Consider the following 57,671-nt stretch of genomic DNA (forward strand, 5'->3'; position numbering starts at 1 on the left):
CACTGGTGGGGAAAATAGAGCGTGAAGTAGACCTGCTGCTGCCAGAGCCGGAGCAACGCCTGCAGCGTGTCATGCAACGAAGCCCTCACTTGTTTCAGCACATCCCGAAGAAGTATATTGCCTCCTACCTGCGTATGTCGCCGGAAACATTGAGTAGATTAAAGTAGGTTTAGAAACTAAAGCGCAAATCCACATTTTTAACAATACATAGCCGGGGAAACGACACCAACGTTGCCCCGGCTATAAGTTTTTAAAGCGTGTTATAAAAAGCAATTAGCTTTTCAAGGGCAGCATCTTCCTTTAAATTTAACTGGTTCTCTTTCAGAAAATTCAGCACCTCCTGAGCCTTATTACTATCCAGGGCAGCAAGCACTGACTTCTTGTTTTGATTGATCTTCGTCATTTTACCTGGCGTCGAAATATAGTATTTCACCGACTCCTTGATCTGCTTTTCTTTTACAATAGAACCATCAGGGCGTTCTTCAACAATTGCCTTAGTAGTTCTCTTTAAAAGCTTTGTATCACCATCGTTCAACACCTCAAAAAAAGATGTCAGACCAGCGCCATCTATAGCGGGGAAACCATTTCTGAAAACTCTTTCGTCTACAACTGCACTGTTTATCTCTTTATGCATAACAAACTCATGAACAGGGTTCATGAACAACTGCCGCTTATCGCCCTCTGCATTAAAAATTAATTCGTCCTTTAGCTGATCGTAAATCAGGTCCATACCTTCATAAACAATACCATTGGTTAGCTTTACACTACCCTTTGTCCATTCCGGGTACAGGTAAGGTGAGCCTTTCATGTTATTGTAATCTTTGCCAAACGCCTGCATCGATTCACCGTCAATAGTAATATTAACACCTTGCGCAGCTGCATCAACAACTGCCAGACCAGCAGCCAGTGCTAACATCAGGACAGGAAAAAATTTCTTCATATGCTTTTAATAATTGTTTTATAAATATATAACATGAAAGATATAAAATAACTTTTTAGAATTTACATATTTAATATCCGTTTTCTTCAAAACTCAATTAATAACGTTGTGGCTTGACTTAACACAATGTTTCCGTGCTTTAGAAGGTAAAAAAGGCTTCAGAAAGCAAAAGTCTTGATCTCAATCAAGGATTAGGAGGTATAACCTGCTGTATCTTTGTAGTGTACAACATAAAACTATGACCACTATGAACACACCGGAGCAACTTTTGCAAATTACAAGAGGCCTTAAGGAAACCGTAACTGCCGACTTCGCATCGCTGGACCTGAGTACTCTTAACTTTAAACCCGCCCCCGATAGCTGGAGCATTCTGGAGTGCCTCGAGCACCTGAACCGTTACAGCCGCTACTATAACCCGGCTCTGGCCAAAGCCATTGCCAGTAATTCTGACGGAAACTTCGTGCAAAGTATAAGCTACAGCTGGCTTGGTAAAAAATCATTGGATATGGTACGACCGGGCAACATGAAGAAAAATAAGACCGTGAAGCACATGAACCCAAACAACAGTGAATTGGATCGTGCCACAGTTGAAGAATTCCTGCAGCACCAGAAGGAATTATTAGACCTGCTTCAGGAGGCAAAAAAGGCTAACTTAAATAAAAAGGCTGTTCCGGTAGAGTTCTTTAAGCTGCTGAAATTGCGTATTGGCGAGACACTGGAGTTTGTGGTAGTGCACCAGGAGCGGCACGTGCAGCAGGCGCTGCGTGTAAAACAACAGGTATCAAAGCAGGCGGCAGCATAAGCCGCTTCGCTCTACAGCTTTACCTCCACCTCCTGCTTTTCGCCGGAGCTGATGTCTATTTTGAATAGCTGATGACTGTTGGTGCTGGTTACCCAAAGCTGACCATGCATAAATAATACGTCATTGGGCTCACTAAAACCAGTCGCCAAGGTGTGCACCCGCCCCCGCGACAGGTCCAGCACTTTTATCTTACCATTATAAGTATCCGCAATGTAAACGTCTGTGTCTATTACTTCCACACCAACACAATGCTGCAGCAGTGCATCATCTACAGTGCCATCCACATCACCAAAATCAAACAGGCCTTTGCCCAGAGGTGTAAGCACCATGCCTGTTTTCAGATTAACTGTACGGATGGCACTGGCTTCGGCATCAGCAACGTAGAGCACATGGGCATTATTCGCTAATCCGCTGGGTTGGTTAAAGGCAGCCTGCCGCAATGGTCCGTCAGTTAACGCTTCGCGGCCGCTGCCGGCAAAGCGATAAACTTTAGAGATAGCCAGGTCCATGCGCAGTATCTGGTGATTCCCGGCGCTGGCAATAAACATACTATCGTGGTAAATGAGCAGGTCCCACGGGCTATTCGGGTTAACTGGCTCCTCCAACTGATCATCCAGGAAGTAATAACTTAAATCACCTGTTCCGGCAGCTGTGCTCACCATCTTGTGTTTCAGGTCTACCTTACGGATAGCATTGTTCTTGGCATCGGCAATGTAAAGCACATCCCCGTGTATGGCCATGCCATGCGGTTCATAGAAAGTAGAGTCGGCATATCCGCCATTATTAAACCCCTGTTCCCCACTCCCGATCACCTCCAGCACCTGCCCTTCCTGGTTCAGTTTCAGAATTCTATTGTGGCCGCTATCGGAGAGGTAAATATTGTTTTGGTTGTCGCAGATAAGTTTTGATGGGAAAGACAAGACTGATTCCGGGTGATGCTCCACGTGAAAACTTAGTGGCTCATGGTTCAGTCGGTCTTTGTATTCTTCTTTTAATTTCTGAATGTAAGGATGAACTGTATCATAAACACCTTCTCCGGCATGTTGCCCGATCACTTTGCCAGCAGGATCGATCAACACAATAGTTGGCCAGGCTTTGGCTCCGTATTGGTCCCATACTTTAAAGTCAGCATCATTTACCACAGGGTGATTTATACCAAACTTCTGTATGGCTTGCGCTATTCTTTCGCTGTGCTTTTCGGCATCAAACTTAGCTGAGTGCACCCCAATTACCACCAGGATGTCCGGAAACTCTTCCTCCAGCCGTTTCAGGTCAGGCACAATATGCTGACAATTAATACAGCCAAAGGTCCAGAAGTCCAGCAAAACGATCTTGTTTTTGAAGTCTTTTATAGACCAGGTCCTGTCTGTGTTCAGCCAGCCATGCTCGGTATTAATTTCTGGTGCGTTAACTTTGCCTGTAAGCATAGCGGTGGTTTAGAAGTTCTGCTTATAATTCGTACAGCTATACAACGGGAAATGTTTTTTTAATTGGAGTCACCTCCGGTTACCGGCCCTCCAAAAGTCTGGGTTAACTGAAAAATTGATAACCGCTTCTATCTGTTATTACAGCAAATAGGGAGTGGGGCAATTCCCGCAATTTTGTTGTAAATTTGTATAAACACCTGCAAGCAATGGCAGAAACTTATACTTCTGATTTTGGTACAATACTGCTCTTTCTGATTGGAGGCGCTATTTTCGTGGTGATTGGTTTATTTACAAGCCGTTTAATACGTCCGAAAAACCCTAATCCGGAGAAGCTGGCAACGTATGAGTCCGGTGAAGAGCCGATCGGTAATGCCTGGGTCCAGTTTAACCCGCGTTTTTACGTAGTAGCGCTTATCTTTATCATATTTGATGTGGAGCTGGCATTCCTGTTTCCGTGGGCAACTGTGTTCGGCAGACGAGAACTGATAGAGGCAACTGACGGAGCCTGGGGCTGGTTCTCGCTCATTGAGATGTTCATTTTTATTGGTGTGCTGGTATTGGGACTTGCCTATGCCTGGGCAAAGGGCCACCTCGATTGGATAAAACCAAAACCTATACTACCGCAGAGCCGCTCTAAAATACCTCTCGATGTGTATCAGCGCGTGAACGAGCGCAAGTATTACAGGAGCAACGCTGCCCAGGATGAAGGCCAGCAACTATAAAAGCAAAGTACTTGGTAATAGCCATATGAGGCTTGAGCATACTTTTTAACCTTATTTAGAATTGGATATACCACAGGATAAGACCGGAGAAGGCGGTGTAGTTATAACGAAGCTGGATGACCTGCTTAATTGGGCCAGACTGACTTCGCTGTTCCCGATGGGTTTTGGCCTGGCATGCTGTGCTATAGAAATGATGGGCGCTTATGCCTCTGGCTACGACATGGACCGCTTCGGCATTATACCACGAGCATCACCGCGCCAGTCGGACGTGATGATCGTGGCTGGTACGGTTACCTTTAAAATGGCTGACAGGGTTCGGCGCCTTTACGAACAGATGCCCGAGCCGCGTTATGTTATTTCGATGGGCTCCTGCTCCAACTGCGGCGGACCTTACTGGGAGCACGGTTACCATGTGGTTAAAGGTGTAGATAGAATTATACCTGTGGATGTGTACGTGCCGGGCTGCCCTCCACGGCCGGAAGCACTTATCGGCGGATTTTTGAAATTACAGGAAATCATCCGCAAAGAAAGCATCCGGGCCCCGAGAGCGGTACAACAGATCATGGCGAAGCGAGAACAGCACACCCAGTCAATAGCTGGAAACGAATCCCAGACTGAGGTCATTTCTAATTCATAATTTTTAATTTCTAATTCAGAAAATAAGGTGGAGTTCGAAGAGCTAAGAGACTTTATAGCAGCTAAGTTTGGAGCCGAAGTTATACTTGAGGCTAAAACAGACAACATGCAGCCTTACCTGGTGCTTCAGCCGGAGCGACTGCCGGAGGTGTGCCTGGAACTACACGATAACGATCAGACGTACTTCGACTTCCTGTCTTGCGTAACTGGCCTGGATAACGGCCCTGAAGCAGGCACAATGGAAGTTATTTATACGTTGTACTCAATCCCTTATGATCATCACCTGACGCTGAAAGTACAGGTGCCCCGCAACAACACAGCTGAGCAAAGTATACCACAGGTGCCAACTGTAAGCCACATCTGGCGCACCGCCGACTGGCATGAGCGTGAGGTGTTCGACCTACTGGGCATTTACTTTACAGATCACCCGGACATGCGCCGCATCCTGTGTGCCGCTGACTGGGAAGGACACCCGCTCCGCAAAGATTACCAGCTGCAGGATTATTACCATGGCATAAAAGTGCCTTTCGACCAACACAACGAGTTTAACGGCTTTAAAGGAGAACCACAGCGCATTATTAACCCGGAAGCAGAGAATTTTCCGGATATGCGCGAAAAGCCACAGTAGTTTGCTTAGTACCACCTACCTGGTGTGGGTGGTTGACCAAATTGCCACAAAAAAAGCCGTTGGATTTACATCCAACGGCTTTTTTTGTATCGTCAGCTACCTGATTAATCTACGTTTTTGAAGAAAGTAGGAGAGTTACCATAGAGCGGAGTTCTGCCGTCCCATTTCTCGATAAACTGCTGCTGAATGAGCATAGGTGTAAGAGTGCGCTGTCGTAACTCATTTGCTTTAGCTTCTGCTTCGGCTTCCACTATCTTTTTACGGGCCTGCGCCTCGGCTACCTTCAGTTCATTTTCTACCTGCATTGCCTGCTGCACTGCCTTGTTTTTCAGGTTTACTGCCTGCACTATTACTTCCGGGTATTGTAAGCCGCTGGTCATTTGCTCCAGCTCAAAACCTTCTTTACGCAGGGCATTATCCAGAGCCAGCTGCACTTTATCCTCAAAGCTTTGCCTGTTAGAAATGATGCTGTCTGTGCTGTACTGGTTAAACTGAATCCGGAAAGCATCACGTGTATAGTTATAAAGCGTAGTTTGAGTTATCTGATCGATGTCTTTACGATATTTAGCAAAGATCCGTGGGCTCTCTCCGGGAATTACCCTAAATGAAATGGTAGGGTCTACCGTAAAAACAGAACCATCTTTGGCATTCACTGTAAACTCGCTGTAGTCTATGGTTTGCACAAAAGTAGGAAACTGAAACACTTCCTCTGTTAAAGGATTAAACCACACACGCCCTGTTACCAGCGACACATCTTGTACGCCTTTATCGGTACCGTATAATTTCACCAATACGCCTTCATGACCAGCATCAATGCGGGTACAGGATTTCATGGCAGTAACAGAGAAAATAAGAATTAGTAGAAAAGAAAGGCTCCAGGTAAGGATTTGACGGGCATTATTCATTGTTATGCTTTTAACTTATTAAGTGAGAAACGAATTACAAAATAGTTGGCCACAACAAGTACAGCCAATAAGAGCAGGCCAATCGCCACAGAGGCATCAGAAGGCTGCCTTACCATAGAGGCGATTTCTGTGAACGTAAGTATATCAACTATGAGTAGTATACCTAGTAAAAATAAATACTGGAATTTCATCTGGTGTGGGTAATATAATTTACTTGTAAGGCTCGTTGCAAAGTGTGAATGATCTTATTGATCAAGTGGGCTGAAAAAAATTAACCTGTTTCCGAAAGGGTCTGCTATACACATTTCATTACTTGCCCAAGGCTGGCTTTCCATGCCTGGATTGGCATTTTTATACTTTTTCTTTTTCAACAGTTGGTGGTATTGTACAATATCCGGCGTTTCTATTCTGAGAGCGGCTCCGGGTGAGCAGTCGCCATGATGTTCAGATAAATGCAAAACACAGTTGCCTTTCGACACTTGCATATACAAAGGCATGTTAGCAGCAAACCGGTGCTCCCAATCAACCTGAAACTCTAAATATTCAATATAAAACTCCCTTGCTTTATGCTCATCAAACATCCGGAGGATAGGAGTTGGGCTTTCAAATTTCATATCAGGATTATTTTAACTGGTTTTCAAAACAGCGTATTTCACGTACGCCTTACTTAATTGATCCTTACGCAGTGTTTTATTAAACCCATACCCTACTCCTGCACATGCAAAAGGCAGGTGAACTAACGAATATACTATATATCCCCGGCATTATATAATCATTATGTACAGTTATCCTTAAAATGCAAATCATCTAGCCAGGCTGAAAACGGCAAGCAACAAACTGCTGCACAAATCCCTCTTTTTTACGAACTTTGCTGAAGAAGCAAACCTGTATACCAAACCATTTAACACGCTAACCCTTGAGCCAGTCTACCTATACAAAGTACCTGCTGCAGTCGGAGCCTAACAAGTTTAGTCTTGATAATCTGAAGGCTGGCGAGATGATCGTGAATATGGGGCCACAGCACCCCAGCACACACGGGGTGCTGCGACTGGAGGTAGTCACAGACGGGGAAATTATACAGGAAGTGGTGCCGCACATTGGCTACCTGCACCGCTGCTTCGAGAAACATGCCGAGCATATGGCCTATAACCAGACCATCCCCTACGTAGACCGCATGGATTACCTCGCCGCCATGAACTCAGAGCATGTGTGGTGCATGGGAGTAGAGAAGCTGATGGGTATAACAGACCAGATTCCAAAGCGGGTAGAATACATACGGGTACTGGTGGCAGAGCTTAACCGTATTGCTTCTCATTTTGTAGCCATTGGCACTTATGCCATCGATATTGGCGCTTTTACGCCATTCCTTTGGATGCTGCGCGACAGGGAGCACATTCAGCGCCTTTTAGAGTGGGCAAGTGGGGCTCGTATGCTTTATAACTACATCTGGATAGGGGGTTTATACTACGATCTGCCTATCGGCTTTGAAGAGCGTTGCCGCGAGTTTCTTGATTACCTGTTGCCTAAGCTCGATGAGTTGGATACCATCCTGCTGGAAAACAAGATCTTTATAGACCGTACTGCCAATGTGGGTGTGTTGCCTTTAGATGTAGCCATTAACTATGGCTGCTCCGGCCCAATGCTGCGCGGCTCTGGCCTGAAGTATGACCTGCGTCGTGTAGATGGTTACAGCGTATACCCTGAACTTGAATTTGATGTACCTATCGGCCAGGGTTTAGCCGGCACCGTAGGCGATTGCTGGGACCGCAATTACGTACGTGCCCGGGAGTGTCGCGAATCGGTGAAAATTATTCGCCAGTGCCTCGATCAGTTAACCGGTGCTCATAAACGCACTCCTGAATTTGACCCACAGGCTGCCTGCCCCAAAAAAATGCGCATGACCGGAACACAGGAGCTGTATTTCAGGGGAGAAACACCGCGTGGCGAGTTGGGCTTTTTCTTCCGGACCACAGACCGCAGCGACATTCCGTTCCGGGCTAAAGGCCGTGCCCCCAGCTTTGTAAACCTGTCCGTGTTACCGGAAATAAGCAGGGGTTGTATGGTGGCAGACCTGATCGCAATTATAGGTTCAGTAGACATTGTGTTGGGTGAGGTAGATCGTTAACAAGCACAGCAAAAACTACAGTAGCTACGGCACGATTTTTATTTGAAATGAGTTTGCTAAGTAACAATCACATCAAAAGCCCCAAAAATTGATATTTAATAAGACTCTGACTGCTCACCTGCTTTGGATGAGCTTACTCGTTGGCCCGGTTGTGGCACAGACACAGGAAACACAGCCTGTTAATTTATCAACAACAATCACTACTGATGCAGCATCGGCAGGTTTACTTAAAACAGTAAACTTTACTGCTGATACGCTGCAAGAGTTAAGCGCGGTAGCGGATACCATTTATCCAGGGCAGAAAAAACCTTTTACCGATGCCCAGCTACAAGAGGGTAATAATAAACGATTCCTGAAAAGGGCTGTTTTACCAGCTGCAGCACTTATCGGAGCAGGAATTTATACAATACAAGGTAACGGACTTTACAGCAGCTTTGATGCCCGTGATCAAAGGTTTGAGAGCTTTCCGAACTTCAGCACAAAAGTTGACGACTACCTTTTCTTTCTTCCTATTGCGTACATGTATGGCTTTAATGCGTTTTCTTCTCAAAACCGCCACGACATTCGCCGCCAGACCGGACTGCTGTTAGCTTCTGGTGCCCTTACCTCAGCCATAGTATGGCCTGTTAAGAAATTAACGAACATTGACCGGCCTAATGGAGACCCTACTGCTTTTCCTTCTGGCCATACAGCCTACGCTTTTACTATTGCAACTGTAGTAGATAAAGAGTTCCGGCATAAGAGCCCCTGGATAAGTGTGGGTAGCTATACCATTGCATCGGCTACAGGTGTGATGCGCGTTTTAAATAATGAGCACTGGATGGCCGATGTGCTGGCTGGTGCGGGTGTTGGTATTTTATCAGTAAACACTGTATACTGGTTACACGACAAGCTATTTAAAGACAAAGGACTGAATACAACGCTTGCGCCTACCATGTTACCAAACGGATCTCCCGGCATGGGGCTTACAGTGCAGTTCTAAAGTATAAACTAATTAAATATAAATGGCGCTCCCTCTGTAGCAGGAGGAAGCGCCATTCTTTTTTATCTTTACAGTATGCTGCCAAAGATACTGCTCCCGGTCTTATCCTTTATACTTCTCTCGTCCGCTACCTTTGCCCAGGTACGTAAGGTCCAGGGCGTGGTGCGCGACGCTCAGACCAATGAAAGACTGGCCTTTGTAAGTATAGCCGCTAACGATGGCGAGACAGGAACTACTACGAACCTGGAGGGGCAATATCAGCTTCAGCACAACAAGCCAATCAGGAGTCTCCGGTTCAGTTATGTGGGTTATGCCTCCCAGGTTGTTTACCCAGATTCCTCTCAAATATTAAATGTATACCTGCAGCCAGCAGCGGCCCAGCTGCAGGAGGTGATCGTGCACGGCACCGGTGAAAACCCGGCACACCGTATCATTCGTCTCGCCACACAGAACCGGGAGAAACACCAGCTGGAAAATATACCAGCCTACACCTATCGTACTTATAACAAACTGATACTTACCGCTACCGATACCCGGCAAGTGGATTTCAGCGATACGCTACAGCTATCCCCACAGGACTCAGCTTACCTGAAGATGCGTAAGCTGCTTGATAAACAGCACCTCTTCCTGATGGAAAGCATCACAGATTATGCTTACCTGAAACCCGGTAAAACAAAGGAGACCATACTGGCCACACGTGTATCCGGCCTGCAACAACCGAGCTTTGGTGTAGTAGCCGCAGAGGCCCGGGACTTTTCCGTGTACGAAGATATGCCAGTCTTTTTTGGTAAGCGTTACCTGAGCCCGCTGAGCCCGGGCAGCACCCGCAAGTATGATTTCCTGTTACAGGAGACTGTTGCCATTAACGGTGACACTACATTTGTGATCTCCTTTAAACCGGAAGCAGGCAAAAACTTTGATGGTTTGGAAGGATTACTGTACATCAACAGCAACGGTTGGGCAGTACAAAACGTGCTGGCACAGTCAGCGGCCAACGATGATAAGCGTGGAATAAAGCTACAGCAGCGATATGAGCAGGTGGGAGCACAGCAGCAGTGGTTCCCCACAGAACTGGATGTGGAGATCACCGTGCCCCAGCTTTCACTAAAAGGCCACCAACCCTACGGACATCTGCGTACCTATATTACCAATATCAACCTGAACCCCAACCTGCGCAAGTCAGATTTTGGCGTAATTGCCCTGCAACAGAAAGCAGATGCGCACCTGCAACCAGACAGTTACTACCAGCAGTTCCGCCCCGATTCCCTCAATGCACTGGAGACACGAACATACCAGCGCCTGGACAGTGTGGGCAAGGCTGATAAACTGGATCGCACCATCCGGGTAATGGAGTACCTGATGGCAAAGCAAATACCTTTGGGGCCGGTAAGCATTGATATTCCACGCATTTTTAAAGTAAGCGCATTTGAAGGGGTTCGGTTAGGATTTGGCATGCACACGAATGCCTTATGGTCAGAGCGGTTTATAGTTGGCGGTTATTGGGGCTATGGCTTCAGAGATGAGCAAGAGAAGTACGGAGCCGATGCAACTGTTATACTTCACAAGCCATCGGAGCTACAGCTTAAAGCAGCCTATTCTGAAGATGTGTCAGAGCCAGGTGGCAGAAACTTGCCTTACCAGCACAAAGGCCTGCTTAGTAATTACCGGCCCGCCATACTTCCAGACCTTACTTATACCACGCATAAAAGCATTACCCTTGGAGGCAGGCTGTTCCGTTATCTGCAGGCACAGACCCAGCTGAGGCAAGAGCAGCACCGGCCAACCTTAGGCGTAGCAGCCGACGCGCAGCCACTTGCTTACAACCTGACGGAAGGAGTGATCAGTTTCCGGTATGCTTATGGCGAAAAATACATGCAGCAGTTTAACCAAAAGATACTGATGCCTGGCAGCTATCCTGTGCTGTGGCTACAGTATACCCGCGGTCTGAACAACATACTTGATGGCAATTACAGTTATAATAAGTATGATATGAAGCTGGAGACGAGCCTGCGGCACAGAACCTTTGGAGAAAGCAGCATTATACTTACCGGCGGTCTGGTAGATGGGCACGCCCCTTTTGTAAGCCTCTACAACGGCTACGGCAGTAATAATCCAGAGTATAAAGTATACATTGGTGAGGGATTTGAAACCATGCGCCCGTACGAATTCTTCTCCGACAGGTTCATGGCACTTTTCTTCGCTCATAATTTCGGCAAGCGCTTTTTGCGCACCAGTTTCTTTAAACCGGATGTGGTAGCTGTTACAAATGTGGGCTGGGGCGACCTGCTGCAGCCACTAGAGGGCATGCTGCCGGAGCAGTTCAGCACCATGAACAAGGGCTTCTATGAGTCCGGTTTATTACTCAACAACATCATCAGCTCTACTTTTTCCGGAATTGGTGTTGGCGCCTTTTACCGCTACGGCCCTTATGCTTTTGACAAAGCAAAGGACAACCTGCGCGTAAAGCTGACTTTAACAATTGCTTTCTAAACACCCTATTAGTATAACCTGCCAGTGCTATCGTAGTATATGGAATGAAATAAACGGCTATACTTCATGAAACTCCTTACTGCTGCCCAAACCCGAGAAGCTGATGCTTACACAATAAAAGATCAGGGGATCTCTTCCGTTGACCTGATGGAAAGAGCGGCCAAAGCATTTGTAGGTTGGTTTGAAAATAAGTTTAAGCCATCAGAGCAGGTATTTATACTTTGCGGACCAGGCAACAATGGCGGAGACGGATTGGCTGTGGCCAGGCTACTGCACGAGCGGATGTATCACGTAAAGGTTCTCCTGATTGGGAACACGGAGAAGGCATCCCCGGATTTTACCGCTAACCTGCAGCAGTTACCAAACGGGATAAAGCAGCTGCACATTCAAAAAGAAAGCGACTTACCCCGTATTTCTGAGAAAGCGTGTGTAATTGACGCTATTTTCGGCACCGGCCTAAACAGGCCTGTTACCGGAGTTTATGCAGACGTTGTTCAGAAACTGAACAAAAGTAACTGCACTATCACTTCCATAGATATGCCTTCAGGTCTTTACACCGATAGCCAGACACCAGATGAGGGAGCTGTCGTAAAGGCAGACTATACCATAAGTTTTGAGTTACCGAAGCAGGCTTTTTTATTACCCCAGAATGAACAGTATGTCGGGGAGTGGCATGTAGTGCCCATCGGTTTGAGCGAGCAGTATATAGCTGAGGCTACCACAAACTTATACTACACGACAGCGCAGGATATCAGGTATCTTTTAAAGCCACGCAAAAAGTTTTCACACAAAGGACTTTATGGACACGCATTGCTATTATGCGGAGGATTTGGCAAAATTGGGGCTGCCGTACTTGCAGCGCGCGCCTGCTTACGTGCCGGTGTAGGCCTGCTTACAGTACAGGCCCCCTCTGTTGGCTACACCATATTGCAAACGGCAGTGCCCGAAGCCATGACACTTGCAGACAAGCACCGCAAGCATTTATCAGAATTGCCGGAAGAGATAGATTCATTTAATGTGATCGGAGTAGGTCCGGGGCTAGGCACAGAGAAGGTAACAAAATCTACTATTGGCCAGTTGCTGGCCACCAGTTCACATCCCTTAGTGATCGACGCAGATGCCATAAACATTATCAGTACCAGTGATAAGCTAAAGGCCCAACTCAGCAGGAACAAGATAATTTTTACTCCTCACCCGAAAGAGTTTGAACGCCTGATAGGTAAAAGCAACAACGATTATGACCGTTTGCGCGACCTCCTTGAATTCTGCCGGATCTATGGCTGCTATGTTGTGTTAAAAGGAAGCAATACTGTGATCGGAACTCCTGAGGGCGAACTTCATTTTAACACCACTGGAAATCCGGGGATGGCTACTGGCGGCACAGGCGATGTACTTACCGGAATCATTACTGCTCTCGTGGCGCAGAATTATACGCTAAAAGAAGCTTGCCTGGTTGGTGTTTACGTTCATGGCCTGGCCGGCGACCTGGCGTTGAACAGTGTGGGAGAAATATCCATGACTGCCTCCGATGTTATTGATCATCTCCCTGAGGCATTTATGCAGCTTCAGCCTGTTAGCTGAAAGCCAGGTACACTAACCCTGCATGCAGCAGCATGGCACCGTCTGCCAATAGCAGGTAATAAATTCTGGGCCTGTTCTCTGAAGAGAGAATTACAACTAACCCTGCTCCGACAGCACTGGCTAACAAGGCACCCTGTACGGCACCTGTTTCCGTTTTCATTGACACCAATACATAAACCAGCAATAGTCCCAATGAAATCAATTTAGTATTTCTTACACCAATCAGGCCTGGAATGGTCAGAGTTTTCATGGTTCTGTCGTAAGTATAATCCCGAATGTCGAAAAGGAGCGCCAAGGCAAGTATAAACAGGAAGCGACGCAGGAGCAACAGCAACGGGGCTCCCTGCCATACCGCTACGCCTGCATCCATCAAAGGGAATAGTGCTGTTACTACCGCCCATACATAAGCAATAAGAAAAACTTTTAACAGTGGTACACTCCGCAGGGGCTTCACCCGCCTCGAACGAAATACAAAAGGCACAGTATAGCCAATCGAGATCAGGGCCAGATGTAACACTATCCAGAAGTTAACGCGCAAGCCAAAATAAAAATAGATTCCTGCTCCGAGCGCAATACTGCACATCCCTAGCCCAGCCAGCATCTTTTTATGCCTTTGCGTCCAGTGGGCTTCTGCGTCATTTATTTTTTGCCATGGCCTTCTTATCACGCTGTAAACACTGCTCAGGTTATAGGTGAAAAGGGTAGCCAGAAAGACGAATGACGCCATAGGGAGCGACGCTTGCAGACCTGCCAACTTATATGTTTCAATGGTCAGGCTAAAAGCGCAGCAGGAGATAAACATACTGCTATAGAGCACACCCTTTACCAGTTGCTCTATCCGCCTGTTAACATGAAAACCGCTATAGCCTCTGCTCACGCCTATATTTTGGTTCTGCCCCATCTTTTGCAATTACGCAACAAATACTTCTTCTGTCAATCTCTGTTCAGCAGCTTTTTAAAAAAGCAAAAAGCCTGACGTAGGATTACCCCAGGCCAGGCTTAACAGGAAAAAGTAATTTTATTATAGAGCCTTAGCTTTTTTTGGCTCTCCAAAAGTAGCATTATACAACTCAATGCTATTCTGAATTATTTTATACGCATGCTCACGACCCAGGAACTGCTCCACAATCACTTCTTTATGCTCCAGCTTTTTATAGTCCTCAAAGAAGCGGCGCATTTCCAACAACGTGTGTGGTGGCAGCTCTGAAATATCGTTTATATGACGAACAGACATATCGTTATGTGCAACGGCAATGATCTTATCATCTTCTTCGTTGTTATCGATCATCTGCATAACGCCAATAACTTTCGCATCGATGAGGCACATTGGCTGTACATCTATTGAACAGATCACCAGGATGTCAAGAGGGTCTTTATCATCGCAGTAGGTCTGTGGAATAAAGCCGTAATTTGCCGGGTAGTTCACTGATGAGAAAAGCACACGGTCAAGCTTAAGCATCCCGCTGTCCTTATCCAATTCATACTTTGCCTTCGACCCCTTTGGGATCTCAATAATAGCCGTTACTACACTGGGAGCCTCTTCTCCGTAACTTACGCTATGCCATGGATTGTTATTCTCCGTATTCTCCATTGTATTCTAATTTTTAATGATCGCCGTCATTATATCTTCATCAGGCGCTGTATTTATTTCATGTACTGTTGCAAAGGTTGCCCGACACTGCCATTCGGCTCCTGCAAATACAGCCAGGAGGAAATGGTTGGGGCAATATCTACTATCTTCGTCTCTACGTTGCTCTCACCGGGCTTTACTTTCCAGCCATACCAAATTAACGGAACGTGGGTATCGTAATTAGAGTAAGACCCATGTGTAGTTCCTTTTGGCTCTCCACCATATCCTTCGAACCAGCCAGTTCTCAGGATCAGGACAACGTCGCCGGATCTCGGAGGGAAATATCCCCGCTCTACACGCTCCATCATCCCGCTAGACCAATTCGTTGTCATCAGGTTGGTACCTGTAACAGCTCGAACTACTGGCTCAAACCGCACTACATAGTTTGCGACACGCTGCTGCACATCAGACAAGTTCAATTTTTTGCTGTCTATCAGGCTTCTGTTTAAGTAGATCTGCTGATTTATATAACTCTCCACCCACTTGCCTTTGCCGTAGGCTTTGTTAAGGTATGTTTCTACAGAATCTTTGATGGCACTGGAGCTTGAAACGCCTGCCGGTACGTTTTTATCTGTTAAAAAAGCTGGCACATGTGCTGCTCCATGATCGGCTGTCAAAAAGAAAAGAACATTTCCAGCACCAACTTCTGTTTCAATCTCTTTGATCATTTCTGCCAATTCCTGGTCAAGACGCAGGAAAATATCTTCTGCTTCAACAGAGTTTGGCCCGAAAGTATGGCCCACATAATCTGTAGAAGAGAAGCTAACAGCTAAGAAATCCGTAAACTTTCCTTTCCCTAAGTTCTCCCCTTTTAAGGCAGCCAGGGCAAAATCTTTTGTAAGTGTGTTTCCAGCAGGTACAGAGCGTATCAACTCATAGTCATTCCCTTTTATGGCAGGGAGGTTATGAGGGAAAACCGGTTGTTTCTCTCCACGCAGTGTGCCTTCCCAAGCAACAAGATCTGGAGAACTTTCTGTATACTGCTCTAATGGCAATAAAGTATTCCACACCTGGCTCAGGTACTGGTCCGGGTACTTCTGATTATTGAATTCCTGTACCCAGGCTGGGAGATCATTTCTATAGTATGTGCTTGTAATCCAGTTTCCAGTCGGCGAATCAAACCAGTAGGCCGCATTACCTAAGTGCCCTGCTGGTAAAATTGAACCCCTGTCTTTTAATGCAACGCCTATTACTTTTGCACCCATGTTGGTTCCCAGGCGGAGCTCATCGGTAACCGTGGTCGTCAGCAGGTTTTCCGGTGACATCTGGCCGGCAGTAGAAGTACTTCCCACTGTCTTAACAGCTTTATCATCTACGCAATACACAACCTGATTCGATGCACGATCATACCAGTTATTACCAACGATACCGTTTAAAGAAGGCTCGCTTCCTGTATATATCGATGCATGCCCCGGGCCTGTGTAAGTTGGAACATAGCTGTAGTGGTTATTCCTGAAGTTAAATCCCTGCTTCACCAGCTTTTTGAATCCGCCTTCGCCATACTTGTCCCAGTAGCGGTACAGGTAATCGTATCGCATCTGGTCAACTACAATGCCAACGATCAGCTTTGGTTTTTCCAGTGTCTCATTCTGAATACTGGCTCCAGTTGCTGCTGTTGAAGCTGTTTTTGTTGACGCTGTGCAAGAACTTAGCAGTAAGGCAAGTACAAATACAGCTTTAAATACCGGGTGCAGGTAATATTTCATTCTACTGTTGTATCGGTTTCTTATTGCAAAGATAACAAGTACCTCTTTCAATTACTTCCTTAATCGCGCCGCACACTAAATTTCACAATTAATTAAAATTGGCAGCTTACTAAACCATAAAAAAAGAAGCAGCGCCCACCTTAGTGATGGGCGCTGCTTTATTGAATTTCTTAAACTTCTTATTTTGAAGCCAGAGCCTCTGCACCACCCACAATTTCAAGAATTTCCTTGGTAATTGCAGCCTGGCGCGTCCTGTTGTAGGTCAACTTCAGCTGTTTCAGAAGCTCACCGGCATTTTCCGTGGCTTTGTCCATGGCCGTCATTCGGGCACCATGTTCAGAAGCGTTAGATTCCAGAACCGCTTTATATATCTGAATTTTCAGAGACTTTGGTATGAGTTCCTCGATGATCTCTTCTTTTGAAGGCTCAAAGGTATAATCTACAAGCATCGCAGAAGGGTTCTCATCAACAGGATTCTCCTCAATCGGCAGGAACTGTTCTGTTTTTACGATTTGAGTGGCAACGTTTTTGAACTCGTTGTAAACAACATCTATCTGATCGTATTCGCCGTTTACAAATCCGTTCATGGCAAATTCAGCAGCTGCACGCACTGTGTCAAAAGACAAGTTTGTGAAAGTACCGGTAAAGTCACCTATTACATTGTAGCCTCTCTTGCTGAAAGCCTCAAATGCTTTTTTACCAATAGTCATGATAGTTACATTACCTGCCTCGTATTGGCGGTTGTACTTACTATTGATCTGGGATATTACACCTTTGATGATATTCGAGTTAAAAGCACCAGCCAAACCACGATCAGATGAAACTGCAATGATCAATACTTTATTTACATCACGTTTCTCTGCAAACTGGTTCTCAACAGATCCCTCTGTCATGGACGACAAATTTGCCAGAATGCCACTTAAGCGCTGCGCATAAGGGCGCATACGCAAGATGTTATCCTGAGCACGTCTAAGCTTAGCAGCCGCCACCATTTTCATGGCTTTTGTGATCTGCTGAGTAGATGAGATCGATGTGATGCGGCCTCTAACTTCTTTTAAACTTGCCATATTGTTTTTGCTATGAGCATAGGCCTCCGGTAAAGGGCAGCTTGCTCTTTACCGGAGGCTTTATAACTTGACTATTTTTTGTACTTACCTGAAACCTCTCTGGCAACCTGCTTAAGCGTTGCAGTAGTTTCGTCATCCAACTTACCTGCTTTCAATGCATTAAGTACATCGTTGTGCTGTGCACGCATGGTACGTAAGAAGTCTTTCTCAAAGTTTTTAACCTCTGTAACCGGAACGTTGTCCATCAGACCATTGGTAGCGCAGTAGATAATTGCCACCTGCTCTTCTACAGATACAGGGGAATACTGTGCCTGCTTCAGGATCTCCAGGTTACGACGGCCACGCTCAATTGTAAGCTTAGTAGCCGCATCCAGGTCAGAACCGAACTTAGCAAATGCTTCGAGTTCACGGAACTGAGCCTGATCAAGCTTAAGTGTACCCGCTACTTTCTTCATTGACTTGATCTGAGCAGAACCACCCACACGTGATACCGAGATACCTACGTTTATCGCAGGACGGATACCAGAGTTGAACAGGTTAGTCTCCAGGAAGATCTGACCGTCAGTGATCGAGATTACGTTTGTTGGGATATAGGCAGAAACGTCACCAGCCTGTGTCTCGATGATTGGAAGGGCAGTAAGTGAACCACCACCTTTTACCAACGGACGAAGTGAATCTGGTAAATCGTTCATGTTCTTAGCGATCTCATCAGATGCGTTGATCTTCGCAGCACGCTCTAATAAACGAGAGTGCAGGTAGAATACGTCACCAGGATAAGCTTCACGCCCTGGAGGTCTTCTAAGAAGTAGAGACACCTCACGGTATGCAACTGCCTGCTTGGAAAGGTCATCATAAACAACCAGTGCAGGACGGCCTGTGTCACGGAAGAACTCTCCGATCGCAGCACCTGTAAATGGTGCGAAGAACTGCATTGGAGCCGGATCAGAAGCTGAAGCGGCAACAACTACTGTATAATCCATGGCACCACCTTTCTCAAGCGCCATTACAACCTGCGCTACAGTAGATGCTTTCTGGCCAATGGCAACATAGATACAGAAAACAGGCTCTCCTCTTTCGTAGAATTCACGCTGGTTCAGGATTGCATCCAGTGCAACAGCTGTTTTACCTGTCTGGCGGTCACCGATGATCAACTCACGCTGGCCACGGCCAATCGGAATCATTGAGTCGATTGCTTTGATACCAGTCTGTAGCGGCTCGTTTACCGGCTGACGGAAGATTACACCTGGCGCTTTACGCTCAAGTGGCATCTCATATAGCTCACCAGCAATCGGTCCTTTACCATCTATAGGCTGACCAAGTGTATTAACTACACGGCCAATAATGCCTTCACCTGTTTTAATAGAGGCGATGCGGTTTGTTCTTTTAACGGTAGCTCCTTCTTTGATCTCGCTGTAGTCACCAAGTAATACGGCACCTACATTGTCCTCTTCCAGGTTCAGAACGAGTGCCTGAAGTCCGTTCTCAAACTCTAAAAGCTCACCAGACTGTGCTTTGGAAAGGCCATAGATTCGAGCGACACCGTCACCCACTTGTAGTACAGTACCAACTTCTTCCAGTTCTGCCTCAGAGCGGAAGTTTGATAGCTGCTCTCTTAATATGGCTGATACTTCGTCAGGTCTTACTTCTGCCATGATTATAGTTTATTAATATATGGGTTGTCTTTGAATTCATTTCTCAGCTTGCGCAGGCTTTTCCTCACAGAGCTGTCAATTTGTTTATCACCTACTGTCAGCACAAAGCCGCCAATAAGCGATGGGTCAACTATTTCTTCCAAAATAATTTTCTGACCATATTCTACAGCAAGCTTTTGCCCTAACTGCTCGCGAAGAGCGGGTGTTAACGGGTAAGCCGATGTAACATTTGCTTTTACAATTCCTTTTAAGGTATTGTACTGCTCCTCAAAAGAAGCTGGGATAAACTCCAGCAGCGCCTCACGCTTTTTGCGTGTTAGTATATTGAAGAATGCCAGTGTAAGCTCCTGCACTTTGCCCTGGAATACTCCATTCAGTACAGCCAACTTTTTTTCTGGCTTCACAATCGGGTTAGTAAGCAGTAACTGGAAATCGCGGTTCTGAGAGATCACCTTCGAAAGCAGCTGTATATCGCTATATACCTGCTCCAGGATTCCTTTCTCATTCGCCAGTTCGATCAGCGACTTCGCATACCGGGAAGCAACTCTTAATTCTGACATAATGCTTGTTTATGATATAGCAGCCTTTAAGATAATGACCGCCATTAAATTCTTTTAGTTAAGCGTTACTTCACGGATGTAATCTGCTGCCAAAGCCTGCTGTGCATCCGGATTGGTCAGTTCTTTTCTTAGAATACGCTCTGCGATTTCAAGAGAAAGAGTTGCTGCCATGTTTTTAACTTCCGTAATAGCCGCACGCTTTTCGTTTTCAATTGCCTCACGCGCCTGCACGATCATGCGTGCACCTTCCTCGTTCGCCTTCTGCTTGGCAGTTTCTACCAATGCGTTACCAGCTTCCGAAGCTTCCTTTAAGATCTTATCACGCTCTAAACGCGCTTCTGCCAACAGCTTCTCATTATCCGCCTTCAATGACTGCATCTCAAGCTTTGCCTTTTCAGCTGCGCTCAATGCACTTTCGATGGAATCTTCACGCTCGTGAAGCGCCTTCATGATTGGCTTCCAAGCAAATTTAGCAAGCAGGAACAGAACAATAAGAAATGTTACTAGCTGCCAGAAAATTAAACCGATACCTGGGGTTACTAACTGCATTGTTTTTTATGTTAGAGAAATAATTCCTGTTTTAGATGGCCTCGATTTTACTCTGGCAGACGAGGGCCGCAACTGCCTAAAAACTACTTTTGATCTCATCGTCCAGGCCATACGCCTGGACGTGAGATCAGCAAAAGGCTTACTAGCCTTTGAAAGAAATTAACAAGCAAACTACCACACCGAAAAGTGCAACACCTTCGATAAGGGCAGCCGCGATAATCATGGCAGTCTGGATCTTCCCACCAGCCTCAGGCTGACGAGCGATAGATTCCATAGCTGAGCCACCAATTCTACCGATACCTAAACCAGCGCCTAGGGCTACTAGACCTGCACCGATACCGGCACCCATGATAGCTAGACCAAAGTCAGTCGCTACTGCTTGAAGCAAAATTGCTAATAACATAATTGTAGTTATATAGAGTTAAAAAAAAGAATTCGTTATTAATGATGACCGCCGTCACCGAATCCCATGTCATCCACATGGTCGTGCTCTTCTACTGCACCACCAAAGTACATGGCGGAAAGAAGCGTGAAAATGTAAGCCTGCAACAACGCCACAAACAACTCCAGGAAGTTCATGAAAGTAGCAAATGCCACACTTAAAGGACCAACTGCAAGGCTTTCAAAGATAAAGATCAAGCTAAACAGAGAAAGGATGATAATGTGACCCGCTGTAATGTTTGCAAAAAGTCGGACCATCAGGGAGAACGGCTTTGTAAAAATACCGATCAATTCTACAGGGATCATAATCGGAGCAAGCCATTTAGGAACACCCGGTGTAGCAAAAATATGGCCCCAGTAGCTCTTGTTACCGCTAAACACTGTGATCAGCAACGTTAAGATTGCCAAAACAAGTGTAACAGCTATATTACCCGTAAGGTTTGCGCCACCTGGCATTAAGCCAAGCAGGTTGTTAAACCAGATAAAGAAGAAGATGGTAAGCAGGTAAGGCATGTAACGCTCATACTTCGGACCGATATTCGCCTTCGCAATCTCATCACGAATAAATATAATGATCGGCTCAAAGAAAGATTGCATCCCTCTTGGGGCTTTACCAGCATTCTTTTTGTAAGAAGCCGCTATGCTAAAGAACACAATAAACAACAACGCCACACTCACAAACATGGAAGCCACGTTCTTGGTGATCGAGAAATCATACAAGCCTGCATATTCCTCCATAGGCTCGCCTTCGGCATTTGCTTTATAGATGTGGCCATGCTCCAAAGCATACCCGTTATAAGGCACAATTTCATGATGCTCGTTATAGAAGTTGCTTGACGAGAACATGTTAACATCTCCGTTATCCACCAGGATTACCGGTAAATAAAGAACCACTCCATCAGCAAAGTGCCAGGTGTAATCGTCTGCGATGTGATGCGTGATCATGTCGCCTGGCCTAAACTCGCCACCTTCCGCCGATTCAGAGGCATGTGCCGCAATCGTCAAAAAGGAAAACAGTAATACTAATAACTTCTTCATTAAGAGATATTTAGAGACAATTTTTATAAAGCAAAGCCTTATATTTGATCCTGCCTTTTCAAATTCGGGCGCAAGTTAGCCAATAAGCTGTAAATTTCAAACCCGGTAAATAGAAAATAAAACACAAAGAAGTTTAAAACGAACTGCAGTTCATTCTCTGAAAAGAGGTACACATATATAAAGATAACCGCGATGCTGAGGATCATCCTAAATCCCATCGAGCCAAAATAGTACAACTGAAAATTATCCTCATCATAGCTAATACCCAGCCTGGTAATATAAAAAGTACCTGCCGTAACCACTACAAAGAATGCAAAGATGTACCACACATAAGGATGGACCAACTGTGTGCCGGTTAAGTATAAAAGCGCGGCCGTAAGGGCGCCCATTACTCCAGAGAAAATAAGGAGGTTTCTGATAAAATTCACGTAATCTATTTTTTGTTAAGTGATAGAATAACCAGCACCATAGAGGCTACAACTGCCACTAAAAGGAACACAATTGTAAACCAGGGATTTTTAGTATGAAAATGATCATCAAGCTTCATCCCTATAAAAGCAGCAAGTACCATTGCACCGATCATCTGGAACGCTAACCCCGAGTATTTCAGGTAAGGTTTAACGTTGTCGCTTTTCGATTTATCCGCTGGCATTTTTTCAGACATTGACTTGCTGTTCTTAAACGGCACAAAACTACTTCTTTTTTACGAGCTTAGCGCACCGCCGTACTATATCTTTTGTTATACTTTTAAGGCACATACTGTAAAATGCCGCAATTGGAGCTGAAACCAATTAGCTTTTTGTATAGTTCAATAGCGGGCTGTGTTTTAGCCTTTTGCTTAATAATTGGCAGATTATTGTATTTTTGTATGAGGTTCTTATCTTTTAGTTAAACTTAAGCTTCCATTGGTTTTTTTCATGTAGGCAAACCTTTATACTTTAAGCGAAAGCCTGGTCGTTTATACATAATATAATATAGCGTTCATACCCTTGTACCTGTAACACCTTGAATAATAAACCACTGCACATATTTTATGTTGTCGTAGTCATTCTGCTAACAACCGCCTGCTCGGCGGAACGCAATAATCCTGTTAGCAAAACCTACCATAACACTACTGCCCGCTACAATGGCTATTTTCTTGCCAATGAAAAAATGCATGCGGTAGAGAACACCCTGCAAGAGCAGATGCAGTACGATTATAACCAGGTGCTGCCACAGTACCCGGCTTTCGACTCCTCTACATCCAAAGCCCTGGCCACAGATCTGGAGGATATTTTAAAAAAAGCATCTTACCCGATACAGTACCACAAAAACAGCAAATGGGTAGATAACAGTTATATTTTAGTTGGTAAAGCAAACTACTACCAGTTGAAGTTTGCAGAGGCCGCACGTACCTTTAAGTATGTAAACTCTACCAGCAAAGACCCCGACGACAGGCATGAGGCTCTTGTGTGGCTCATGCGTACGTTCATGAAAATGGGTGAAATGGACAATGCCCAGCAAGTGTCTGAGTACCTGCGCAAGGAGCGTTTGAACCGCGACAATGCCCGGGAGCTTTACCTTGCCCGTGCCCAGTACTATACTTTACTTCAGGATACAGCCGCTGTAATAGAGAACCTGGAGCTTTCACTGCCAAATTTCAAGGAGAAGGATGATCAGTCCCGCACGCGATTTGCATTAGCACAGCTGTTCCAGCTTACCAACCAGGATGATAAAGCGTACAAGCAATACAGCAAAGTGCTACGCCGTAACCCTCCTTATGACCTTGGCTTCTTCAGCAGATTAAACCTTGGACAGGTAACCGAACTTACCGATGAGCGCGACAAGGAGCGCATTGCAGGTTATTACCAGAAGTTACTGAAAGATGAAAAAAATAAGGAATACCGTGACAAGATACTTTACGAGATGGCGCAGTTTGAGCTTCGGCAACAGAACTATCAAAAAGCGCTTAGTCTTTTAGAGGAATCCCTGAGAACACCCGGAGCTTTACAGAATCAAAAGGCTTATAGCTATGTTTCGGCAGGTGAGATCTACTTCGATAACCTGAACAAGTATGACCTGGCAGCAGCTTATTATGACAGCGCAGCACAAGTATACCCGCAACAGGCGCCAGAATATGCATCTGTAACAGAGCGAAGAGACATCCTGGCAGAATTCGCCCGGCAGTTCAGCACCATTCAGACTCAGGACAGCCTCCAGCGCCTGGCCCGCATGAGTGAATCGGAGCGCAATGTGTTCTTACAACAGCTGGCACAGCAGCAGGAAGAGCAGCGCCTGCAGGAAGTTGCCCTGCAAGAACAGCAGAGCAGTGCTGACAGATCGGGCTCAGCTAATAACCGGAGCAGAAAAAACGGAGAGGCACTTGCTACTAACAGCTCCGGAGGCTTATGGTATTTCGATAACCCTGTGGCCATGGCTTCGGCCCGCGCTGAGTTTACCCGCCGTTGGGGCGACAGACCTTTGCAGGACTTCTGGCGCATACGTAGCCGTGGAGAGACTGGTAATGAAGCACAAATCGCCAGCACCACGCAGGATAACGTTGAAAATAAGCTAAGCACGGAAGAACGTGCCCAGGCAGCCGTACAGCAATACTTACAGGATATCCCTTTAACAAATGCGGCAATGGCCCGCTCAGAGAAGCAGGTAGAGGATGCTTATTTTAAATTGGCAAATATTTACAGCCAGAATTTAAAAGACGCTACTAAAGCCACACAAACTTTTGAGGAACTGCTTAGGCGCTTCCCTAACACCGAACATGCCGCAGACGCATACTACAGTCTTTATTTATTGTATGGTAAAGCAGGCGACAATGCGAAACTGCAGAACTACTACTCTAAGATCAAGCAACAGTTCCCGAACACAACTTATGCGCGCCTGGTAGATGATGCCAACTTTTTGTCGAAAAATGCAGCTGACAACCAAAAGGCCCATCAGCTTTATGATGAAGCGTACTCTTATTACGAACATCAAAAGTATGATAAAGCGACCAGCACCATTAATGTACTGGTGAGCCAGTACCCGTTTAACGACATTCAGGATAAAGTTGCTTTTTTAGAGGCAATGGTGACAGCCCGTACTCAAAAACCTGAGGCGCTGCGCCTGAAGCTGAGCCAATTTGTTACTGCTTATCCAAAAAGTCCTTTAGTGCAGCAAGCCAATGATTTGCTAGCTACCTACAAGGATTTAGAACAGAAGAACCAATTACGACAAGAAGCTCCTGTAGCCGTGGCTGATAAACCAGAGGCTGCTTCGGCCATGACCCCAGAAGAAAAAGTTAGCACAGAAATTGCTTCTGCTACAGCGTCGGCATCCAAGGACAGTATCCTTACTTTGCCCACGGTAGCTGCCGGCAAAACTGCTCAACAAGAGGGAAAGCAACAAAAAGAAGCTGCAGTTGAGGTGCCACCTGTAACTGAAACAAAACTTCCGGAAATTACAGAACCAGCGGCAACATCAACAGTAGCGCCTGCATTACCCACTGACTCAGCAAAGACAGCAACGACACCAGCTGCGCCTCCTGTTGACCCTTTAGCTTATAAGGCTGCAGTTGACACCGCTTATTATTTTGTGTTGGTTTACCCTGAAAAAGAAGCGGCTTTTAAAGACATTCAACAAAAGTTTGAAAAATATAATAGCACTTATTATGGCAAACAGAACCTAACTATAGTTTCACTTGGTTTCTCTAATAACAAGGCAATGCTAGTGGTTCAAACATTTTCTGACCCTACCTTTGCACAGTCTTTTAACATTAAACAAAAAGCGCCTCAATCACCTATAGGCAGAATAAGAGGCGTAGATTTCGTTACCTTTGTCATCTCTTCGGCTAACTATCAGAAGTTACTGCAGAAGAAGGACCTGGATACATACCTGACTTTCTTTAAAAACAATTATTAATACATGACTACGCGTCAAAAAACTGTTGAACCGAAAAAGTCTTTTTACCCAAAAGTAGTTTCGGCACTTTGGATCCTCTTCCTGGGCGGATTTGCAGCACTTGTTATTTACATCTACGCTGTTAGCATCAACTTCCTGAATTTGTTCGGGGAGCTGCCCAACATGCGTACGCTCGAGAACCCAAAGAGCGCCTTATCATCTGAACTTTACTCTGCTGACAATCAGGTGCTGGGCAAGTATTTCCGCGAGAACCGCACTCCGGCAGATTACGAAGAATTACCTGAGAACCTGGTACAGGCTCTGGTAGCAACAGAGGATGTGCGCTTTGAAGAGCACTCTGGTATTGACCCTGAAGCCATGGCCCGTGTTGCGGCTGCTATTCTTACTGGCCAGTCAAAAGGAGGGGGCAGTACCTTAACACAGCAGGTAGCCAAAAACCTTTTCAGAACCCGCGGTGATGAATTGAATAACGGTTTACTAAACAGTGTACCTGGCCTTCGCACGCTTATCCATAAAACGAAAGAATGGATAATGTCTGTTAAACTCGAGCAGTCTTATACCAAAAAGGAGATTATGGTTATGTACCTTAACATCTTCGAGTTTGGCAGCAATGCTTTTGGTATCAAATCCGCATCCAGGACCTTCTTCAACAAAAATGTAAAAGACCTTACTGTTGAGGAGTCTGCTGTACTAGTTGGTTTGTTTAAGAACCCTACTTACTACAGCCCCCGCTTTAACCCGGAAAACTCTAAAATGCGCCGTAATGTGGTTCTTTCACAGATGGTGAAGTATGGCTTTTTGCCTGAAGAAGAGTTTATGAAGCTTAAGGACAAGGACATAGACCTTGATTACCGTGTAGAAAACCAGAACATTGGTTTAGCCCCTTATTTCCGTACAGAGGCTAGCAAGTTCCTGCTGCAGTGGTGCCGCGAAAATGGCTATGACCTTTACGCTGATGGCCTGAAGATTTATACCACTATTGATTCGCGCATGCAGCAGTATGCAGAGCAGGCAATGGCTGAACATATGCAAAACCAGCAAAAAGTATTTTTTGAACATTGGAAAGGCAGAAATCCTTGGGTAGACCGGGATAACAGAGAAATCAAGAATTTCCCTGAGGTTGCTATAAAACGCACTGACCGTTACCGTAGCCTCAACGCCCGCTTCGACGGAAACCAGGATTCTATTAATTATTACCTGAATAAAAAAGTGCCGATGACCATCTTTACCTGGAACGGTGAAGAAGAGCGCATGATGAGCCCAATGGATTCGCTTAAATATTACAAGCATTTCCTTCAGGCCGGCTTTATGGCCATGGAGCCTCAAACTGGGCATATCAAAGCCTGGGTTGGCGGTATCAACTATAAGCACTTTAAGTATGACCACGTGAAACAGGGTGCCCGTCAACCTGGCTCCACATTCAAACCATTTTTATACACTGCGGCTATAGAAAACGGCTATTACCCTTGCTATGAGGTGATCGATACGAAAGTATGTATTCCGCTTCCGGATGGTAATATGTGGTGCCCTAATAATGCAGACAATAAATACAGCGGCCAGAAATTTACGCTGCGCAAGGCACTGGCAGAGTCAGTAAACTCAGTTTCTGCATTCCTGGTAAATAAACTGGGGGCAGAAACACTTGTAAAAACTGCTAAACGCATGGGCATTACTACTCCGCTTGACCCTACACCATCTTTAGCACTAGGCACAAGTGATGTAACGCTTTATGATATGGTGGGCGCTTATAGCACTTTTGTTAACGGCGGCACCTGGATAGAGCCTAACTTTATCACTCGTATCGAAGACAAGCATGGCAATGTAATCGCTGAATTTGCCCCTAAAACAGTGGAAGCGCTAAGCGAAGAAACGGCTTACCTGATGGTACACATGCTGAAAGCAGCGGCAGAACCAGGTGGAACAGCCTATTATGGCCTTCGCCACCGCAACGGCTTAAAAAATGAGATAGGCGCTAAAACTGGTACTACTCAAAATCAGTCTGATGGTTGGTTTATGGGTTTAACCCCTAACTTGGTATGCGGTACCTGGGTTGGCGGTGAAGACCGTTCGATCCACTTCAGGTCTATTGCCCTGGGGCAGGGTAATAAAATGGCCATGCCTATTTATGGAGCTTTCATGCAAAAAATTTATGCTGATAAGTCTCTGGATGTCTCCAAGGATGCTTTCCCTAAACCTTTAGCGCCTTTATCTGTAGAATTAGATTGTGCTAAATATAACCAAGGTGTTCAGATAGACTCAACCCAACAAGACGAGTTCCTGAACCTGCCAACGGAAATCGATCTGGATTCAGATATCTAATTTATTTGTTTTATGCCAGCGAATGAAAAGCTTAAGGAGAAAATCTCGCATTTGCCGCACAAGCCGGGCATCTACAAGTTTTTCGATGACAAAGGTATAATATATGTAGGTAAGGCGGTTGATATAAGGAAGCGCGTAAGCTCTTATTTCAACCGCTCATCCCAGCATAATAAAAAAACCTTAAAGCTTGTCTCCCAGATCAAGGATATCGAGTTTACTATTGTAGACACAGAGACCGATGCGTTTCTGCTGGAGAACAACCTGATTAAGCAGTACCAGCCAAAGTATAACATCCTGCTGAAGGATGGTAAAACTTACCCCTATATCTGTATTATCAACGAACGCTTCCCACGGGTTATCAGCACACGTAATAAGCAGAATGATGGTTCACGCTACTTTGGGCCTTATCCAAGCGGCACTACGATGAATGTTGTGCTGGACCTGATCAGAACGCTCTATCCACTTCGTACTTGTACCTATAATCTGTCACCAGAGAATATCGCAGCCGGTAAGTTCAAGGTTTGTCTTGAATACCATATTGGCAATTGTAAAGGACCCTGCGAAGCTCTGGAAGATGAAACTGCTTACAATCATTACATCTCCCAGATAAAGAATATCCTCTCCGGTAATTTAACAGTAGCTAAAACTTATTTTAAAGATAAGATGGCTGCCGCTGCTGCGGATTACCAGTATGAACTGGCGCATCAGTTCAAGCAGAAACTGGATCTGCTGGAGGACTTTCAGGCTAAGTCTACTGTGGTTAGCAATACGCTTACTAACATTGATGTCTTCACGATAACCAGCAACGATAACTGCGCCTTTATCAATTACCTTAAGGTTATGAACGGCTCAATTATTTTAACGCAATCTCTGGAGGTACAAAAGAAGCTGGACGAGGAAGATGGTGACATACTTGCATCTGTTGTTGTTCAACTGCGACAAGAGTTTGAAAGCACTTCCAGAGAAGTGATCGCTAATATCGATCTTGTACTTCCGTTAGACAATGTGACTGTACTGCAACCGCAAATTGGCGATAAACGCAAGCTGCTGAACCTTTCACTTAAAAATGCCCTGTACCTGCGAAAGGAGCGGGAAGGGCGTCAGGAGAAAAACAAGGATCTTGGTGAGCAGCGTGAGTTACGAGTGCTAGAAACTTTAAAGAAAGATCTTCGCCTGACCGAGCTCCCGCGCCAGATAGAGTGTTTTGACAATTCGAATTTTCAGGGTGACAACCCTGTGGCATCTATGGTTTGCTTCAAAAATGGTAAGCCCAGCAAGAAAGACTATCGCCACTTTAATATTAAAACAGTAGTTGGCGCTAACGATTTTGAGTCGATGTACGAGATTGTTACCCGGCGTTACAGAAGGTTATTAAGTGAGAACCTGCCGCTGCCTCAGCTCATTGTTATTGATGGGGGTAAAGGACAATTAAGTATGGCTGTTAAAGCACTCAAGGACCTTGATGTTTATGGGAAAGTAGCTGTGGTAGGTATTGCCAAGCGCCTTGAGGAGATATTCTACCCTGGCGACTCTCTTCCTCTTTACATTGATAAGAAATCCGAATCGTTAAAGCTGATCCAACGCTTACGTAATGAGGCGCACCGTTTTGCAATAACATTTCACAGAAGTAAGCGTGATGCAGGCACTCTCAAAACCGAGCTTACTGATATTAAGGGCATTGGCCCATCCACTGCAGAGGCTCTTTTACTTAAGTATAAATCTGTTAAAAAGCTGAAGGAATTATCTCTGGAAGAGCTGAAAGGTGAAGTAGGGCAAGCCAAAGCACAGGTTGTTTTCAACCACCTGCATTCCTCTTCTGTCTGATTCCTTTTATACATAAAACAGAAGGGGCGACTTTTTCAAGTCGCCCCTTCTGTTTTATGCTTTGTATGCCTGAAAGCTTAGTAACTCCACAGGCTATACTCATACTCTATTAAAGCTTCCATGGCTTCCTGAGCAGCCAGAAGTCCTTTTTTACCACCACCATAGATATCTGCCAAAGCTCTGTCGCCTGTGTTTGATATTTTAGTGATGTAAGAACTAAACAGCCACAGGTCGAAAGCTTCTGCCAGGTTTTTATGCTGCGCATCGTTCTGTTCGTTGTACCAAATAGCCAGCTCCGGGTTATTATGGAAAACTTTTACCAGATCGCTCATTTTAAATGAACCTACGTTCTGCTCAAAACCAAGTGGGTTCAATGTAGCAGGCACTTTTATGCTGATCGTATGAATATCGTGGTACATGCGCGAACGCTTCTTATCAAATACCACGTTTTCTTTTAGTTCAAGCAGGTAGAGCTGTTTTGGGAAGTATTCGTTACTTACCGGTCCAGTTTCCTGTACAGCATCCTCACCAAGGGCAGCACCCCATGCATCAGCCTCATCCTCCTGTTGCTTCTCACCAAAACCTGCAGCAATCTCTGCATCGCTCAAGCCAGCACCCTTTTCTTTTGGAGTCATGTTTTGAACAAACTCCTCGCGTGTGAGTGGTGTATTAACCGAATCAGTTTTATAGGCTGTTAATTCGCCACTCTTTACAGCGTTTATGATGATCTTGGTGATCTCTCTATTCTCAGAGAACATCGGCCTGTTCTGCTTCTCTCTCAGATCTATCTTACGCCACACTGTTTTTTTGAACAGGATGTCTTGCTCTGGAATCGGCCGCGCTGAAGGGTTTGTTGCTGCTGCTGTAGTTGGCACCTGCTGTGCCATAGCACCCACAGATAACATTAAGCCTGCTGCTACTCCTATAACTTTTACTAATTTCATACTCCTTGTAGGCTTGTAATTTAATTCAATGGAAGCGTAAAGTTATCTTCAATATTTACATCAACCGCTGTTCCTCTATAGTTCAGGCGCTTAACGTCGAGTACTTCCATCACAACTCTGTCTCCTTTATTTGCCTTAGCAGCAAAGCTGGAAAGATTACCTGTAGGTCCATTTATTTCCTGCTGATCAACCAACTGGTTGTTTCTAACAAGATATGCTCTCCACTTGGTAACTCTATAACGTGCTTCGTTAGGTAATAATTGTTTAAACCCTTCATCTGCAACAGCCTGAATTTCTACAGCTCTCAAAGAAGCTGCCGGAACACCACGCTTAAAATCAAGAGGCTTACCATTTACCAACGCTACTAACTCAGGTTTCGGTATCGGACGTACCTTAAATGTTTCTGATCCGATAGAGTTGCCGCCACTGCTAACATTAATTGTTACCTGTGTTGAGTTCGGTATGATAGTTACTTCACCTTTTTTAGCACCCTTGATAGCAGATCCACCATTTGCGCTAAAGCTTGGATCATACACTGCACCTAAAGCCGGTACCTGAATGTTTAGCTCGTTTGCGCACTGGAAGTACAATGCCTGAACTGCAGCAGACTGCACTTGTATTACAGGTTTAGCAACTACATAGTCTTCTGTTACAACAAAAGTAGTATCACGACCATTCTGATTGATCGTTACCTGCCCTTTCCAGGTTTGCTTAGAATTTCCGTCTGCATCATAATTAGAGGCCGAAGCTACGAACTCTACTTTACCCATTCCGTTCTCAACTTTCACCGGCTTACCCTGGAAAGACATTTTAGGAACGATATTATCAGAAGATGCCGCAATAAACATATCTGCCTTATACTTTGTGCCAGCAGCTACTGTCTTAGACTCTGCACGAGCCATTGCAAAAATCTTCTCAAACTTGATAATGTCGGCACCAACCTGCTGTGCTAGCTTCTGCAACGCATCTGCTTCGTATTTCAGCACTTCACTTTCCTTTTGAGAAAGAACCGCTAAAGCAGCTACCAAAGGTGTTGCTTCGAAATTTAACTGAGCAAAATCCTTGTTACGCTGCTCCTTATCATTCTTAGCAACCGGGTCTTCTTTACCGCTCAATGCTAATTTAGCAGGCATGTTAGGGTTATACTCCTTCATAAACTTCGCATACTGATTCAGTTTATCCTCCAACTCATAAGCTTTACCATTGTTCTTATTCGCAGCCCCTATCATATTGATAGCTACTACATCTTCAGAACTTGGATTTGCATATTGATTTGGATCTTCAGGATTTGTACCACCCGTTTTATCAATTAGTAACTGACGCAAGCCGCGAATGTAACCAATGAGATTAGATGTTTCCTGGCGTACCTTCTGTGCATTTTCCAAAACCCGCTTATCGTTAGCCGATGGCGTTTTGTTCTCTGCAACGGCAGCTCTTATATTTGATACGACCCCGGCATTATCCGTTACTGTTTTATCGTTCACAGTTTTCAAACTTTCGTCTAAGAACTGAAACTTTAACAGGATAGCCGAGCTCACTTGTAAGGCAAGAAGGGCGGTCAGTACGAGGTACATCATACCGATCATCTTCTGCCGTGGTGTCTCTTTTCCTCCAGCCATTTTATACTATATTAACTGTTGTTTTCTTGTTGATATGGAAAATGAATCTTAACGGATTAACCCTTCATTGCTGTCAGCATGTTACCGTACACTGTATTCAGTGAGTGTAGGTTTTGCGTTAAGCGGGACACCTCATTTTTAAACTGTTCTGTGTCTTTGCTGGCATCTGTTAAGTTTTCCATTGCCATGCTTAAGTTGCCATAGAACTTGTTCATTGCCTTCAGGTGGTTATTTGCATCCTGAAGCTCCATTTCGTAAACAGCGTTAAGAGCACCTAAGTTTCTTGTCATGCTCTGAATCTGGCCGTGGTATTCCTGTGCATCCACTGTTGAGCCAGCCATATGAGACAGGGCTTCTGCAGTAGTTGCATAAGCTTTGTTCATGTTATCAAGTTGGTCTGCAGCTGCTCTCACACGTACTGTGTATTCTTGTGTAGCAGTTGTAGCCTGGCTAAGGTCGGCCATTTGTGCTGCCGTATCGCTTAACCTGTTCAGGCCCATGCCCAGGTTGTTGATTGTTTCCGGAGTAATGTCAGCATCACGCATCATATCATCCAGTTTTCTTGTTAAAGAAGTACCACCTCCTGCAGTTGCACTAGCAGGCATCAGCGCTTCGCCCTGGTAGTCATCTGCTAACTGAGGGTAAACCCTTGCCCAATCCGGCTCATGTGCATTTGGCTGGAAAGCACTTAAGAAGAAGATAACAGCTTCAGTGCTCAGACCAATAATCAGCATTGTATCAGCGCCATCCCAGTGCTGTATTTTAAACAACGCACCTATAATTACTACTGCAGCACCAATGCCATACACTTTAGGCATTACTACATCATATAAGAAATTGCGGCCTTTTGCTTTGCTCATTTTGTTTTCGAATTAAATGTGAACGATTGGGTAATTGGGTTTGGGTATTGTGTAAGTTTGTTTTTGATTGATTTTAATTAATTCTATCTGAATTCTCTACCTGAAGATCTGCCTAAATAAACCATTGCGTTTCTGAAACCAACAAATGATCTGGCTGAATCCTGGTATTCGAAGTTACGGGTACCTGTCTCCAGGAAAAATGCGATATCTTTCCATGAGCCGCCTCTTACCACCTTGCGTGGTTCATTATCGTCGTTGTATACAGGGTTAAGGTCCCAAACAACCGGAACTGCAGCATCATAGTAAGCGTCTTCACACCACTCTGCCACGTTACCAGACATGTCATACAAGCCAAAGTCATTCGGGAAGTATTGCGCAACCGGTGCTGTATAAGAGAAGCCATCGCTGTAATAGTCACCACGGCCCGGCTTGAAATTTGCCAGCAAGCAGCCTTTAGCATTTCTCAGGTATGGGCCGCCCCAAGGGAACACTGACATGTCACGTCCTCCTCTTGCTGCATATTCCCACTCAGCCTCTGAAGGCAGGCGGAACTCTGGCATTGGTGCCTGTCCGTTCTCAGTACGTGCCTGGTTTTTAAGCTTAGTGCGCCACTCGCTGAAGTACTTTGCAGCAAACCAGTCAACACCCACAACAGGATAATCGTCGAAGGCAGGGTGTGTAAAGTAATACTCCATCAATGGGTCACCCATGTGGTAGGCGAAGTCTTTTACCCATACTGTTGTATCCGGGTACAATTCTGACATCACATACTCCTCACCCAACACATCAAGAGAATCCTCCTTCATAACATCTATGAACTGGCGGTACTCGTTGTTAGTGATCTCAGTTTCGTCCATGTAGAACCCACTGATTGTCACCTGTTTGTTTAAGTTAGCCATGGAGGCCGCGATATCTTGGTCAGCTTGTCCCATGTGGAAAGTACCGCCTGGGCAAGGTACCATACCATAAGGTACTTCCTGTGAATTGTACTCTGGACGGTCTTCAGCACCCACAAGGTCACCTTGTGGTCCCCTCCTCAATCCACAGCTTGCCAGCAATACTACCGCCAAAGCGAAGGAAGACAGCTTAAATAGTTTGTTCATGATGAGTAGTAAAAAGTAAATTTTCTAGTAATATTTCTTTCTAAACACTATTACAAGTGTAGCAAATATATAGGATTTAATACCAAAACAAAAAGTATTAAACACACTTCTTGTTTATTATTTTTCAACGGTTTAACACCTTGATTATTATTATGCTAAATCATATTTTTTTTGTGTACTATCCTAAGATAAGCCTGCAGTGCCGGGATTTTTTTAAAATACCGGCTATTTTGTGAAGTTATACCTTGGTGTCCTGATTGGCGGACGGAACCTAACTACTGGTTCCGGCAATCTGTAGCTAAGCATTACTTCATGTGAAGTAAGCGCTTTTGCATCTTTGTTAAACGTTGTCAAATCTAACGCATATCCTATTCGCAACGCATTATCCTGTAATAGTGCCACCCCTACAAGCGCACTAACAGCTTCTTCATATCTATAATTCACTCCTGCCCAGTATTTTTCTGCATACGTAAAGCGTGCACCGGCATCGAATGAAAAAGTTTCTGTATCATGCTTTAAAAGGACGGTGGGTGTTGCCACCACATCTCTTGAGAGCGGGAAGTTGTAACCGGCTGTTACATATATGTGGTTCTCTGCAAGAAACGTCCCGTTGCCTGTTCTGGCTGAATCTGCAAATTCATACTCTGACTGAAGCAAATTTGTTACCCCTCCACCTGCATAAAATGTTTGGGATTCATACCACACCCCCGCGCCAAAGTCATATTTAGTATCAGAACTGTTATATGGAACACTTGGATCTCCGGCATCATTTGCCCTGTAACTGCCTTTTTTGATATTATTGATATTACCCTGAATACCTAAACCTAATTTATTTTCTCCAATTTTTATATGGTAAGAATAGGAGAGGGCAGCCGATAAAAAAGTTGTATTTGCGATTTTATCGCGCATTAAATTTAAACCTACGCCACCGTGAAGCAGCCTTACAGGTGTATTCGCTGTAAGCAATAAGGTCTGTGGAGAGCCTCCGTCATCGAAAGTAGCATTGTATCCCAACCATTGGTACCGGTATATAGAAAGCAGCTCTGGCCGGTTTGTGATTCCGGCGTAAGCAGGGCTTATCTGCATACCATTAAAACCATAGTGGGTGAACTGTGGCTGTTGCTGTGCCCAACTGAAGGACTGGCAGATGAGCATCAACACCAATACAGGTAGAAGCTTTCTCATAGGTTTCTGTAAGAAGGCAAGATAAAGTATAACAAGACAAGGGCATATACTCTACCAAATATAGTTATTTACTATTAAAACGCAAAAGCTAGTATCAAAAGGAATAATACTAGCTTTTGCGTTTTAATAGTAAGTAAAAGCAGGATAAAAGTTGCGTTATGCGCTTACTTTTTTAAATCCAGCTTCTGATTTTGTATATACACCTCGATGGCTCCTGTCATAGAAGGCGCATTAGGAAGCGGAGCCTCCACGTCCAGCTCCAGTCCTGCATCACGTACAGCTTTAGCCGTTGTAGGTCCAAAAGCCGCTATACGTGTATTTTTTTGCTTGAAATCAGGGAAGTTAATGAACAGCGAACTAATACCTGATGGGCTGAAGAAAGCAATGCAATCATAGGTCACATCATCCAAGTCAGACAGGTCGGCTGCTACTGTTTTATAGATAATAGCTTCTGAGTGCTTGATCTTGTTTGCCTGCAGGAATTCCGGTATATCATCCTTGCGTATGTTTGAGCACGGAAACAGGAACTTCTCATTCTTGTGTTTCTTTATTACCTCAAACAGATCCTTTGCTGTCTTCTCACCAACAAACAATTTACGCTTGCGCAGAGTGATGTATTTCTGCAGGTAATATGCCGTCTGGTCTGAAATACAGAAATATTTCATATCCGCAGGCATCTCTATCTTGCTCTCCTGGCAGATTCTGAAGAAATGATCTACCGCATTACGGCTTGTAAAAATAACCGCAGTATGAGACAGGATATCTACTTTGTCTTTGCGAAACTCCTTAAAAGGAACTGGCTCTACTTCAATAAACGCCCTGAAGTCTACTTTAATATCATATTTCTCGGCGATAGACAGGTACGGCGAATTATCTGTTGTAGGCTGCGGCTGCGTAACCAGTATACTTTTGATCGGTAGTTTGTGTCTTTCAGGGTTTGCACTTCCCTTTGCTTTACTCTCAGCCATATAAAAAATGCGATTATTAAATATTACCTGCTGCTATTCTCTAAAGATTTTGTGTTTTTAAAAGCTAAACACAATCAGTTTAAGTACTATGGCAAGCGGGATTACTTCTGTGGCGCAAAGGTATGAAAATAAATGCAAATTTAGTACAGGAGCCTTTTTATTTACAGCTATAAACACTCTAAATATGGTGAGAACCAGCAGTAACGAAACCAGCACGTTTGAGACCAACAAAATAATTTCAGGTATGGAAGCGTTCATCGACAGATACAGCAGCATTACAAATGGCAGAAAGATGCCAAGAAAAAGTATAGTTTTAATAAACGCAGCATACTGCATCGGCACCACATCCTCCAGGCCAAATATAAAGGCCATAAATTTCAGAAAAAGGTACTTTATCAGGATAAACAAAAAAATCACAATCGAGTAAACGATAATTTTCGTGGTAATATCTGTTTCGGATACTGGCAAAAGCCTATTAAAAAGAAGGATATGCTGCACATTTGTATGAATGGCGGCAATAAGCAGTGCCAACGACAAGGAGAAGGCAAGTATAAACAAAATACTTGACCATGAACTGATTGGCTTGGAGAGCGCCCCCTCATCTACCCTGTTCGTTTTGCCCATAAAGCTTGTATTAAATAGGCTATAGAAATCTGTTGGATAGTTCACTTTCAGCCATCCGTAGATCAACCCTATCAGCAGCAGGAACAAAATAAAGGCGTTCTGATTGACATATTCCCTTACTCTAATTGACAATGGCCTGCTATTAGTTACAATGCCCTTCGAGCTACTTTGCACCTCGTTATAAAAACCTTTGATGTTAGGTTGTTGTGTAGGATGCCACACAGTTAACAGATATTTCCCTTTTAGTGGCTTAATACCAGCAGCATACTCAGAGAGGTTCAGTTTATAAGTAGCAGAAGAGTCTGCTTTAAAGATCAGGCTGTTGTTTAGGAACAAAGACATGTCCTTGGGAGCAGTAAACCCTATCAGGAACGGCTGTGCGGGAGTGATAGACACCCATTGATGCAATGCATTGATGTTACCATGCGCATTTGCCACATAAGGCACCAGTTGGTCTGAAGCGCCCTGGTACACCAGCCACTCATTGGTCAGGCTGTTTTTTTGCTCCAGGGGGAGCTGAACCTGCGCTGCGGCTTGCCCAAAAACATGAAGGCTGACAAAAACAAGGAAAAAATAAAGCTTATAATTTTTAAACTTCTGATACACTATGCGCACTACGATACCTATAAATACCAAGAAAAATACTTAACGCCACTGAGAAGAACAGTAGGGACAGCAGAATACTATCGTTCCCTATGTCATCAAACAACACGACAAACAGCACGATCAGCAGGTTAATGACTGCAAGCGCAATGACGGTTCCAATTTGCGATAGTCCCATTGCCAGTAACCGGTGATGAATATGTTTCTTGTCCGGCAGAAAAGGGGATTTACCTTGAATGGTTCTGATCAGTAATACCCTTATGGTGTCAAACAAAGGAATAAATAACACGCCTACTGCTATGGAGGGAGCAGCGGAAACGTTTCGCATTTCGATAAACTGTATGGCAAGCACCGACAGGATAAAGCCGCATAAAAGCGAGCCTGTGTCGCCCATAAATATAGTAGCCCTGTGAAAGTTGTACCTTAGAAACCCGGCAACGCCGCCAACGAGGCTGAAAGCAACCGCCGCGTAATTTCCGTAGGCAGCACCACCGTACAAATAAAAATATACCCCAAATGTACAGGCCGTTATCATAACAATAGTTCCTGCCAGCCCATCCAGCCCATCAATCAGGTTGATGGAGTTTGTAATGCCAATAATTACCAAAAATGTGAACCCGTAGCTTATGCCCATCTCTAATTCACCTATCCCAAAGACGCCCTGAAAGCTGGTAATCCGGATATCTGCCATAAACATGACGATACCTGTTGCCAGCAATTGCATGGAAAATTTCTTTAGAGCAGATATATTAATGAGGTCATCCTTAAGGCCAATGAAAAAAAGCATGACACAAGCAGCTAAAAGCTGTTGCACCCCATTGTTCAATTCTGTAAAAATAGTTAGTGCAGACATAAAGCCTGCAAAAATAGCTCCCCCGCCCAGGCGTGGCGTAAGCTCTTCGTGCACAGTGCGCAGGTTGGGCTGATCAAGAATATTCTTGATATGTGCTACTCTTATAATTGATGGAACAGCGAAGATCGCAATCAAGAATGCCCAGCAAGACGCAAGTATTAGGGGTAAAATAGTGTGTTCCATAAGCTACTACAGCAAGGCGCAACGGGTGTTAACAAGTTGTTTCACCATTAAAATCATCTTAAGATACAAATTTTACTTTAGGTGAAAACTTTTATTAACAAAATAACCAGACCTTACCCTCAATTAGGAATGGAGCACTCCCTGTAACTGAAGCATACCAATATCTATCAGGTTATCCTCGGTTATGGAGTCTGGCACGAACACAAATTTCTTATCAAATATCTTGTTATCAATGTAATAGCTTACCCAATACTCATTATTAATATGAAAAATGGCAGGATCTATCGGTTCTATCTGTACAAAGCTTTTTGGCGCTACCTGTTCAAACATGTGTCTCAGAACAGATGTCTTCACCTCGGCACCCTCCAGCATACCATACCCTTTAGAGGTAACCAACACATTTTTTAAAGGATGGGCATTGTAATTAAGCAGGTAAACATTCCAAATAGGCTCTCCTAGTTCACTTATTGCTCTGGCAATAGCTACTGATATGCCTTCAACTTCACCAAAATCAATATCTTTCTTCATTTACAGCTTTATAATAGTACCATCAAACAAGGTGGCAATATGCTTTTTAAGTTTTTCTTCTACTTCTTCTAAAGCTACTTCGCGGCCTAGTTCTTTTGCGAGCGAAGTTACCTGCTTATCCGAAATACCACAAGGAACAATGTTATTAAAGTAGTCAAGATCAGTATTAATATTAAACGCAAAGCCATGCATGGTTACCCAGCGGCTGCACTTCACTCCCATTGCACAGATCTTTCTGGGGTTTACCTGTTCCTGGTGGTCCAGCCACACACCGGTCAGGCCTTCTATTCTGCCAGCCGCTACGCCATACTCTGCCAGTGTTAGAATTACGGCCTCCTCCAGGTAACGCAGGTATTTATGGATATCTGTAAAAAAGTTTTCCAGGTCCAGGATAGGGTAACCAACAATTTGCCCCGGTCCGTGGTAAGTGATGTCGCCGCCCCTGTTGATCTTATAATATGTTGCTCCTTTAGCCTTAAGCCCCTCTTCGTTCAGAAGCAGATGCTCCTCGTGGCCGCTTTTGCCTAAGGTATAGACGTGCGGGTGCGAGCAAAACAGCAAATAGTTAGGCGTTTCAAGCTGCTCTTCCGGGTTAGCCTTCCGGTTTTGAACCTTCAGGTCCAAAACACTTGTAAAAAGCTTGTCCTGATAATCCCAAGCCTCTTTATAGTCAATCAGACCAAGATGCTCAAACTGAATTTGTTTATTTTTTAACACGTGATAGGCTTATACTTTTGAAAGTTGGTCTTTCAGATAATCAATACCCTCTGAAGCTTTCGGGTCTACATTATTTAATTCTGCCAGGTAAACCGATACCCAGTCAAATATATTTACCAGGTAAAACACCTGTTCCAGAAAGGTAGCACCCATTGCCTTTATTTCGAGCACATCCTGCACTTTCTCACTGAATATCTTTTTACAAAGATCCATGCGCAGGTGCACACGCGGATGGTCGTAATCAGATTTGATCAGCAGAACTGCCAGGTGTTCAAAAAGCTGCTCCGGATACTGCCAGCCCATAATCTCATTATGGTTCATCTCCGGGAAAACGTTCACATGGCACAGCTGCTTTGAGTTAGTGTTTAACTGCTGCTGAAACCGCTCGGCTACAGGCTTAAAAATATCACTGGCATACAAGACAGGCAGTTTAGATTTGAAAGAGGCAGCAAGCGCACTTGCCTGTACCTTTATACTTCCTGTTTGTTCCTCAAGCAGGTTAATGCTCTGCTGTAGTTCAGTTTTAAATTCTTCCCCCAGCAGGCCGGCATAATGCAGGACATACAGTATATATACAAAACTAAACCCTAAGCAGGCACGTGGTATATGCATGCTATCCGGAATAGCAAGGTGTGGTAGCTTATAATGCTGGGCTAAGCGAAGGGCTTCGCCGTCTGAAGTTATAAAGCACACAGTGGCTCCGCACTCCATGGCCGTTCTAACGCCAGCAATGGTCTCCTCTGTGTTACCCGATAAAGAAGAAGCAATAAACAGCGTGTTGGAATTTACAAACGCAGGAATAGTATAGCTCTTATTTACTACAACCGGCACATCCAGCTTATTAGTAACATAGGCCTGTACCATACTGGCACTGATGCCTGAGCCTCCCATACCTGCAATCACAACATTGTTGAACTGCAATCCTGCAAACCTGATGTTGTTTTTTTCTCCCAGCGCTGTGGCTTGCCGAAGCTGCTGTACAAATTCCTCTACCAGTTGTTTCATTGTCCTTTTTATTCCGTAAGACTTTAAAAGTCTTATTTGCTGCAAATTACACGTTTTAGATGGCTTCTCAAACAAACACACATATACATACAGGGCAATATGGCGAACGTGCCGCCGCAGAATACCTAACCAAACAAGGATACACCCTGCTACATAAAAACTACAGGTACAGGCGGGCTGAAGTGGACATTATCGCCAGAAAAAACCGTATGCTGGTGTTTGTAGAAGTTAAAACCAGATCTACTGATGGGTACGGATATCCGGAAGAGGCGGTTAATTATAAAAAAGAGAGGATGCTGCTAAAAGCCGCCGATCAGTTCATACATGCTACTAAGTGGGAGCATGAAGTACGGTTTGATATCATTTCTATTACGCTTCACAAGCCTGTCACGATCCATCACATCGAGGATGCTTTTCATTAACGCTGGGCTGCCTGCGGCCTTTTGTCAAACTTGTCCTTCTCATAGATCAGGGTGCCATGGCGGTCATACTCCTTGATCAGATACGGCTCAAACGGTTTATCGTAAGCAGTTTCAGGGTATTGGTACTCGTAGTGGCGGCGCCCACGAAAATCATAATGTTTGATCCAGACACCTACTTTACGACCTTTTTCATACTGGCCCATCCATTCTACTTCGCCATTTTCATAAAAACGGTAATAAGTCCCCTGCACTTCGCCATACTCGTAGGGTAGCACCTCTTTCAGCTTTTTGCCCTCTCCATCGTAGTAAGTGACTTTCGCATCTCTTGGGAAACCTTTTTCGAAATGCTCCTTATCAAGCAGAATACCATCATCACCTCGTCGGTAACGCTCCCAGCGCAGGTGCTTGGTGCCTATATAATAATAGCCTTCCTCTACTACCTGCCCATCCACTTTCTTTTCGTAAGGCCCGTGCAAAACTTTATACCTTTCGGGCTCTTTCTCTTCGCTGGCAGAGCGGTGTAAAACACGCTTTTTAGAATCATAGTAATATTTAAGCGGCGCATAAGGGTTTGGCTCTTCGTAATTTTCGAGGTAACTGAATGTTTCCAGTGTTTCTCTACTTCCTCGGCCTGATTTGATGAAGCCGCGCTTTACTTTATGACCTAAAAAGTAACGCTTGTTTTTCTTCTTTTTACGCTTTCGCTCCTTCTTCTCCACATCAGCTTCCAGGGTACTGTTGATACTCCCTGCAGGCGCTGTGCTATCTGCTGAGGCAAGCGCACCCGCAGCAGCACCATCTTTCATGCGTGCCTGATTCAGGTTATAGTCGCTGTTCCATTTTGGCTGCCCGCAACCTGCCAGGCACAAAAGACCTGAGCCTACCGCAAAGAAAAACACCAACCGGAGCGAACGTATCATATTATTTTGAATGCCTGTATGTTGAGTAAGTGAAATAATATAACGTAAAGATGCGTAAATATCATATAAGCACCAATAAGTTAATTGCCCCTATAACTGTGGCTGTAAATGGATAGTTTCATGAGGCGAAACCATGTAAAAACAAAAAGGCAGCACCCAAATGAGTTGCTGCCTTTTGCTGTAGGTATAAATTAATCGAAACTATTCTTTGTCTATCAGCTCAAAGCTGCGCTTCACGAACGCCGTAAGCGATGCACCTGATAACATGTTCTGCGACAGTAGCGCCAGGTCAAATGCCTGACGTGCGATGCGCTCCTTGTTTTCTTCTTTAGCATGCAGGATTCGCTGGCTCAGACTATGATTGGCATTGATCGTAACATTGTATGTGTCCGGCATGTCGCCCATAAACATCATACCGCCACCACCACTCTTGCTCATATCTTTCATGCGGCGCATAAACTCAGGAAGCGTGATAATTACCGGAGCATCATCCGGGGACATCGGCGCTACTTCTACCATCATGTTCTTGTTATCGATGGCCTTTTCATAGATCCCTTTCAGGTCTTCCTTCTCCTTGTCGTTCAGTACGCTTTCCTTGGTCTCATCCCGCTCGATCAGCTTATCCACTGTCTCCGAGTCCACACGCTTCAGCGTGGTTTTCTCCAGTTTCTGTTCCAGCATACCAATAAAGTGGCTGTCGATCAGGGAGTCCAGTTTCAGCACATCGTATCCGCGATTTTGAGCCGCCTCTACAAAAGCATGCTGCTTGTCTTGGTCTGTAGTATAAAGCAGCACCAGCTGGCCATTCTTATCGGTCTGGTTCGCCTGCGCAAGGGCCTTGTACTCTTCTATAGTGTAGTATTTGTTATCCACGCTCTGTAGCAACACAAAGTCCTTTGCTTTTTCATAGAACTTGTCGTCGCTCAGCATGCCATACTTCACAAACACATTGATATCTTCCCAACTGGTTTCAAATGCTGTGCGGTCTTTCTTGAAGATCTCGTTCAGCTTGTCTGCCACCTTTTTGGTGATATAGGTATTGATCTTCTTCACGCTCGAGTCAGCCTGCAGGAAAGAACGGCTCACATTCAGCGGAATGTCTGGTGAGTCGATCACACCGTGTAAAAGCATCAGGAACTCTGGCACTACGTCCTTCACCTCATCCGTAATGAACACCTGTCGTGAGTACAGCTGAATTTTGTTTCGCTGCATCTCAAAGTCGTTCTTGATCTTAGGGAAGTATAGAATACCTGTCAGGTTGAAAGGATAATCTACATTCAGGTGGATCCAGAACAATGGTGCCTCAGAGAAAGGGTATAGTTCTTTGTAGAAGTTCTTGTAATCTTCATCTGTAAGCTCAGATGGCTGCTTCGTCCAGATTGGGTTCGGGTTATTGATTATCTCGCCCTCAAACTCAACCGGAACAGGCAGGAACTTGCAATATTTATCCAGAATGGCTTTGATACGCGCTGGCTCCAGGAACTCCTCAGAATCTTCGTTTACATTCAGTACAACGTTTGTTCCTCTTGTTTCTTTATGCGCAGGGGCAATGGCAAACTCAGTACTTCCGTCGCAGGTCCAGTGTGCAGGCTCAGTATCGTCCTTATACGATTTTGTAATGATCTCCACGCGATCAGCCACCATAAAGGCAGAGTAGAAACCAAGACCGAACTGACCGATGATCTGATCTTTATCTCCACCAGTCTCTTTGTAGCGCTCCACAAACTCAGTGGCACCGGAAAAAGCGATCTGGTTGATGTATTTCTTGATCTCCTCGGCAGTCATACCGATACCGTGATCAGAAATAGTGATGGTGCGGGCATCTTTATCTACAGCCACTTTAACTGCCAAGTCTCCCAGCTCTCCTTTATACTCTCCGATGGCCGCCAAACGCTTAATCTTCTGAGTGGCATCTACGGCGTTACTTACCAGCTCACGCAGGAAAATCTCGTGATCAGAGTATAAAAATTTCTTAATAATCGGAAAAATATTCTCGGTGTGAATCGAAATATTACCTTTTTCTTCCATGTTTATACTTTAAGTTTATGAATCTCTATTTGCTATACAAGTGTGATGGTTGGAAGACTTTCAAATCCCATTCCATACTGTATAACCACGCGTTTCTGTGACAGGATGTCAGAACAAACTGTAAATAAAGGAACATAACATGTCGTATAGGTCATAATTTATCTTTATAATTGGCATGAATACGAGCCTGACCATTTTCAAGAATTTGCTTAAATGCAACACTGTGGAATTTATAGTATCTTTGTTTGGGTTCTAAGTAAAGTATAAAAGTGGAACGTTACCTGAGACATATCGCCATACTGCTGCTCCTGCTCTTCTGTAGAGCGATGGTGCCGGATGCCATATTGCTCCAGCTCCACTCCCATACCCATACAGTACATATTACACAAGCTGACACCAAGCACGCCCAGCTTGGGCAAAAGCACAAGCATTGCCCGGTAGAGGACCTGTTCGGTGCACCCTGCCATAGTGCTCAAACGTCAGTTGCCTTTACTCCTGTCGTGCATACTACGGCTCATGTTGTCAGCTACAGTAGCCACTGGCATCGCTCTGTATCTTCTCAGGCTTCTCTTCGCGGTCCTCCCATTGCCTAGTCTTCTTTAGCATCTATGCGCCGCTTCTCTTTCCATCTGTAGTTGGCCAGCATAGGTACCTCTTATTCATTTATCAAGCTCCTGAAGGCTTACCCTCGCTACGTGTCCGGATTACGCCTTCATAAGTATGGCAACAGGTAGCAGTTGCTTCAGATTTTAATGCAGCGAAGACTTAATTATGCTTTCATATAAAAGAATGCCTGGCAAGGGAATATTTACTTTGCTTTTTATATTACTGGGAATACAGCCTATCCTGGCCCAGTATCATCCGCCCGCTGAACCACACGAGGAACAGGACTGCGGGCTCACCATCTCAGGGAAAGTGCTTGACCACGACTCCCGGGCAACATTAGTAGGGGCTACTGTTTATATTACTGAACTTGACAAAGCAGCTGTAGCAGACGAGTATGGGAACTATCATTTCCATCACCTGTGCCAGGGCACCTATACTTTAAAGGTAAGCTATGTCGGGTATGAACCTGAAGCTTTTACCGTCAAACTCAGTGCATCAACAGTGCGCGACCTGCAACTGCACACCGACACTAAAATGTTAAGCACTGTAGAGGTCAAAGGCAGCCGTATTCAAGAGGAGGCGCAGTCGTCGCAGACAATTTCAGGAAGAGAGCTCGAAGAGACACGCGGCCTTTCGCTGGCCCAGTCTCTTAAAGGCCTTGCCGGCGTTACTACTCTACAGACTGGCCCTACCATTGCCAAACCTGTCATACATGGCATGCACAGCAGCAGGGTATTATTACTCAACAATGGCGTACGGCAGGAAGGGCAACAGTGGGGCTCAGAGCACGCCCCGGAAATAGACCCGTTTGTGGCAACTGAGGTGAAAGTGATCAAAGGCGCAGCTGGGGTGCGTTATGGATCAGATGCCATAGGCGGTGTTGTGATCATTGAGCCTAAGGCGCTACCTGACTCTGCTGGCATAAGCGGTGAGGTCAATTTGCTGGGCACAACCAACAACCGCCAGTTTGCCACCTCGGCCACTGCCCAGGGTAAATTTCAAAAACTGCCCCTCAGCTGGCGGCTACAAGGAACCCTGAAAAAAGCGGGCAATGCCCGAACACCAGGCTATTACCTGGAGAACACGGCCTTTAACGAACAGAATTTTTCAGCAGCTTTAGGCTATAGCAGGGAAAACTTTGGCGCATCGTTATTTTACAGCCAGTTTAACACAGAGCTTGGTATACTTAAGGCAGCCCATATTGGTAATTTAACGGACCTGAACTTTGCCATAGAAAGGGGCAAACCGGTAAATGCCGACGAAGTTGAATTCACTTACGCTATTGGCAGACCTTATCAGGACGTGCAGCATCAGCTGCTAAAAGCAAAAGGCTTTATTAAAACCGGGGATGCAGGCAAACTGGAAATTGTGTATGGCCTGCAGCAAAACCGCCGGGAAGAATTTGACGTGCATAATGCCAGTACGCACCCTGCACTATACCTCAACCTGATTACGCATACTACGGAGGCCGTGTGGGAGCACACGCCTGTCAATAATTTTTCAGGTTCTGTTGGCATCAGCACAATTTACCAGGACAACACCTGGAAGTATGACGATTTTCTGCCTTACTACACCAGCATGACTGCCGGCGCATTCGCGATTGAGAAATGGCGCAAGGATAAATTGCAACTGGAAGCCGGCCTGCGTTATGACTACAAGCACCTGCTTGTGAAAATGCTCGAACAGAACAGAGATGTGGTAAAGCCAACGTATGATTTCAACAACGTGTCCGGCACGTTGGGTGCGCTATACGATGTGGGATATCATTTAACTTTAGGTGTAAGCGCTACTTCCGCCTGGCGTGCCCCAGGTGTTAACGAGCTCTTTAGCGATGGGGTCCATCATAGTGCAGCCTCCTACGAGCGCGGAAATCCGGACCTTATTTCAGAGCAGGCTTATAACTTTGAGGCTTCCGCTGATTATTACGGCAATGCCCGGTTAAATGGCAAACTCAGCGTTTACCACAACTTTATCGACAACTATATCTACCTGGCACCTCTCCCGGAACCTGTACTTACGATTAGAGGCGCTTTCCCCGCATTTCAGTATAAACAGACCAATGCTACCTTCAGCGGTGTAGACCTGAGCCTGCAATACAACCTGCTGCCAGGTTTGATGCTGAACTCTAAAACGTCAATTGTGCGGGCTAAAAACACTACAACGGATGATTTTTTAATCAATATACCCGCAGACAGGTTCGAGAACAGCCTTAGATACGAGCTTAGCCGGCAAACAAATTCAATTCTATTTAATAATACCTATATTAGCCTTGGCGGAGTTTATATGGCAAAGCAGACAAGGGTACCTGTTAAAACAGACGAAGACTATGCCCCGGCACCAGCCGCCTATTTTTTACTTAATGCTGAGGCTGGCACAACGCTGCATTTCGGGAAACAAGCTGTTGACTTTGGCATAACAGGCAGCAACCTGCTAAACACCAGTTACCGTGATTACCTGAACCGTTTCCGTTATTTTGCGGATGAAATGGGACGATTACTTATGTTCCGTATTAAAATTCCACTGGATTTCACGAAATCTTAGAGCTTTCTGATCAAATCAGCAGGTATCGCGTATTGTGAATCATTTAAATCGACTTTTATAATCATGAAGAAAATTTTCAGACCATATGCAGCCTTTTTAATGATGGGTTCCCTGTTATTTGCCGCTTCATCCTGTGGCAGTGATGACCCGGAGCCGATAGTGGAGGAGCAGGAACTTATCACCACAGTTACAATCAACCTTGTGCCTGAACAGGGAAAAGGCCAGTCCGTGTCAGCAACTTACAGCGACCCGGATGGAGTGGGAGGTAATAACCCAACCGTTAGCGCCTTAAATTTAGCACCGGGCACAACCTACCTGGCTTCCGTTAAGTTGCGCGACGATAGCCCGAATGGCGCAGGAGACCTGAACCCGGAAGTAATAGCTGAGGGTGATGAACATGAACTGTTTTACACTGTAGCATCGGGCCTTAATTTAACTGTATCTAAAACGGACCTGGATAAAAACAACCGTCCACTTGGTCTGGAGGCAACTGTAGTAACAGGTACAGCCAGTTCCGGAACCTTAAAAATCACGCTAAAGCATCAACCCGATCAAAAAGGCAACTCAAGTGATATCACAAAAGGAGAGACTGATGTAGAGGCCAGTTTCCCGGTAGTTATTCAGTAAGCTATTAACTAAAAAGGCAACCTGATCAGGTTGCCTTTTTAGTTAATCCATCTATTGCCATTTTAATTCGCTTTGCCCGGGTTTCAGGTCTCTTGGCTTCCAGCACCGCCACTACATATTCTTTTCGGTGTGTAAAGGCCAGTTTGTTAAAAGCTTCTGTTAAGCCAGCCTGCTCCAGCGCCTCCTGCATATCCTCAGGCGGCACCACTGTCTTTGTTTGCCGGTCAATACCGGGCAGGTCAATTCCGAACATCGAAGCCTGTTTCCGTTCAGACATATGTTTGAACCGAAGCATTGACCAGGTACTATCAACAGCTATCTGCCGCACCGCCTCGTATCCAAAGTCTGCAACCGTACGCCAGCCCTTATCACGTGTCAAATCTGATCTTACTCCCGATGATTTCTTGGGGTAAGCGATCCACAAGGCACCGTCAGCTTTTAAAAGTGGTACAGCCAAAGGGGCAAAGAAATCTAACTCCTCTTTGTTACGCACAAATAGTTGCACCACATCAAACGTACCAATGGCGGGTGCCTCATCCGTGTTTATAAAGGTGTATCCTTCCCCTTTTAAGGCGTTAGCGAAACCTTCAGGCGCGTTCAGCAGCAACAGAGATCCTGCTTTTTGAAGCTGCAACTTTTTCCCCAGATCTGACATAGTTTAGCGATTAAGAAACATAGCATCTTTTGATGCCTTAAATCTAATAAAATCCTTGTTGCAACCTAAACCTACGCTACCCGCTTTGCAGATTATGTAACAAAAGTTATATTTAAGGTACAGATAAGCTATCTTCTATGCCCCAACTAACTGAGCCCAAACAAAAGCACTATCTTTTTAATGCATCTGTAATAGTTGCAGCCTTAGGTTATTTTGTAGATATCTATGACCTGGTACTTTTCAGCATTGTCCGGATTCCAAGTTTAAAGGATCTCGGTGTAACCGGCCAGACCAACCTTCTGGACCAGGGGGTAATACTCCTGAACATGCAAATGATCGGGATGCTGCTAGGAGGTATTGCCTGGGGTATACTTGGTGATAAAAGGGGCAGGCTTTCTGTTTTGTTCGGTTCCATCTTTCTCTACTCGGTTGCCAATATTATGAACGGCTTTGTTAGCAGCATACCTATGTATGCTTTTCTAAGGCTGGTGGCGGGCATAGGCCTGGCCGGAGAACTTGGGGCAGGCATTACGCTTGTTTCGGAAGTTCTCCCGAAGGAGAAACGCGGTTACGGCACAATGGTAGTTGCCACTATTGGCATATCCGGCGCTATACTTGCCGGTGTGGTTGGTGAGCTATTTGGCTGGCGTACAACATACTTTATTGGTGGCGGCCTGGGTTTATTTCTGCTCTTCCTGCGTGTAAGCGTTTACGAGTCGGGGATGTTTAAGAACCTGAAAAAAGCACAGGATGTTACACGTGGAAATTTCCTGAGTTTGTTCACTAACTGGCGTCGGTTCTGGAAATATGCCAAATGTATACTGATTGGTGTGCCGATCTGGTATGTGGTAGGAATCCTGATCACTTTCTCGCCTGAGTTCGGTATTGCTTTAGGAATGAAGGAACCTGTATCTGCTGCCAAAGCCGTTTCTTTTTGTTACCTCGGCCTGGTCTTCGGCGACTTTGCCAGTGGCTACCTCAGTCAGCGTTTCAGGAGCAGGCGCTATATTGTTGTGGCCTTTTTAATAGTTACAGCTGTTTTTATTGGTATTTACCTTTTTGGCCATTCGTTTAAGCTGAACACGTTTTATATAATTTGTGTGATGTTAGGGCTTGGCAGCGGGTATTGGGCTGTATTTGTTACCATTGCCGCTGAACAGTTCGGGACAAACATTCGCGCCACAGTTACCACAACTGTTCCCAATTTTGTGCGTGGCGCTGTAGTACCTCTCACCCTCTCGTTCAGCTATCTTAAGGACGGGGTAGGGCTTGTTCCAGGCGCTTTGATACTAGGTGCTTTAAGCCTTGCCATAGCTCTCTTTTCCATTCTCTCCTTAGAGGAAACTTACGCCAAAGATCTGGATTACATGGAGCCAGTTTAAGAGGTCTGGTTCAGTGATGTATTGCCGCACTAAACCCCGGAAACTAAAGTATAAACTATTGACTCAAAACAACTTACCAGACATCGGCTAATACAAGAATATGATCCTTTAACACAACTTAAATATTGTAAAGCATGTATATAAAGTATAGAGTTTCACTATAAATATAGCCATGCTTATGAATAAAACATTTACTCCAAAATTTTCCGATTATACCTTATTAGCTTTCATGTTCTTTGCTTTTGCACTAGGCTCCTGTTCGACCCATGTTGAGCAGGAAGTAAAAAGCACGGCATCAGAACCTGAAGCTGTAGCAGCCGAACAAACCACATCTGTAACGGTGGCTGCCATAGAAAAATCATCTGATGAGGTATACTTCGACCTGATTGCAAAAACTACTAACTGCCTCGGTGAAGACCTATGGCTCGGAGGCAAGCTGGAAAGCACCGACAAAGTAACGTTTAGCAATTCAGGAGCTATTTCTAAAACTAAAGCTTACAAAGTAACAGAGTTAACTGCCACAGGTCTAAACACCAACAACAGCTACCTGGTTAACAATAACGCCGGCACCCTATGGGCCAAATACGATGAGAAAGGGGTTATCTACTTACAGTTAAGCGAAGGTAAAATGCAGTTAAAGGCATATCCGAGTGCAACTCCGGTAGTGGTGGCTTATCAGCCTAACCCCCAGGATGGAGAACGCCCTGACGGCACCCTTGGCCGCTGGAGCTGCCAGTAAAAAACCTTATGACCACCTTAAAAGCTGCGGCCACCCTAAACGGGGTGGCCGCAGCTTTTAAAACAGTTGTAGTGCATGTTTGGCATAGCTCAGCCTACTACTACACTATTTTAAACGTACCTTTCTTTAAAGCAATGTGTATTTTGTAAATTTGGGCATGATATTATACAACGTAACCGTAAGTATTGACACAAATGTGGCCGAGGATTGGCTGCAATGGATGAAGGAAGTGCATATTCCGGAAGTAATGAGCACGGGTTACTTTTTGGGTAATCAGATTTGCCGGGTAATGGGTGATGAGGACACCGGGGGTATGACCTATGCGGTACAATATACCTGCCGCAGCGTAGAGGACCTGCAGGAGTACCAGCGCGAACATTCTCCAGAGTTACAGCAGAAGGTAAACGAACGTTATGCCGGCCAGTACGCCTCGTTCAGGACCATGCTGGAGGTGGTAGGGGTAAATGTAGAACGTCCGGAAGAAAAGTAATTCAGAATAAAGGGAAACTACGGCCTTCATATAGGCATGAACGCAGTTTCCCTTTGCCTGCTGCGCTATATGCTATAATCCTGTATCTGCTGCTCCGTCATGGTGCAGTTGATCCATTGCCCATCCAGTTCAGCGCCTATTGCATTGTAAAAGGCAATAGCTGGTTCGTTCCAGTCCAGCACCTGCCACCTGAAACGTTTTGCCCCGGTTTCCTTGGCTTCCTGGGCTACTGCGTTAAACAATTTCTTGCCTATACCGCCACGGCGTAAACGCTCTGTTACAACCAGATCTTCAAGATAAATGGTTTTCCCTTTCCAGGTAGAGTAAGCTGTGTAATATAAAGCAATACCTACTATCCCCTCCTCTGACTCTGCTACAAAGAACTTGAAGATCGGGTTCTCACCGAAACCATCCCGCTGCATCTCTTCAAGTGTGTTAGTTACTTCCTCTGGCGCACGTTCATATACTGCCAACTCCTGTATTAAGCCAAGTACCTGCGGAAGGTCATCAATTATTCCTTTTCGTATCTGTATCATTTACTCTTTAATTGCGGATTTTAAATTCTGGATGCAAAGCTACTTAGCCAAAGCCAGATTTTAAACATTTATACTCCATATCGTTTTGGCCTGCACCAGTTCTTTGCCTGTATCCTGGCTTGTGAGCCGGTGCAGCATGGCATTACTACTGTCGTCACTTTCCCCTGCCTCTGATAGAACAATATCGCCGAGCATGCTCTCAGACTTAAATATGATGTCTGCTTCCTGTAACTGACGCTCCAGCACCTCAGCCGGCAGCGTATCGAGTAACCACTGCAGATAGCGGGTGTTTGTAACATGGCGGTTCAGGTCTATGTCGTGCCAACGAACAGGCATTAGCTGCTTGTACTGTACCTGCTGCAATGGTGGCAATTTGCCTTTAGCAAAAGGTAATGGCTCCTGCCCGGGCACTACCTCCAGGGCTGCAATAAAATCCGGCACCGACACCAACTGGCGTTTTACCACATCCATCACCAGCCATACGCTGGTTGCCTGCCCCAGCAGCGCCCCATCAGAGCTATATATCCGAAAATCCCGGTGCATAAAAACACGCTCCCTGCCAGATGCCCAGGTCGTGACGTTTATACTATCGCCATGCTTTGGATAGCGGAACATTTCAATGCGTATGCGCTGAAGTACCCAGGTCAGCCCCCGCTCCAGCAGCTCATACATCGAAATGCCTAACGATGATGTATTCTCCCAGGCGGCTTCCTGCATATAATTGACCAGAACCGGCAACGTAACCTGCCCCTTATAGTCTACTTCGCTCGAACGCACTTTAAAATCCGTCGCTCCTCCTGTTGATCGCATAGCTATTGGGTTAGTGGCTTGCTAAGTTAAAAAGAAATAAAAACAAATGGCACACCTCGCTTAAGGTGTGCCATTTGCTCAAGAAAGAATTTTAAAGTCGTTTACATCATCGCTCCAACTCCAAACCCGATCATCATAAAGATAAGCCCGAGCGCATAGATCCCAAAGAACACTATGGTTAAGATCCCTACAAACTTAAGCAGGGACTTCAGGTTTTTAAAAGATTCAGCTATCACATTCTCACTTTGCAGGCGCAAAGCATCCTGCATTTTTGAGGAGAACTTGTAGAGGTACAGCACCGGGAAAAAGTAGAGCAGGGCAAAAACAATGTAGAACACTGCAAAGAATGCTCCTCCTGCAAAATTAGTATCGCCATCAAGTTCATTCATCATCGGGCCAAAAAAAGAACCTGCGAAAAAAGCGAAAAGCACAGTAAGGCCAATCATAACAAACCCGACAATGGCTAAAAACTTACCCCATTTTGCCGCGCTGCTCAAGAAACTGGCAGAATCATTATTGATGATTAATAACTGAGTTGAAGGTGTGTTGTTGTAAAATTCTGCTTCCATAGATACTATTGTTTGAAATATATAGCAAAATATCTAAAATTTTGAATATAACCTATATGCCTGTAAGATTATAAAAAAATAGCCGCATGCCTGGCTTCAGGACATGCGGCTACCTGCAGAGGAAGTAATACTACTTACTGAGCTTGCTGGTAAGGATTTACGCCCATGTTTTTATAGATAAAAGCATACGTATCGGCATATTCCTGGATAACCAAAGAGGTTGGCTTACCAGCACCATGGCCGGCACGCACATCTACTCTGATCAGGTATGGATTACCCGGAGCAGCTTTCTGCTGTAGCTCAGAAATAAATTTAAAGGAGTGGGCCGGCACTACCCGGTCATCGTGGTCGGCTGTTTTTACCAGCGTTGCCGGATACGTTACCCCTTCTTTAATATTGTGCAGCGGCGAGAAGGCGTATAGATTCTTGAACTGCGCTTCGTTATCAGAAGAGCCATACTCTGGTACCCATGCCCAGCCAATAGTAAACTTATGGAAACGCAACATATCCATAACACCCACGGCAGGTATGGCCACTTTTGCCAGGTCAGGTCGTTGGGTCATGAAGGCACCTACCAGCAAACCACCGTTTGAGCCACCAGCCACGGCCAGTTTCTCGGATGAAGTATACTTCTGGTCGATCAGGTATTCAGCTGCGGCAACAAAGTCGTCGAACACATTTTGCTTATTTGGCGTCATGCCGGCTTTGTGCCAGTCTTCGCCATACTCGCCACCGCCACGCAAGTTAGGCATCGCGTACACGCCGCCGTTCTCGAGCCACAGCATGTTAGCAATACTAAAGCTTGGTGTCATAGAGATATTAAAACCTCCATAGGCGTACAGGTAAGTAGGATTTGTGCCATCCAGTTTCAGGCCTTTCTTGTGCACAATAAACATAGGCACTTTTGTACCATCCTTCGAAGTATAAAATACCTGCTTCGTTTCAAAGGCATCAGTGTTTACATTTACTTCTGTTTTGCGGAACTGGGTTACTTTGTTGTTCGGAATATCGTAACGGTAAATTGTTGGCGGATACGTGAAGGAGGTAAAAGTAAAGAACACTTCATTATCATCCTTGTCACCGTTAAAGCCACTTACTGTACCTAAAGTTGGTAGTTGTACTTCGTTTAGCTGCTTGCCGGCCTGGTCATAAACAACTACCTGGCTGGTGGCATCTTTCATGTAAGTCACAATAATACGATTACCTACAGAAGACGCGCTCTGAATAACTTTATCAGACTCAGGCACCACCACTTTCCAATTCTGCTCCTGCGGCTTTTTCGGGTCTAACAATACCAGGCGGTAACGCGGCGCGTTCTTGTTGGTCATCACAAGTAGCTTATCCCCAAAGTTATCCACTACGTTGTACTCACTCTCAAAATTATCGATGATCGGCTTGATCGTTGCCTTCGGATCCTTCAGGTCTTTATAGTATAATGCATTGGCACCACTTGCCCCCTCAGAAGCATTCAGGATCAGGAAACGCTCATCATCAGTAGTCTGGCCATAAAAATTACGCTGCGCATGTGCCTTGTCCTCATATACCAGCTTATCCTGACCCTGCTGTGTGCCTATTTTGTGATAGTATACTTTGTGATACTCGTTTTTATTGGCCAGTTTATTCCCCTCCGTAGGAGCATCGTAGCGGCTGTAGAAGAAGCCATTTTTGTACCAGCTCGGGCCAGAGAACTTCACCCACTCTACCTGGTCGTCCAGCTTCTTGCCGGTTGCGGTTTCCATTACGTGGTATGTATTCCAATCGGACCCTCCGCTGGCAGTACCGTAAGCCAGGTACTTGCCATCTTCAGAAAACTCCAGGGCAGTAAGAGCCACAGTTCCGTCTTCGCTCAGCTTATTTGGGTCGAAGAATACTTTCGGTTCAGCCTCCAGGCTCTCCTGTACATACAGTACACTTTGGTTCTGAAGTCCATCGTTTTTAAAGAAATAATACTTACCTCCCTCTTTAAATGGCGCTCCATACTTAGGGTAATTCCATATTTCGGTAAGGCGTTTCTTAATATTATCTCTGAAGTCAATACTGTTCAGGTAGTTTTGAGTTACCTCGTTCTCCTCTTCAATCCACTCCTCAACCTCTTCTGTATGCGTCTCTAACCAACGGTAAGGGTCTGCAACCTGTGTGCCGAAGTAGTTATCTACCTGGTCTACTTTCTTGGTATCGGGGTAATCTAAGTTTAATTCTTCTTTAGCCTCTACTGTGGCTGTAGTTGTTTCTGTTGTCATGCCAGTGGCAGTTGTATCGTTTTGTGTTGATTTGCAGGCCGACACAGCCGTTAAGCCGCCTGCAAGCAGTAATACTGTCGTTTTTTTCATAATGGCTTTGCCTGATAAATTTGAGTTTAGCTAAAAAGCAATAAAACAAGATACGCAAATTGGCTTACTTTGCACAACTATCCCTTCACTACTGCCTGCTACGGCTTCTTTTCTAACTGGCGCACAGGCAGTTAAACCGGCAAATTCTTCTGCTAAAACCGAACCAAACGATAAGTTTTAATAGTACTTTTGCCAAATTCAAACTAAAAAAAGCAGCCATAAAGGGTATTTACAAGTATAGCCCCTTACATACGTATGCATCATGACAGAAGAGCTGGAAGACGAAAGATTACTGCAAAAGTTTGAACAGATAGCAGACAGGCTATCTGAGAAAGGCTATGCCATTGTAGATAATTTCCTGGAACCACAGGAGGTGCGTGACCTACTGGATGTACTGACGCTTCATCAGGAGCAGGGTACTTTTAAAAAAGCGGGCATCGGTACCGCCGACCAGTTTACGGTGGATAAACAGGTGCGAGGTGACTATATACGCTGGATTGAGCCGGCGCAGGCTTTGCCGCCAACGCAGGTTTTCCTGGACCGCATGAACGAGGTGATGCGCTACATAAACCGCACGTGCTTTTTAGGGCTGAAAGATTACGAGTTTCATTTCACCGTTTATCCCCCGGGCACTGTCTACCAACGTCACCTCGACCAGTTTCAGGTAAACGACCACAGGCGCCTTTCTTTTATCTGTTACCTGAATGAGGACTGGTTGCCGGAGCATGGTGGAAACCTGAGGTTATACCTCCCTAAAGAGAACGGAGCTGAAGAAGAGATTGACATTCTGCCGATTGCCGGACGATTGGCCTGTTTCCGTGCCGATATGATTCCACACGAAGTGCTCGCCGCTAACCGCCACCGCTACAGCTTAACCGGCTGGATGCTGGACCAGTTAAACGACCTGACGTTTTTGTAAAACAGCCACTTGTATCCGGATACAGGACTTTCATATAAATTTCCAGCGTCCTTAAAAGTTACTGCCCGAAATTGATCTCTGTGCTGTCGCCAATATTCAGGCTATGGCTGAAGCCTTTAAAAGTGGCGTCGCTGCCAATAATGGAATCCTGCATAACAGCAAAACGCAGTTCAGAAAAAGACCCGATGATGGAGTTGCTCAGGATGCAGTTGGTAATGGTTGTATTATCGCCGATGGCAACGTTGGGGCCAATGATTGAATTGGTGATGGTGCAATCTTCGCCGATGCTAACCGGAGGTATTATGATGCAGCCAGGGCATTTATTGCTATAATCACGCTCACGGAAGTGTGGCCGAGCCAGCAATGTAGCATTTGCCTCTAATAACGTATCTTTCTTACCGCAGTCGAACCAGTGGTCTACGCTCCAGGTTACCATCTTCTCACCATTCTTGATCATGTGCATCAAGGCATCTGTCAGGTGGTACTCACCCTGCGTGCGCAGGTCTTCGGTAATAATATGCTCTAAAGACGCAACCAGTTGTTTGGGATGTATGATTTTGTAAAGGCCTACCAATGCAAAGTTAGACTTCGGTATCTTAGGCTTTTCTACCACCTTCACGATATACTCGTCGTTACCCACCTCGGTAACACCAAATAAAGAAGGCTTGGATACTTTCTTAACGCCTAACACGGAGGTTGGTGCATCTATTACTGCTTTCAGATCGACATCTACTATCGCATCGCCAAGCATGATCAGCACACTCCCATCATCTTCAAAAGTATGACGCGCGATCCAAAGTGCATGTCCGAGCCCCTCTCTAGGCTCCTGCACTACAAAAGTGGCTTTTACAGCAGGATATTTCTGCCTGACATACTGTTCTACTTTTTCGCCAAGGTAGCCGATAATGAAAACAAAATCATCAATACCCGCCTCTAACAGCTTTTCTATGATGTGCCCAAGTATAGTGTTGTCTGCTACAGGCACCA

At 45.1% G+C, this 57,671-nt stretch carries 55 protein-coding genes (2 of these 55 cut by a window edge); 20 read left to right on the forward strand and 35 right to left on the reverse strand.

Annotated elements, in window-relative coordinates; translation table 11 throughout:
• Window positions 1–167, forward strand: partial view of a Crp/Fnr family transcriptional regulator gene (locus ACSX1A_RS15740; protein WP_439880594.1) — the end only. Its footprint begins 385 nt before the window's first position; 167 of the gene's 552 nt are visible here — the last part of the coding sequence; its start codon lies beyond the left edge, outside the window; the stop codon is at window positions 165–167.
• Between the two features lie 83 nt (window positions 168–250).
• Here ACSX1A_RS15740 and ACSX1A_RS15745 read toward each other — a convergent pair whose 3' ends face one another.
• A complete protein-coding gene (locus ACSX1A_RS15745; protein WP_439880595.1) occupies window positions 251–940 on the reverse strand; it encodes a hypothetical protein in 690 nt (229 codons plus the stop codon).
• 238 nt (window positions 941–1,178) lie between these two features.
• Here ACSX1A_RS15745 and ACSX1A_RS15750 point away from each other — a divergent pair, with 238 nt between their 5' ends.
• On the forward strand, window positions 1,179–1,742 hold the full coding sequence (locus ACSX1A_RS15750) for a DinB family protein (RefSeq protein ID WP_439880596.1): 564 nt from the start codon (window positions 1,179–1,181) through the stop codon (window positions 1,740–1,742).
• Window positions 1,743–1,753: 11 nt separating this feature from the next.
• On the opposite strand, the gene ACSX1A_RS15755 is transcribed toward ACSX1A_RS15750, so the two are convergent.
• Entirely contained in the window at window positions 1,754–3,169 is a 1,416-nt protein-coding gene (locus tag ACSX1A_RS15755) for a thioredoxin-like domain-containing protein (protein ID WP_439880597.1), read from the reverse strand.
• Between the two features lie 206 nt (window positions 3,170–3,375).
• On the opposite strand from ACSX1A_RS15755, the gene ACSX1A_RS15760 reads away from it, so the two are divergent.
• From ACSX1A_RS15760 to ACSX1A_RS15770, 3 genes are all read left to right on the forward strand, one after another.
• Window positions 3,376–3,891, forward strand: a complete 516-nt coding sequence (locus tag ACSX1A_RS15760; RefSeq protein ID WP_439880598.1) for an NADH-quinone oxidoreductase subunit A — start codon at window positions 3,376–3,378, stop codon at window positions 3,889–3,891.
• Window positions 3,892–3,952: 61 nt separating this feature from the next.
• Window positions 3,953–4,528, forward strand: coding sequence for an NADH-quinone oxidoreductase subunit NuoB (gene nuoB, locus ACSX1A_RS15765; protein ID WP_439880599.1), 576 nt, complete (start codon window positions 3,953–3,955; stop codon window positions 4,526–4,528).
• Between the two features lie 27 nt (window positions 4,529–4,555).
• A complete protein-coding gene (locus tag ACSX1A_RS15770) occupies window positions 4,556–5,155 on the forward strand; it encodes an NADH-quinone oxidoreductase subunit C (protein WP_439880600.1) in 600 nt (199 codons plus the stop codon).
• A gap of 104 nt (window positions 5,156–5,259) precedes the next feature.
• On the opposite strand, the gene ACSX1A_RS15775 is transcribed toward ACSX1A_RS15770, so the two are convergent.
• Genes ACSX1A_RS15775 through ACSX1A_RS15785 form a run of 3 tightly spaced genes read right to left on the reverse strand, consistent with a single transcriptional unit; the run spans window position 5,260 to window position 6,674 of the window.
• Window positions 5,260–6,060, reverse strand: a complete 801-nt coding sequence (locus ACSX1A_RS15775) for an SPFH domain-containing protein (protein ID WP_439880601.1) — start codon at window positions 6,058–6,060, stop codon at window positions 5,260–5,262.
• Between the two features lie 2 nt (window positions 6,061–6,062).
• Complete coding sequence (locus ACSX1A_RS15780; protein WP_439880602.1) at window positions 6,063–6,251, reverse strand: hypothetical protein; 189 nt, start codon at window positions 6,249–6,251, stop codon at window positions 6,063–6,065.
• 54 nt (window positions 6,252–6,305) lie between these two features.
• Window positions 6,306–6,674 carry a glyoxalase superfamily protein gene (locus ACSX1A_RS15785; protein ID WP_439880603.1) on the reverse strand — a complete coding sequence of 123 codons (369 nt, stop codon included), beginning with the start codon at window positions 6,672–6,674 and terminating at the stop codon, window positions 6,306–6,308.
• Between the two features lie 383 nt (window positions 6,675–7,057).
• On the opposite strand from ACSX1A_RS15785, the gene ACSX1A_RS15790 reads away from it, so the two are divergent.
• From ACSX1A_RS15790 to ACSX1A_RS15805, 4 genes are all read left to right on the forward strand, one after another.
• Window positions 7,058–8,185: an NADH-quinone oxidoreductase subunit D gene (locus ACSX1A_RS15790; protein ID WP_439883563.1), complete on the forward strand. Its 1,128-nt coding sequence runs from the start codon at window positions 7,058–7,060 to the stop codon at window positions 8,183–8,185.
• A gap of 127 nt (window positions 8,186–8,312) precedes the next feature.
• Window positions 8,313–9,167 carry a phosphatase PAP2 family protein gene (locus tag ACSX1A_RS15795; RefSeq protein WP_439880604.1) on the forward strand — a complete coding sequence of 285 codons (855 nt, stop codon included), beginning with the start codon at window positions 8,313–8,315 and terminating at the stop codon, window positions 9,165–9,167.
• A gap of 75 nt (window positions 9,168–9,242) precedes the next feature.
• Window positions 9,243–11,657 carry a DUF5686 family protein gene (locus tag ACSX1A_RS15800; protein ID WP_439880605.1) on the forward strand — a complete coding sequence of 805 codons (2,415 nt, stop codon included), beginning with the start codon at window positions 9,243–9,245 and terminating at the stop codon, window positions 11,655–11,657.
• Between the two features lie 66 nt (window positions 11,658–11,723).
• The gene (locus ACSX1A_RS15805; protein WP_439880606.1) at window positions 11,724–13,238 is read left to right on the forward strand and encodes an NAD(P)H-hydrate dehydratase; all 1,515 of its coding nucleotides are present in this window, start codon (window positions 11,724–11,726) and stop codon (window positions 13,236–13,238) included.
• On the opposite strand, the gene ACSX1A_RS15810 is transcribed toward ACSX1A_RS15805, so the two are convergent.
• The 11 genes from ACSX1A_RS15810 to ACSX1A_RS15860 form a co-directional block, all read right to left on the reverse strand.
• Complete coding sequence (locus ACSX1A_RS15810; RefSeq protein ID WP_439880607.1) at window positions 13,231–14,139, reverse strand: hypothetical protein; 909 nt, start codon at window positions 14,137–14,139, stop codon at window positions 13,231–13,233. The two genes, ACSX1A_RS15805 and ACSX1A_RS15810, sit on opposite strands and share 8 nt — an antisense overlap.
• Before the next feature lie 120 nt (window positions 14,140–14,259).
• The gene (locus ACSX1A_RS15815) at window positions 14,260–14,829 is read right to left on the reverse strand and encodes an inorganic diphosphatase (RefSeq protein WP_439880608.1); all 570 of its coding nucleotides are present in this window, start codon (window positions 14,827–14,829) and stop codon (window positions 14,260–14,262) included.
• 53 nt (window positions 14,830–14,882) lie between these two features.
• Window positions 14,883–16,574, reverse strand: coding sequence for an alkaline phosphatase PafA (gene pafA / locus ACSX1A_RS15820; protein WP_439880609.1), 1,692 nt, complete (start codon window positions 16,572–16,574; stop codon window positions 14,883–14,885).
• Between the two features lie 179 nt (window positions 16,575–16,753).
• Window positions 16,754–17,641: an ATP synthase F1 subunit gamma gene (gene atpG / locus ACSX1A_RS15825; RefSeq protein WP_439880610.1), complete on the reverse strand. Its 888-nt coding sequence runs from the start codon at window positions 17,639–17,641 to the stop codon at window positions 16,754–16,756.
• A gap of 71 nt (window positions 17,642–17,712) precedes the next feature.
• Window positions 17,713–19,293: a F0F1 ATP synthase subunit alpha gene (atpA, locus tag ACSX1A_RS15830; protein WP_439880611.1), complete on the reverse strand. Its 1,581-nt coding sequence runs from the start codon at window positions 19,291–19,293 to the stop codon at window positions 17,713–17,715.
• Between the two features lie 2 nt (window positions 19,294–19,295).
• Window positions 19,296–19,853: an ATP synthase F1 subunit delta gene (gene atpH, locus ACSX1A_RS15835; protein ID WP_439880612.1), complete on the reverse strand. Its 558-nt coding sequence runs from the start codon at window positions 19,851–19,853 to the stop codon at window positions 19,296–19,298.
• A gap of 54 nt (window positions 19,854–19,907) precedes the next feature.
• The gene (locus tag ACSX1A_RS15840; protein ID WP_439880613.1) at window positions 19,908–20,402 is read right to left on the reverse strand and encodes a F0F1 ATP synthase subunit B; all 495 of its coding nucleotides are present in this window, start codon (window positions 20,400–20,402) and stop codon (window positions 19,908–19,910) included.
• Window positions 20,403–20,544: 142 nt separating this feature from the next.
• Entirely contained in the window at window positions 20,545–20,805 is a 261-nt protein-coding gene (atpE, locus tag ACSX1A_RS15845; RefSeq protein ID WP_439880614.1) for an ATP synthase F0 subunit C, read from the reverse strand.
• Between the two features lie 38 nt (window positions 20,806–20,843).
• Complete coding sequence (gene atpB / locus ACSX1A_RS15850; protein WP_439880615.1) at window positions 20,844–21,881, reverse strand: F0F1 ATP synthase subunit A; 1,038 nt, start codon at window positions 21,879–21,881, stop codon at window positions 20,844–20,846.
• A gap of 38 nt (window positions 21,882–21,919) precedes the next feature.
• Complete coding sequence (locus ACSX1A_RS15855) at window positions 21,920–22,309, reverse strand: hypothetical protein (protein WP_439880616.1); 390 nt, start codon at window positions 22,307–22,309, stop codon at window positions 21,920–21,922.
• Between the two features lie 5 nt (window positions 22,310–22,314).
• Complete coding sequence (locus ACSX1A_RS15860) at window positions 22,315–22,545, reverse strand: AtpZ/AtpI family protein (RefSeq protein ID WP_439880617.1); 231 nt, start codon at window positions 22,543–22,545, stop codon at window positions 22,315–22,317.
• Window positions 22,546–22,886: 341 nt separating this feature from the next.
• On the opposite strand from ACSX1A_RS15860, the gene ACSX1A_RS15865 reads away from it, so the two are divergent.
• From ACSX1A_RS15865 to uvrC, 3 genes are read left to right on the forward strand one after another with little or no spacing between them, the layout of a single operon-like run.
• The gene (locus ACSX1A_RS15865; protein WP_439880618.1) at window positions 22,887–25,775 is read left to right on the forward strand and encodes a tetratricopeptide repeat protein; all 2,889 of its coding nucleotides are present in this window, start codon (window positions 22,887–22,889) and stop codon (window positions 25,773–25,775) included.
• A gap of 3 nt (window positions 25,776–25,778) precedes the next feature.
• On the forward strand, window positions 25,779–28,094 hold the full coding sequence (locus tag ACSX1A_RS15870) for a penicillin-binding protein 1A (protein ID WP_439880619.1): 2,316 nt from the start codon (window positions 25,779–25,781) through the stop codon (window positions 28,092–28,094).
• Between the two features lie 12 nt (window positions 28,095–28,106).
• The gene (gene uvrC, locus ACSX1A_RS15875) at window positions 28,107–29,918 is read left to right on the forward strand and encodes an excinuclease ABC subunit UvrC (protein ID WP_439880620.1); all 1,812 of its coding nucleotides are present in this window, start codon (window positions 28,107–28,109) and stop codon (window positions 29,916–29,918) included.
• A 77-nt stretch (window positions 29,919–29,995) separates the two neighbouring features.
• Here uvrC and gldN read toward each other — a convergent pair whose 3' ends face one another.
• From gldN to ACSX1A_RS15930, 11 genes are all read right to left on the reverse strand, one after another.
• On the reverse strand, window positions 29,996–30,862 hold the full coding sequence (gene gldN / locus ACSX1A_RS15880; protein WP_439880621.1) for a gliding motility protein GldN: 867 nt from the start codon (window positions 30,860–30,862) through the stop codon (window positions 29,996–29,998).
• A gap of 20 nt (window positions 30,863–30,882) precedes the next feature.
• Window positions 30,883–32,481 carry a gliding motility protein GldM gene (gldM, locus tag ACSX1A_RS15885; RefSeq protein ID WP_439880622.1) on the reverse strand — a complete coding sequence of 533 codons (1,599 nt, stop codon included), beginning with the start codon at window positions 32,479–32,481 and terminating at the stop codon, window positions 30,883–30,885.
• A gap of 56 nt (window positions 32,482–32,537) precedes the next feature.
• Complete coding sequence (gldL, locus tag ACSX1A_RS15890) at window positions 32,538–33,341, reverse strand: gliding motility protein GldL (protein ID WP_439880623.1); 804 nt, start codon at window positions 33,339–33,341, stop codon at window positions 32,538–32,540.
• 83 nt (window positions 33,342–33,424) lie between these two features.
• Entirely contained in the window at window positions 33,425–34,444 is a 1,020-nt protein-coding gene (locus ACSX1A_RS15895) for an SUMF1/EgtB/PvdO family nonheme iron enzyme (protein WP_439880624.1), read from the reverse strand.
• 225 nt (window positions 34,445–34,669) lie between these two features.
• Window positions 34,670–35,629, reverse strand: coding sequence for a PorP/SprF family type IX secretion system membrane protein (locus ACSX1A_RS15900; RefSeq protein ID WP_439880625.1), 960 nt, complete (start codon window positions 35,627–35,629; stop codon window positions 34,670–34,672).
• A gap of 164 nt (window positions 35,630–35,793) precedes the next feature.
• A complete protein-coding gene (locus ACSX1A_RS15905) occupies window positions 35,794–36,597 on the reverse strand; it encodes a uroporphyrinogen-III synthase (RefSeq protein WP_439880626.1) in 804 nt (267 codons plus the stop codon).
• Between the two features lie 57 nt (window positions 36,598–36,654).
• Entirely contained in the window at window positions 36,655–37,836 is a 1,182-nt protein-coding gene (locus ACSX1A_RS15910) for a DUF4271 domain-containing protein (RefSeq protein WP_439880627.1), read from the reverse strand.
• Complete coding sequence (locus tag ACSX1A_RS15915; RefSeq protein ID WP_439880628.1) at window positions 37,811–38,860, reverse strand: MraY family glycosyltransferase; 1,050 nt, start codon at window positions 38,858–38,860, stop codon at window positions 37,811–37,813. The genes ACSX1A_RS15910 and ACSX1A_RS15915 overlap by 26 nt, the downstream gene beginning before the upstream one ends.
• A gap of 123 nt (window positions 38,861–38,983) precedes the next feature.
• Window positions 38,984–39,388: a hypothetical protein gene (locus ACSX1A_RS15920; protein ID WP_439880629.1), complete on the reverse strand. Its 405-nt coding sequence runs from the start codon at window positions 39,386–39,388 to the stop codon at window positions 38,984–38,986.
• Window positions 39,389–40,105 carry a lipoyl(octanoyl) transferase LipB gene (gene lipB, locus ACSX1A_RS15925; RefSeq protein WP_439880630.1) on the reverse strand — a complete coding sequence of 239 codons (717 nt, stop codon included), beginning with the start codon at window positions 40,103–40,105 and terminating at the stop codon, window positions 39,389–39,391.
• Window positions 40,106–40,114: 9 nt separating this feature from the next.
• Window positions 40,115–41,110 carry a bifunctional phosphoglucose/phosphomannose isomerase gene (locus tag ACSX1A_RS15930; protein WP_439880631.1) on the reverse strand — a complete coding sequence of 332 codons (996 nt, stop codon included), beginning with the start codon at window positions 41,108–41,110 and terminating at the stop codon, window positions 40,115–40,117.
• 59 nt (window positions 41,111–41,169) lie between these two features.
• Here ACSX1A_RS15930 and ACSX1A_RS15935 point away from each other — a divergent pair, with 59 nt between their 5' ends.
• On the forward strand, window positions 41,170–41,532 hold the full coding sequence (locus ACSX1A_RS15935; RefSeq protein ID WP_439880632.1) for a YraN family protein: 363 nt from the start codon (window positions 41,170–41,172) through the stop codon (window positions 41,530–41,532).
• Here the strand turns inward: ACSX1A_RS15935 and ACSX1A_RS15940 are convergent.
• Window positions 41,529–42,452 (reverse strand): toxin-antitoxin system YwqK family antitoxin, encoded by a 924-nt coding sequence (locus ACSX1A_RS15940; protein ID WP_439880633.1) that lies wholly within the window; start codon window positions 42,450–42,452, stop codon window positions 41,529–41,531. The genes ACSX1A_RS15935 and ACSX1A_RS15940 overlap by 4 nt on opposite strands.
• Before the next feature lie 201 nt (window positions 42,453–42,653).
• On the reverse strand, window positions 42,654–44,480 hold the full coding sequence (gene htpG / locus ACSX1A_RS15945; protein ID WP_439880634.1) for a molecular chaperone HtpG: 1,827 nt from the start codon (window positions 44,478–44,480) through the stop codon (window positions 42,654–42,656).
• A 269-nt stretch (window positions 44,481–44,749) separates the two neighbouring features.
• Here htpG and ACSX1A_RS15950 point away from each other — a divergent pair, with 269 nt between their 5' ends.
• The 3 genes from ACSX1A_RS15950 (at window position 44,750) to ACSX1A_RS15960 (ending at window position 48,254) form a co-directional block, all read left to right on the forward strand.
• The gene (locus tag ACSX1A_RS15950) at window positions 44,750–45,073 is read left to right on the forward strand and encodes a hypothetical protein (RefSeq protein ID WP_439880635.1); all 324 of its coding nucleotides are present in this window, start codon (window positions 44,750–44,752) and stop codon (window positions 45,071–45,073) included.
• Between the two features lie 178 nt (window positions 45,074–45,251).
• The gene (locus ACSX1A_RS15955) at window positions 45,252–47,627 is read left to right on the forward strand and encodes a TonB-dependent receptor (protein WP_439880636.1); all 2,376 of its coding nucleotides are present in this window, start codon (window positions 45,252–45,254) and stop codon (window positions 47,625–47,627) included.
• Window positions 47,628–47,690: 63 nt separating this feature from the next.
• On the forward strand, window positions 47,691–48,254 hold the full coding sequence (locus ACSX1A_RS15960) for a hypothetical protein (RefSeq protein WP_439880637.1): 564 nt from the start codon (window positions 47,691–47,693) through the stop codon (window positions 48,252–48,254).
• Window positions 48,255–48,279: 25 nt separating this feature from the next.
• Here the strand turns inward: ACSX1A_RS15960 and ACSX1A_RS15965 are convergent, their stop codons facing one another.
• On the reverse strand, window positions 48,280–48,909 hold the full coding sequence (locus tag ACSX1A_RS15965; protein ID WP_439880638.1) for a YdeI/OmpD-associated family protein: 630 nt from the start codon (window positions 48,907–48,909) through the stop codon (window positions 48,280–48,282).
• 137 nt (window positions 48,910–49,046) lie between these two features.
• On the opposite strand from ACSX1A_RS15965, the gene ACSX1A_RS15970 reads away from it, so the two are divergent.
• The 3 genes from ACSX1A_RS15970 (at window position 49,047) to ACSX1A_RS15980 (ending at window position 51,520) form a co-directional block, all read left to right on the forward strand.
• Window positions 49,047–50,291: an MFS transporter gene (locus ACSX1A_RS15970; protein WP_439880639.1), complete on the forward strand. Its 1,245-nt coding sequence runs from the start codon at window positions 49,047–49,049 to the stop codon at window positions 50,289–50,291.
• Window positions 50,292–50,469: 178 nt separating this feature from the next.
• Entirely contained in the window at window positions 50,470–51,030 is a 561-nt protein-coding gene (locus ACSX1A_RS15975) for a hypothetical protein (RefSeq protein WP_439880640.1), read from the forward strand.
• A 157-nt stretch (window positions 51,031–51,187) separates the two neighbouring features.
• Window positions 51,188–51,520, forward strand: a complete 333-nt coding sequence (locus tag ACSX1A_RS15980; RefSeq protein ID WP_439880641.1) for a DUF4286 family protein — start codon at window positions 51,188–51,190, stop codon at window positions 51,518–51,520.
• 65 nt (window positions 51,521–51,585) lie between these two features.
• On the opposite strand, the gene ACSX1A_RS15985 is transcribed toward ACSX1A_RS15980, so the two are convergent.
• The 4 genes from ACSX1A_RS15985 to ACSX1A_RS16000 all read right to left on the reverse strand — a co-directional run bounded on the left by ACSX1A_RS15985 (window position 51,586) and on the right by ACSX1A_RS16000 (window position 55,765).
• A complete protein-coding gene (locus tag ACSX1A_RS15985) occupies window positions 51,586–52,056 on the reverse strand; it encodes a GNAT family N-acetyltransferase (protein ID WP_439880642.1) in 471 nt (156 codons plus the stop codon).
• A gap of 60 nt (window positions 52,057–52,116) precedes the next feature.
• Window positions 52,117–52,866, reverse strand: a complete 750-nt coding sequence (locus tag ACSX1A_RS15990) for an acyl-[acyl-carrier-protein] thioesterase (RefSeq protein WP_439880643.1) — start codon at window positions 52,864–52,866, stop codon at window positions 52,117–52,119.
• Window positions 52,867–52,967: 101 nt separating this feature from the next.
• Window positions 52,968–53,435: a DUF5362 family protein gene (locus ACSX1A_RS15995; RefSeq protein WP_439880644.1), complete on the reverse strand. Its 468-nt coding sequence runs from the start codon at window positions 53,433–53,435 to the stop codon at window positions 52,968–52,970.
• 134 nt (window positions 53,436–53,569) lie between these two features.
• Window positions 53,570–55,765 carry a prolyl oligopeptidase family serine peptidase gene (locus ACSX1A_RS16000; protein ID WP_439880645.1) on the reverse strand — a complete coding sequence of 732 codons (2,196 nt, stop codon included), beginning with the start codon at window positions 55,763–55,765 and terminating at the stop codon, window positions 53,570–53,572.
• A gap of 262 nt (window positions 55,766–56,027) precedes the next feature.
• Here ACSX1A_RS16000 and ACSX1A_RS16005 point away from each other — a divergent pair, with 262 nt between their 5' ends.
• Window positions 56,028–56,684 carry a 2OG-Fe(II) oxygenase gene (locus tag ACSX1A_RS16005; RefSeq protein ID WP_439880646.1) on the forward strand — a complete coding sequence of 219 codons (657 nt, stop codon included), beginning with the start codon at window positions 56,028–56,030 and terminating at the stop codon, window positions 56,682–56,684.
• Between the two features lie 58 nt (window positions 56,685–56,742).
• Here ACSX1A_RS16005 and ACSX1A_RS16010 read toward each other — a convergent pair whose 3' ends face one another.
• Window positions 56,743–57,671, reverse strand: partial view of a sugar phosphate nucleotidyltransferase gene (locus ACSX1A_RS16010; protein ID WP_439880647.1) — the 3' portion only. Its footprint extends 73 nt past the window's final position; the window shows 929 of its 1,002 coding nt (coding positions 74–1,002); its start codon lies beyond the right edge, outside the window; the stop codon is at window positions 56,743–56,745.

This window comes from Pontibacter sp. MBLB2868, from assembly GCF_051904785.1.
Classification (GTDB): Bacteria; Bacteroidota; Bacteroidia; order Cytophagales; family Hymenobacteraceae; genus Pontibacter.

Coding starts and splice junctions, on each gene's coding strand:
- ACSX1A_RS15745 (WP_439880595.1), bottom strand. CDS start 940: ATGAAGAAATTTTTTCCTGTCCTGATGTTAGCACTGGCTGCTGGTCTG.
- ACSX1A_RS15750 (WP_439880596.1), top strand. CDS start 1,179: ATGACCACTATGAACACACCGGAGCAACTTTTGCAAATTACAAGAGGC.
- ACSX1A_RS15755 (WP_439880597.1), bottom strand. CDS start 3,169: ATGCTTACAGGCAAAGTTAACGCACCAGAAATTAATACCGAGCATGGC.
- ACSX1A_RS15760 (WP_439880598.1), top strand. CDS start 3,376: ATGGCAGAAACTTATACTTCTGATTTTGGTACAATACTGCTCTTTCTG.
- ACSX1A_RS15775 (WP_439880601.1), bottom strand. CDS start 6,060: ATGAATAATGCCCGTCAAATCCTTACCTGGAGCCTTTCTTTTCTACTA.
- ACSX1A_RS15780 (WP_439880602.1), bottom strand. CDS start 6,251: ATGAAATTCCAGTATTTATTTTTACTAGGTATACTACTCATAGTTGAT.
- ACSX1A_RS15785 (WP_439880603.1), bottom strand. CDS start 6,674: ATGAAATTTGAAAGCCCAACTCCTATCCTCCGGATGTTTGATGAGCAT.
- ACSX1A_RS15790 (WP_439883563.1), top strand. CDS start 7,058: ATGATCGTGAATATGGGGCCACAGCACCCCAGCACACACGGGGTGCTG.
- ACSX1A_RS15795 (WP_439880604.1), top strand. CDS start 8,313: ATGAGCTTACTCGTTGGCCCGGTTGTGGCACAGACACAGGAAACACAG.
- ACSX1A_RS15800 (WP_439880605.1), top strand. CDS start 9,243: ATGCTGCCAAAGATACTGCTCCCGGTCTTATCCTTTATACTTCTCTCG.
- ACSX1A_RS15805 (WP_439880606.1), top strand. CDS start 11,724: ATGAAACTCCTTACTGCTGCCCAAACCCGAGAAGCTGATGCTTACACA.
- ACSX1A_RS15810 (WP_439880607.1), bottom strand. CDS start 14,139: ATGGGGCAGAACCAAAATATAGGCGTGAGCAGAGGCTATAGCGGTTTT.
- ACSX1A_RS15815 (WP_439880608.1), bottom strand. CDS start 14,829: ATGGAGAATACGGAGAATAACAATCCATGGCATAGCGTAAGTTACGGA.
- pafA (WP_439880609.1), bottom strand. CDS start 16,574: ATGAAATATTACCTGCACCCGGTATTTAAAGCTGTATTTGTACTTGCC.
- atpG (WP_439880610.1), bottom strand. CDS start 17,641: ATGGCAAGTTTAAAAGAAGTTAGAGGCCGCATCACATCGATCTCATCT.
- atpA (WP_439880611.1), bottom strand. CDS start 19,293: ATGGCAGAAGTAAGACCTGACGAAGTATCAGCCATATTAAGAGAGCAG.
- atpH (WP_439880612.1), bottom strand. CDS start 19,853: ATGTCAGAATTAAGAGTTGCTTCCCGGTATGCGAAGTCGCTGATCGAA.
- ACSX1A_RS15840 (WP_439880613.1), bottom strand. CDS start 20,402: ATGCAGTTAGTAACCCCAGGTATCGGTTTAATTTTCTGGCAGCTAGTA.
- atpE (WP_439880614.1), bottom strand. CDS start 20,805: ATGTTATTAGCAATTTTGCTTCAAGCAGTAGCGACTGACTTTGGTCTA.
- atpB (WP_439880615.1), bottom strand. CDS start 21,881: ATGAAGAAGTTATTAGTATTACTGTTTTCCTTTTTGACGATTGCGGCA.
- ACSX1A_RS15860 (WP_439880617.1), bottom strand. CDS start 22,545: ATGTCTGAAAAAATGCCAGCGGATAAATCGAAAAGCGACAACGTTAAA.
- ACSX1A_RS15870 (WP_439880619.1), top strand. CDS start 25,779: ATGACTACGCGTCAAAAAACTGTTGAACCGAAAAAGTCTTTTTACCCA.
- uvrC (WP_439880620.1), top strand. CDS start 28,107: ATGCCAGCGAATGAAAAGCTTAAGGAGAAAATCTCGCATTTGCCGCAC.
- gldN (WP_439880621.1), bottom strand. CDS start 30,862: ATGAAATTAGTAAAAGTTATAGGAGTAGCAGCAGGCTTAATGTTATCT.
- gldM (WP_439880622.1), bottom strand. CDS start 32,481: ATGGCTGGAGGAAAAGAGACACCACGGCAGAAGATGATCGGTATGATG.
- gldL (WP_439880623.1), bottom strand. CDS start 33,341: ATGAGCAAAGCAAAAGGCCGCAATTTCTTATATGATGTAGTAATGCCT.
- ACSX1A_RS15895 (WP_439880624.1), bottom strand. CDS start 34,444: ATGAACAAACTATTTAAGCTGTCTTCCTTCGCTTTGGCGGTAGTATTG.
- ACSX1A_RS15900 (WP_439880625.1), bottom strand. CDS start 35,629: ATGAGAAAGCTTCTACCTGTATTGGTGTTGATGCTCATCTGCCAGTCC.
- ACSX1A_RS15905 (WP_439880626.1), bottom strand. CDS start 36,597: ATGGCTGAGAGTAAAGCAAAGGGAAGTGCAAACCCTGAAAGACACAAA.
- ACSX1A_RS15915 (WP_439880628.1), bottom strand. CDS start 38,860: ATGGAACACACTATTTTACCCCTAATACTTGCGTCTTGCTGGGCATTC.
- ACSX1A_RS15920 (WP_439880629.1), bottom strand. CDS start 39,388: ATGAAGAAAGATATTGATTTTGGTGAAGTTGAAGGCATATCAGTAGCT.
- ACSX1A_RS15930 (WP_439880631.1), bottom strand. CDS start 41,110: ATGAAACAACTGGTAGAGGAATTTGTACAGCAGCTTCGGCAAGCCACA.
- ACSX1A_RS15935 (WP_439880632.1), top strand. CDS start 41,170: ATGGCTTCTCAAACAAACACACATATACATACAGGGCAATATGGCGAA.
- ACSX1A_RS15940 (WP_439880633.1), bottom strand. CDS start 42,452: ATGATACGTTCGCTCCGGTTGGTGTTTTTCTTTGCGGTAGGCTCAGGT.
- htpG (WP_439880634.1), bottom strand. CDS start 44,480: ATGGAAGAAAAAGGTAATATTTCGATTCACACCGAGAATATTTTTCCG.
- ACSX1A_RS15955 (WP_439880636.1), top strand. CDS start 45,252: ATGCTTTCATATAAAAGAATGCCTGGCAAGGGAATATTTACTTTGCTT.
- ACSX1A_RS15960 (WP_439880637.1), top strand. CDS start 47,691: ATGAAGAAAATTTTCAGACCATATGCAGCCTTTTTAATGATGGGTTCC.
- ACSX1A_RS15965 (WP_439880638.1), bottom strand. CDS start 48,909: ATGTCAGATCTGGGGAAAAAGTTGCAGCTTCAAAAAGCAGGATCTCTG.
- ACSX1A_RS15970 (WP_439880639.1), top strand. CDS start 49,047: ATGCCCCAACTAACTGAGCCCAAACAAAAGCACTATCTTTTTAATGCA.
- ACSX1A_RS15975 (WP_439880640.1), top strand. CDS start 50,470: ATGAATAAAACATTTACTCCAAAATTTTCCGATTATACCTTATTAGCT.
- ACSX1A_RS15980 (WP_439880641.1), top strand. CDS start 51,188: ATGATATTATACAACGTAACCGTAAGTATTGACACAAATGTGGCCGAG.
- ACSX1A_RS15985 (WP_439880642.1), bottom strand. CDS start 52,056: ATGATACAGATACGAAAAGGAATAATTGATGACCTTCCGCAGGTACTT.
- ACSX1A_RS15990 (WP_439880643.1), bottom strand. CDS start 52,866: ATGCGATCAACAGGAGGAGCGACGGATTTTAAAGTGCGTTCGAGCGAA.
- ACSX1A_RS15995 (WP_439880644.1), bottom strand. CDS start 53,435: ATGGAAGCAGAATTTTACAACAACACACCTTCAACTCAGTTATTAATC.
- ACSX1A_RS16000 (WP_439880645.1), bottom strand. CDS start 55,765: ATGAAAAAAACGACAGTATTACTGCTTGCAGGCGGCTTAACGGCTGTG.
- ACSX1A_RS16005 (WP_439880646.1), top strand. CDS start 56,028: ATGACAGAAGAGCTGGAAGACGAAAGATTACTGCAAAAGTTTGAACAG.